Source organism: Pseudoalteromonas sp. BSi20495, assembly GCF_000241185.1.
Taxonomy (GTDB): Bacteria; Pseudomonadota; Gammaproteobacteria; order Enterobacterales; family Alteromonadaceae; genus Pseudoalteromonas; species Pseudoalteromonas fuliginea.
On sequence record NZ_BADY01000079.1, the window covers coordinates 1 to 57671 of the forward strand.

At 38.8% G+C, this 57671-nt stretch carries 47 protein-coding genes, 2 tRNA genes and 2 pseudogenes (1 of these 51 running past the window's edge); 20 read left to right on the forward strand and 31 right to left on the reverse strand.

Annotated features, from left to right (window positions below; genetic code table 11):
• Nucleotides 1–118 precede the first annotated feature (118 nt).
• The 4 genes from P20495_RS09460 to P20495_RS09450 form a co-directional block, all read right to left on the reverse strand.
• Nucleotides 119–211: transfer RNA gene (locus tag P20495_RS09460), tRNA-Ser, on the reverse strand.
• A 52-nt stretch (nucleotides 212–263) separates the two neighbouring features.
• Nucleotides 264–354: transfer RNA gene (locus P20495_RS09455), tRNA-Ser, on the reverse strand.
• A 218-nt stretch (nucleotides 355–572) separates the two neighbouring features.
• Nucleotides 573–713, reverse strand: coding sequence for a hypothetical protein (locus P20495_RS22200; protein WP_007377900.1), 141 nt, complete (start codon nucleotides 711–713; stop codon nucleotides 573–575).
• A gap of 530 nt (nucleotides 714–1243) precedes the next feature.
• On the reverse strand, nucleotides 1244–2173 hold the full coding sequence (locus P20495_RS09450) for a DMT family transporter (RefSeq protein WP_008136481.1): 930 nt from the start codon (nucleotides 2171–2173) through the stop codon (nucleotides 1244–1246).
• 102 nt (nucleotides 2174–2275) lie between these two features.
• Here P20495_RS09450 and P20495_RS09445 point away from each other — a divergent pair, with 102 nt between their 5' ends.
• Nucleotides 2276–3718 carry a PLP-dependent aminotransferase family protein gene (locus tag P20495_RS09445; RefSeq protein WP_008136484.1) on the forward strand — a complete coding sequence of 481 codons (1443 nt, stop codon included), beginning with the start codon at nucleotides 2276–2278 and terminating at the stop codon, nucleotides 3716–3718.
• 237 nt (nucleotides 3719–3955) lie between these two features.
• On the opposite strand, the gene P20495_RS09440 is transcribed toward P20495_RS09445, so the two are convergent.
• Complete coding sequence (locus P20495_RS09440; RefSeq protein ID WP_008136486.1) at nucleotides 3956–4750, reverse strand: YggN family protein; 795 nt, start codon at nucleotides 4748–4750, stop codon at nucleotides 3956–3958.
• Between the two features lie 388 nt (nucleotides 4751–5138).
• On the opposite strand from P20495_RS09440, the gene P20495_RS09435 reads away from it, so the two are divergent.
• Complete coding sequence (locus P20495_RS09435; protein WP_007579801.1) at nucleotides 5139–5324, forward strand: PA3496 family putative envelope integrity protein; 186 nt, start codon at nucleotides 5139–5141, stop codon at nucleotides 5322–5324.
• 118 nt (nucleotides 5325–5442) lie between these two features.
• Here P20495_RS09435 and P20495_RS09430 read toward each other — a convergent pair whose 3' ends face one another.
• The 3 genes from P20495_RS09430 to P20495_RS09420 all read right to left on the reverse strand — a co-directional run bounded on the left by P20495_RS09430 (nucleotide 5443) and on the right by P20495_RS09420 (nucleotide 7013).
• On the reverse strand, nucleotides 5443–5940 hold the full coding sequence (locus P20495_RS09430) for a glutathione peroxidase (RefSeq protein WP_008136488.1): 498 nt from the start codon (nucleotides 5938–5940) through the stop codon (nucleotides 5443–5445).
• A 72-nt stretch (nucleotides 5941–6012) separates the two neighbouring features.
• On the reverse strand, nucleotides 6013–6312 hold the full coding sequence (locus P20495_RS09425) for an AzlD domain-containing protein (protein WP_004335020.1): 300 nt from the start codon (nucleotides 6310–6312) through the stop codon (nucleotides 6013–6015).
• A complete protein-coding gene (locus P20495_RS09420) occupies nucleotides 6309–7013 on the reverse strand; it encodes an AzlC family ABC transporter permease (protein ID WP_008136491.1) in 705 nt (234 codons plus the stop codon). Before P20495_RS09420 ends, P20495_RS09425 begins: the two co-directional genes overlap by 4 nt.
• Nucleotides 7014–7120: 107 nt before the next feature.
• On the opposite strand from P20495_RS09420, the gene P20495_RS09415 reads away from it, so the two are divergent.
• From P20495_RS09415 to P20495_RS09405, 4 genes and pseudogenes are all read left to right on the forward strand, one after another.
• Nucleotides 7121–7777: a cytochrome b/b6 domain-containing protein gene (locus P20495_RS09415; protein WP_008136493.1), complete on the forward strand. Its 657-nt coding sequence runs from the start codon at nucleotides 7121–7123 to the stop codon at nucleotides 7775–7777.
• Nucleotides 7778–8003: 226 nt separating this feature from the next.
• Nucleotides 8004–8573 (forward strand): hypothetical protein, encoded by a 570-nt coding sequence (locus P20495_RS09410; protein ID WP_007377890.1) that lies wholly within the window; start codon nucleotides 8004–8006, stop codon nucleotides 8571–8573.
• 144 nt (nucleotides 8574–8717) lie between these two features.
• Nucleotides 8718–10792 (forward strand): annotated as a pseudogene (locus P20495_RS20595) (S9 family peptidase).
• Between the two features lie 58 nt (nucleotides 10793–10850).
• Complete coding sequence (locus tag P20495_RS09405) at nucleotides 10851–11249, forward strand: hypothetical protein (RefSeq protein ID WP_008136499.1); 399 nt, start codon at nucleotides 10851–10853, stop codon at nucleotides 11247–11249.
• A 22-nt stretch (nucleotides 11250–11271) separates the two neighbouring features.
• Here the strand turns inward: P20495_RS09405 and P20495_RS09400 are convergent, their stop codons facing one another.
• Nucleotides 11272–12024, reverse strand: coding sequence for a LytTR family DNA-binding domain-containing protein (locus tag P20495_RS09400; RefSeq protein WP_008136501.1), 753 nt, complete (start codon nucleotides 12022–12024; stop codon nucleotides 11272–11274).
• A 252-nt stretch (nucleotides 12025–12276) separates the two neighbouring features.
• Between P20495_RS09400 and P20495_RS09395 the strand changes: the two genes are divergently transcribed.
• Complete coding sequence (locus tag P20495_RS09395; protein ID WP_008136503.1) at nucleotides 12277–15219, forward strand: TonB-dependent receptor domain-containing protein; 2943 nt, start codon at nucleotides 12277–12279, stop codon at nucleotides 15217–15219.
• Between the two features lie 226 nt (nucleotides 15220–15445).
• Here P20495_RS09395 and P20495_RS09390 read toward each other — a convergent pair whose 3' ends face one another.
• Entirely contained in the window at nucleotides 15446–15919 is a 474-nt protein-coding gene (locus tag P20495_RS09390; protein ID WP_008136505.1) for a Dps family protein, read from the reverse strand.
• 334 nt (nucleotides 15920–16253) lie between these two features.
• On the opposite strand from P20495_RS09390, the gene P20495_RS09385 reads away from it, so the two are divergent.
• Complete coding sequence (locus P20495_RS09385) at nucleotides 16254–16463, forward strand: hypothetical protein (RefSeq protein WP_008136517.1); 210 nt, start codon at nucleotides 16254–16256, stop codon at nucleotides 16461–16463.
• On the opposite strand, the pseudogene P20495_RS20600 reads toward P20495_RS09385, so the two are convergent.
• A pseudogene (locus P20495_RS20600) lies at nucleotides 16460–17064 on the reverse strand (alpha/beta hydrolase). The gene P20495_RS09385 and the pseudogene P20495_RS20600 sit on opposite strands and share 4 nt — an antisense overlap.
• A gap of 183 nt (nucleotides 17065–17247) precedes the next feature.
• Nucleotides 17248–17784: a YaeQ family protein gene (locus tag P20495_RS09380; protein ID WP_008136523.1), complete on the reverse strand. Its 537-nt coding sequence runs from the start codon at nucleotides 17782–17784 to the stop codon at nucleotides 17248–17250.
• Nucleotides 17785–17875: 91 nt separating this feature from the next.
• Here P20495_RS09380 and ylqF point away from each other — a divergent pair, with 91 nt between their 5' ends.
• Nucleotides 17876–18820 carry a ribosome biogenesis GTPase YlqF gene (gene ylqF, locus P20495_RS09375; protein ID WP_008136524.1) on the forward strand — a complete coding sequence of 315 codons (945 nt, stop codon included), beginning with the start codon at nucleotides 17876–17878 and terminating at the stop codon, nucleotides 18818–18820.
• 554 nt (nucleotides 18821–19374) lie between these two features.
• Here ylqF and P20495_RS09370 read toward each other — a convergent pair.
• Nucleotides 19375–22353: a DUF3857 domain-containing transglutaminase family protein gene (locus P20495_RS09370; protein WP_008136525.1), complete on the reverse strand. Its 2979-nt coding sequence runs from the start codon at nucleotides 22351–22353 to the stop codon at nucleotides 19375–19377.
• 498 nt (nucleotides 22354–22851) lie between these two features.
• Between P20495_RS09370 and P20495_RS09365 the strand changes: the two genes are divergently transcribed.
• The 7 genes from P20495_RS09365 (at nucleotide 22852) to fusA (ending at nucleotide 31746) form a co-directional block, all read left to right on the forward strand.
• Entirely contained in the window at nucleotides 22852–24093 is a 1242-nt protein-coding gene (locus P20495_RS09365; protein WP_008136526.1) for an OprO/OprP family phosphate-selective porin, read from the forward strand.
• A gap of 11 nt (nucleotides 24094–24104) precedes the next feature.
• On the forward strand, nucleotides 24105–25076 hold the full coding sequence (locus P20495_RS09360; protein WP_008136527.1) for a tripartite tricarboxylate transporter substrate binding protein: 972 nt from the start codon (nucleotides 24105–24107) through the stop codon (nucleotides 25074–25076).
• A gap of 13 nt (nucleotides 25077–25089) precedes the next feature.
• Nucleotides 25090–25557: a tripartite tricarboxylate transporter TctB family protein gene (locus tag P20495_RS09355; protein ID WP_008136528.1), complete on the forward strand. Its 468-nt coding sequence runs from the start codon at nucleotides 25090–25092 to the stop codon at nucleotides 25555–25557.
• 3 nt (nucleotides 25558–25560) lie between these two features.
• A complete protein-coding gene (locus tag P20495_RS09350; protein WP_008136529.1) occupies nucleotides 25561–27081 on the forward strand; it encodes a tripartite tricarboxylate transporter permease in 1521 nt (506 codons plus the stop codon).
• An 11-nt stretch (nucleotides 27082–27092) separates the two neighbouring features.
• Entirely contained in the window at nucleotides 27093–28715 is a 1623-nt protein-coding gene (locus tag P20495_RS09345) for a sensor histidine kinase (RefSeq protein WP_008136530.1), read from the forward strand.
• Between the two features lie 14 nt (nucleotides 28716–28729).
• Nucleotides 28730–29455 carry a response regulator gene (locus P20495_RS09340; protein ID WP_008136531.1) on the forward strand — a complete coding sequence of 242 codons (726 nt, stop codon included), beginning with the start codon at nucleotides 28730–28732 and terminating at the stop codon, nucleotides 29453–29455.
• A 206-nt stretch (nucleotides 29456–29661) separates the two neighbouring features.
• A complete protein-coding gene (gene fusA, locus P20495_RS09335; RefSeq protein ID WP_008136532.1) occupies nucleotides 29662–31746 on the forward strand; it encodes an elongation factor G in 2085 nt (694 codons plus the stop codon).
• Nucleotides 31747–32115: 369 nt separating this feature from the next.
• On the opposite strand, the gene mdoH is transcribed toward fusA, so the two are convergent.
• The 14 genes from mdoH to P20495_RS09265 form a co-directional block, all read right to left on the reverse strand.
• Nucleotides 32116–34077: a glucans biosynthesis glucosyltransferase MdoH gene (mdoH, locus tag P20495_RS09330; RefSeq protein ID WP_033015836.1), complete on the reverse strand. Its 1962-nt coding sequence runs from the start codon at nucleotides 34075–34077 to the stop codon at nucleotides 32116–32118.
• Nucleotides 34049–35668, reverse strand: a complete 1620-nt coding sequence (locus P20495_RS09325) for a glucan biosynthesis protein G (RefSeq protein WP_007378015.1) — start codon at nucleotides 35666–35668, stop codon at nucleotides 34049–34051. The genes mdoH and P20495_RS09325 overlap by 29 nt, the downstream gene beginning before the upstream one ends.
• Before the next feature lie 307 nt (nucleotides 35669–35975).
• Nucleotides 35976–38699 carry an ExeM/NucH family extracellular endonuclease gene (locus tag P20495_RS09320; RefSeq protein WP_008136534.1) on the reverse strand — a complete coding sequence of 908 codons (2724 nt, stop codon included), beginning with the start codon at nucleotides 38697–38699 and terminating at the stop codon, nucleotides 35976–35978.
• Between the two features lie 128 nt (nucleotides 38700–38827).
• Entirely contained in the window at nucleotides 38828–39838 is a 1011-nt protein-coding gene (gene hemB / locus P20495_RS09315; RefSeq protein WP_007378017.1) for a porphobilinogen synthase, read from the reverse strand.
• A gap of 12 nt (nucleotides 39839–39850) precedes the next feature.
• Complete coding sequence (locus P20495_RS09310; RefSeq protein WP_008136535.1) at nucleotides 39851–41704, reverse strand: diguanylate cyclase; 1854 nt, start codon at nucleotides 41702–41704, stop codon at nucleotides 39851–39853.
• Nucleotides 41704–42489, reverse strand: coding sequence for a TatD family hydrolase (locus tag P20495_RS09305; protein WP_008136536.1), 786 nt, complete (start codon nucleotides 42487–42489; stop codon nucleotides 41704–41706). The genes P20495_RS09310 and P20495_RS09305 overlap by 1 nt, the downstream gene beginning before the upstream one ends.
• On the reverse strand, nucleotides 42489–43007 hold the full coding sequence (locus P20495_RS09300; RefSeq protein ID WP_007378020.1) for a hypothetical protein: 519 nt from the start codon (nucleotides 43005–43007) through the stop codon (nucleotides 42489–42491). Before P20495_RS09300 ends, P20495_RS09305 begins: the two co-directional genes overlap by 1 nt.
• A gap of 1 nt (nucleotide 43008) precedes the next feature.
• Entirely contained in the window at nucleotides 43009–43749 is a 741-nt protein-coding gene (gene tatC, locus P20495_RS09295) for a twin-arginine translocase subunit TatC (protein WP_008136537.1), read from the reverse strand.
• A 2-nt stretch (nucleotides 43750–43751) separates the two neighbouring features.
• Nucleotides 43752–44129: a Sec-independent protein translocase protein TatB gene (tatB, locus tag P20495_RS09290; protein ID WP_008136539.1), complete on the reverse strand. Its 378-nt coding sequence runs from the start codon at nucleotides 44127–44129 to the stop codon at nucleotides 43752–43754.
• 5 nt (nucleotides 44130–44134) lie between these two features.
• Nucleotides 44135–44383, reverse strand: a complete 249-nt coding sequence (tatA, locus tag P20495_RS09285; protein ID WP_008136540.1) for a Sec-independent protein translocase subunit TatA — start codon at nucleotides 44381–44383, stop codon at nucleotides 44135–44137.
• 80 nt (nucleotides 44384–44463) lie between these two features.
• Nucleotides 44464–46065 carry a ubiquinone biosynthesis regulatory protein kinase UbiB gene (gene ubiB, locus P20495_RS09280; RefSeq protein WP_008136541.1) on the reverse strand — a complete coding sequence of 534 codons (1602 nt, stop codon included), beginning with the start codon at nucleotides 46063–46065 and terminating at the stop codon, nucleotides 44464–44466.
• 9 nt (nucleotides 46066–46074) lie between these two features.
• Nucleotides 46075–46749, reverse strand: a complete 675-nt coding sequence (locus P20495_RS09275) for an SCP2 domain-containing protein (protein ID WP_007378025.1) — start codon at nucleotides 46747–46749, stop codon at nucleotides 46075–46077.
• 11 nt (nucleotides 46750–46760) lie between these two features.
• On the reverse strand, nucleotides 46761–47516 hold the full coding sequence (gene ubiE, locus P20495_RS09270) for a bifunctional demethylmenaquinone methyltransferase/2-methoxy-6-polyprenyl-1,4-benzoquinol methylase UbiE (protein ID WP_007378026.1): 756 nt from the start codon (nucleotides 47514–47516) through the stop codon (nucleotides 46761–46763).
• Nucleotides 47517–47599: 83 nt separating this feature from the next.
• Nucleotides 47600–48586, reverse strand: a complete 987-nt coding sequence (locus tag P20495_RS09265) for a GGDEF domain-containing protein (RefSeq protein ID WP_007378027.1) — start codon at nucleotides 48584–48586, stop codon at nucleotides 47600–47602.
• A gap of 356 nt (nucleotides 48587–48942) precedes the next feature.
• Here P20495_RS09265 and P20495_RS09260 point away from each other — a divergent pair, with 356 nt between their 5' ends.
• A complete protein-coding gene (locus tag P20495_RS09260; RefSeq protein ID WP_008136542.1) occupies nucleotides 48943–50724 on the forward strand; it encodes a DUF885 family protein in 1782 nt (593 codons plus the stop codon).
• Nucleotides 50725–50901: 177 nt separating this feature from the next.
• A complete protein-coding gene (locus tag P20495_RS09255) occupies nucleotides 50902–52383 on the forward strand; it encodes an FMN-binding glutamate synthase family protein (RefSeq protein ID WP_033015841.1) in 1482 nt (493 codons plus the stop codon).
• A gap of 46 nt (nucleotides 52384–52429) precedes the next feature.
• Here the strand turns inward: P20495_RS09255 and mtnK are convergent, their stop codons facing one another.
• Nucleotides 52430–53647, reverse strand: coding sequence for an S-methyl-5-thioribose kinase (gene mtnK / locus P20495_RS09250; RefSeq protein WP_008136545.1), 1218 nt, complete (start codon nucleotides 53645–53647; stop codon nucleotides 52430–52432).
• 129 nt (nucleotides 53648–53776) lie between these two features.
• Between mtnK and mtnA the strand changes: the two genes are divergently transcribed.
• The gene (mtnA, locus tag P20495_RS09245) at nucleotides 53777–54802 is read left to right on the forward strand and encodes an S-methyl-5-thioribose-1-phosphate isomerase (RefSeq protein WP_008136547.1); all 1026 of its coding nucleotides are present in this window, start codon (nucleotides 53777–53779) and stop codon (nucleotides 54800–54802) included.
• A 63-nt stretch (nucleotides 54803–54865) separates the two neighbouring features.
• Here the strand turns inward: mtnA and P20495_RS09240 are convergent, their stop codons facing one another.
• From P20495_RS09240 to P20495_RS09230, 3 genes are read right to left on the reverse strand one after another with little or no spacing between them, the layout of a single operon-like run.
• On the reverse strand, nucleotides 54866–55408 hold the full coding sequence (locus tag P20495_RS09240) for an acireductone dioxygenase (protein ID WP_008136549.1): 543 nt from the start codon (nucleotides 55406–55408) through the stop codon (nucleotides 54866–54868).
• Entirely contained in the window at nucleotides 55405–56091 is a 687-nt protein-coding gene (gene mtnC, locus P20495_RS09235; protein ID WP_008136551.1) for an acireductone synthase, read from the reverse strand. The genes P20495_RS09240 and mtnC overlap by 4 nt, the downstream gene beginning before the upstream one ends.
• A complete protein-coding gene (locus tag P20495_RS09230; RefSeq protein ID WP_008136552.1) occupies nucleotides 56088–56717 on the reverse strand; it encodes a methylthioribulose 1-phosphate dehydratase in 630 nt (209 codons plus the stop codon). The genes mtnC and P20495_RS09230 overlap by 4 nt, the downstream gene beginning before the upstream one ends.
• A gap of 108 nt (nucleotides 56718–56825) precedes the next feature.
• On the opposite strand from P20495_RS09230, the gene P20495_RS09225 reads away from it, so the two are divergent.
• Nucleotides 56826–57671: the 5' portion of a methionine aminotransferase gene (locus tag P20495_RS09225; protein ID WP_008136554.1), read on the forward strand. 297 nt of this gene lie beyond the right edge of the window; only the first 846 of its 1143 coding nucleotides appear in the window; the start codon lies at nucleotides 56826–56828; the stop codon falls past the right edge of the window.

Consider the following 57671-nt stretch of genomic DNA (forward strand, 5'->3'; position numbering starts at 1 on the left):
CCTAAAATGTTCCAGACATTTTGTCGAACCCTGTCGAGGGTTCTCACCCTCCCAATTTAGTATCGGTGTTAAATTTTGGGCACAAAAAAAACCACAATTAAGTGGTTTAAATTAAGTATGGTGGAGAGGGAGGGATTCGAACCCTCGATAGAGCTACAAACTCTATACTCCCTTAGCAGGGGAGCTCCTTCGGCCACTCGGACACCTCTCCAACGCATAACCGGTTGTATTGATGGAAGTAAAAAAAGCCACCAATTAAAATATGGTGGAGAGATAGGGATTTGAACCCTAGATGGGCTATAAACCCATGCCGGTTTTCAAGACCGGTGCATTCGACCACTCTGCCATCTCTCCGTGACGCAGAATAATACTTAGGTGATACCGCTGTGTAAATAGCAAAATGACTGTTTGCCTAATATTTGTACGTAAATGAGGTTTTTTTTGTAAATAAATAGAAATTAAGGCAGTTTTTGAATAATAAATAGGTTGCAGCAAACTGTGGGAGCTAAAGAAGAGGCTTCATTTAGTGGTTGAGTGTTTGCTGCACCGCAAAAATAATCATGGTTGGGTGATTATTTATATTGAGCTGCGCCGCTAAGTGCTAACCTTTTACCAATAGTGTTAAGTCTAGCTAACATTTTTGCTTTACGGTTAGTTGGTTTAACTGCAATGTGCGCAGATGCCGTTTGGTTTAATGTATTAATTGGATTCATTACCTTGCTCCGAGTTTGTCTGTTGAAATCGAGTGCATTTTGCACGTTAACTGATTAAAAATACAACGATAAAAATTGAGTGTGAAGCATTAGTTATTTTGATGTGAAAATCTTTTAAATACGTTCGATTTTACTTTTTAAATAAGTGTTTTGAATAGTTATTTAAAAAACAAAATACCTATTGCTCTATATTTGCAAGGCTTGTGTACTTGTTTAGGTTTTTTATGCATTTTACTTTGTTTTTTTTGACTAATTATTCAGATTAAATTATTTTGATTAAAGTGTTTTTCTTCATGCTTTTCGGCTATGTTTTATATCAGTAAAGTTGCTGTTATTGATAATTACTAATGTGGGTAAATATATAATCAAAAAACAGCTTAAATTATTTGAAATTGTTCATTGATGATGGCGTTTATTATAACGAGTCAATGGCACTGCAATGATGAGTTTATTTGTTTTTCACTATATTGGTAATAAAAAAGCGCCTACATACTGTAGGCGCTTTGCGTTAGTTGCGTTAAATAACGCGTCTAACTGGGGACGGAGCCACTTTTAGCTATTGCTCTATTTGCTAAAAAGGCATTAATTTGTTTTGTTGGGGTAAGCACAATGGCGTTACCTAATAGCACTAGGCTAAATCCTGCAAAGGTATTTGCATGCCATTCAAAGCCTTCAAAAAAGCTACTCAGTGTTACTGCCACTAATGGAAATAAAACAATAACGTAGCTGGCTTTTTCAGGGCCTATATTTCTTAGCAGCGCAAAGTAGCACCCAAAAGCGATTACGGTGCCAAATATTGATAGGTAAAGTAGTGATAACCAGTAACTTGGTGGAGCATTTAAACTAAATTGCACATCGTTCATTAATACATATAAAGCTAAGCCTATGGCGCTGTATAACATACCCCATGCATTGCCTTGCAATACACCAATTTGCTTACGAGAATTACGAACACTTACCATGTTTCCTAATGAAGCCACAAAGGTGCCACCAAGGGCAAGTAGTAACCCGACCAACGCACCATTACTCAAGTCGAACTGCTGTAACTGTGGCCAAAACAGACACGTAATACCTAACACAGCGAGTACAGCACCTGTATAAATTCGTTTTGAGATTGGCTTTCCAAAAAATAGTCGAGTGTTAACTATGTTCATAACCAGCAGCATTGAAAAGGCAATTGAGGTCATTGCGGAGGTTAAGTAATTTTGCGCCCAGTAAAGCATTAAATAGTTTAATCCAAAATTACAAATGGCTAATAAAACAAAAAAGCCATGATCTAGTAATTTAAATTGCATGTCGGGTTTTTTGTACGCTACATATAACCACATCAAAAGCGCTGCAATAGTAAAGCGATAAAATAACGATAACTCTACCGCAATATCGCCCAGTTGAAATTCGATGGCCAACCAAGTAGAACCCCAGATTAAAACGGTTGTAATGTATAGCGCTGCACTTTTCATGGTTACTCTCCAAAGCCCGATTGAATGGCTATTTTAAGACCTATCTGTATACTTACCATATACAGAAAAGTAAAAATGTAACCTATACAGATTGGGTGTGTGATGATAAGACAAAAAAATAGCCAAGGGCATGAGTTTTTATATCAGCAAGTTATTCAGTTGATCAGAGATATGAGTGCCCAACAGGTTTTACTGCCTGGCGAAAAACTTCCATCACTGCGCAAAATGGCAGATAACTTAAACATAAGTATCCCTACCGTAAAACAAGCGTATCAAGTACTTGAAGATCAGGGGTTAGTAGAAGCACGTGAAAAATCGGGATATTTTTTAAAAGTCGTTAGCATGGCGCGCAATTTGCCTAAGCGCGTTAAATTAAGTCGCGAGCCTGTTGTGGTAAATAAACAAGCCTTAATAGAGCAGGTGTACAGTGCGATTCATCAAGCTAACGTAGTCCCTTTTGGTATTGCTAATCCAATTGCTGCTGCACCCACCGATAAAGCACTCGCCAGAAACATGCGCCGTGTAATGACAATTGCGGGCAGTAAAGCTATTAACTATGGGCCAACAGATGGGTTTGTACCGCTGAAAAAGCAATTGGTGCATCGCTATTTAGATTTTGGTATTGGCATTGATATGGACGAGCTTGTGATCACCAATGGTGCGCAAGAAGCCATGGCTATTGCGCTTAAATGTGTAACAAAGCCTGGCGATGTAGTTGCTATTGAGACGCCTTGTTATCACGGAATTATCGAGTTAATAGAAAGCCTAGGGCTTAAAGCGCTCGAAATACCACTGTGCCCAGATAATGGTATTTGGTTAAGTGATTTGGAACGCGCTTTAAATGAACATGACATAAAAGCGTGTTTATTCTCGACTGCAATTAGTAACCCTGTGGGCAGCTTTATGCCTGATACAAATAGGCAGCAGCTGGTGGAGCTACTTGAAAGTCATGACGTAGTGCTTATTGAAGATGACGTATACGGCGATTTATATTTTACGGCAAAACGAGGCACACCTGCTTTAGCGTACTCTAAAAAAGGATTAGTGATTAGTTGCTCATCTTTTTCTAAAACGGCAGCGCCGAGCTATCGTGTAGGTTGGTTAGTTGCGGGTAAATTTGCAACGCAAGCAAGGCGATATAAAAGAGCGCTAAGTTGCTCTGCTTCTTTAATAAACCAATGGACGTTATCTGAATTTATTGCCAGCGGCGAGTACGACCGAAATTTAAAAGTACTTAGGCAGCGCTTGCGCGATAATAAAGAGCGTATGCGATGGTGCTTACAACAAGCAATGCCAAAAAACACACGTATAAGCAATCCAAAAGGAGGCTGCGTAATGTGGCTAGATTTAGGAGGCGAGTACGATAGCCAAACATTGTTTTTACTTGCGCTTGAGGTCGGTATTAGTATTACCCCTGGGCTTGTTTTTTCGGCCTCTAATAAATATAAAAGCTGCGTCAGGTTAAGTTATGGTGTGCAATGGAGCGCGCAAATTGAGCAAGCAATAGTTACATTGGGTAAGCTTACTTTATTAGCTAAAAAGTAATACCAATCTGCTTATATATGGGGTCTATTTAACGTTAAGAAAATTACGCTAGAACTAGGCAAAAGTTTTTGTATCTAGTTGTTCTAAATGAAAATTTTTAACGAAGTTATAGTGCAATTTAATTCGTTAAATTGATCAAAGATTTATGCAGGTTGGTATAAGTTTGCGAAACACAAAAAAGCAGCATTTAAGTAAACTTAAGTGCTGCCAAAGGGATGTTAAATAACGTTTGCTGTACTAATTTTGTTTAAAGCTAAATAACTGGTAACCTTCAAGCTCTGGCACTTGCATTACTAATTGCTCTTCTTGTTTTGCAATATCAGCAAAGTTTCCACATAAAGAGTTAGCACGTTCTTCTAGTGCGCTTGCATGTAGCTCTACTTTTTCTTCTATTTGTGCGCCCATATTTTCCATACGTTGTTCAAAGGCATCCATATCACCGCCTGAACCAAGTAACTCAGAACCTAAAGCAACTAAAATACTGCCCATTGATTGCATCACAGCTGATTCAACCGCTGTTTCTATCTGCTGCTCAAATTGTTGTTCAAAGTTTGAGCCAAATTGATTAAAACTTTGTTGGCCCATCACAAATGTACCTTGCTGGTAAAATGTGTTTTCTACTTCGATTTTAATGTCGTCCATAAGCTCTGACATATTATCAAGGCCGTCAATATTAAATGCATTGCCTACTACTTCTAATGCTACTCCGGCAATTTTAACACCCTCAAGCGCTATATTAGCTACTTCAGGCAATTGAGTGCGTAAGCTATCAGAGTACTTGGTTAGCGCTTCGCGTTGTGAGTTATTAAGTGCTACAAATTCGCCATTTACGGTTAAGTCACCATGGGTATTAAATAGCATGGCTTTATTATTGGCAGTAAAAATTTCTAATTCGTTTGGTTTAATACGTACGTCGTTTTTAAATTCGACGTTACATTCATCGCTGCTAAATGAAATTGCAGAATCGTTGTCGTTATGAGCCATAGCTGCTGGTGTACAAATTAATGCGCTAACTAATAGTAATTTTTTCATGTGTATTCTCTGCTTTTTTGTTGATGACTATTAACTAATAACAAGTTTAATGCCATTATTTTTTTATTATAATAAACAGTAAGTTAATTTGTTCGAGGCCTTTTTAATAGGTTGGGTTAAGTTAAAAATAAACTATTTTTTAGTCAAATTAACTAAGTTCTACAAATCTATAAGCAATATTTATCGATACGATAAAAAACTCTCACTTTCCACAATTGAAATTTAACGCTATTTATTCACATTACTGACATGAAGACTATTTACGATAGTCACGTGGCTTTATTTTGATGCTAATTTGCAGCGCATTTTGGTGTTAAACATTTTTAATTTACCGGCTATTGCGATAATAAAATCCTTGGCTGGTCTCAAACACTTTATGGAGTGGGTTGTGGGTAAGACATTTAGTTACGATGCGCTAGATGACGATTTTGTTGAAGACGAGTACGAAATGCTCGGACGTAATCAACACGATAAGAACAAGCAAAAGGTTAAGAAAAAGTTGGAAGACTACCTTGAGCAAAAACGCTTGCGTAAAAATCTAGGCGAAGACGATTTAAGCGATTACACCGACTAAATCACGCTAGTATAAATACAATACCAATTAATATTGAGAGTTTAAATGTGCAGTTAGTCGATATGTTTAAGTTTTAATAGTATTGGCAATAAAGAGGCCTCGCGCCTCTTTATTACTTTTAAAGCGTGCTTTTAGCCTGCGCTAATGCTTTTTGGATTGTAAGTTCTAACTTTTCGGGTTTAGTAAAAGGTGCATAGCGTTTAATTGGCATGCCATCTGCGGCAATTAAAAACTTAGTAAAATTCCACTTTATTTTGCGTGTTAAAAAACCAGGCAAGGCTGATTTTAAGTAACGAAAGACGGGATGTGCATGCTCACCGTTTACATCTACTTTGGCCGCCATTAAAAAACTCACGCCAAAATTGATTAAACATCCTTGCTCTATTTGTGTTGCGCCGCCGGGTTCTTGTTGACCAAACTGGTTGCACGGAAACCCCAAAATTACTAAACCTTGGCTGGCATACTTATTATGTAAAGCTTGCAGCGACTCGTATTGGTAGGTAAATCCACATTTACTTGCTGTATTAACAATAAGCACAACTTTACCTTCAAAATCATTAAAGTTAATAGGTTGACCCTGCAAGCTTGTTGCGCTTAATTGATGAAATTCGTGCATTTTGGCGTCTTTTTATTGTTGTTACCGGTATTTTAACCTGAGTACAGTATTTCATAAAGTATAAAGAGCACTCTAATTTAAAATTAGAAATAGTCCCATACCGGCAAGCGTTGTGTAATAAATATTATGTGTTTTATAGGCAACAATAATGGCGACTATCGCTGCGCTTAAATAAGGGTTTTGCCAGTTTAAGTTAATGCCATCTTCATTCAAAAACACGATAGGCACCCAAATTGCTGTAAGCACCGCAGGTGCGCTAAAGCTTAAAAATTGCTGCATTTTAGGACCTACTTTAAACGGTAAAGCGCGGTGTAAAAATAAATAACGCGTAAAAAATGTAATGCACGCCATGAGTAAAATAGTTGTCATCATAGCGTTGCTTCCTTTTTAGCGGTTAGTCTTGCTGTAGCGTAACCTGCGCTCATTGCCAACAACGCTGAGCAAACAAGCCATAGCTCAAACCCGGTACTTTTTAAAAGCGTTGCGCTAACGCCTGCTACAATTACCGTAACAAGTGAGGCCAAATTTTTGATTCCCGGAATAACCAACGCGATAAACGTGGCAGCAATCGCAAAGTCGAGCCCTAAATTAGTTAAGTCGGGCAGCATTGTGCCCGCTACAATGCCAATTAACGTCCAAATATTCCATGCAATATAAAAGCTAAAGCCAGCGCTCAATGCGTATATTAAGCGTGTTTTTGTTCTATACGATTTTCGATGATGAGAAAACGCAAACAGCTCGTCGGTTAAAACAAAGCTCACCGGTAAGCGCCAACGCATAGGTTGATCAATGACCTTATGACGCACAGCTAAACCGTATAAAAAGTGCCGAGAGCTAATAATAAACGTTGTGAATAAAATTGTGAGCAATGGTGTGTTGCCCGCCATAAGTTCAATCGCAACAAGCTGTGCAGAGCCTGCAAATACTAATAACGACATTGCTTGGGTTTCAAAGGCGCTAAAACCATTTTGAATCGCTAAAGAGCCGCATAAAATACCCCAAGGAACAACGGCTAAACACAGTGGTAGCATATCTAAAAAGCCTTTTAAAATAGCTTTTTTAACTGGTTGCATGATATTTACTCTCACGGCTTGTAGAATGGCTCATAAGTATACCTTAATATTATGATGTTAAAGTAGTTAACAAATTAAATAATACTGTTTTTTTAAGGATAGGCACAATGACGACGTTAAAAGTTTGGGATGGGTTTATTAGATGCTTTCATTGGTTTTTGGTTGTAAGTATTGCAGTGCTTTATTTTAGTATTGAAGAGGGCATGATTGAGCTTCACTTTGTTGCAGGTTTTTTTACTTTAGCACTTATAGTAACACGTTTAATATGGGGTGTTATTGGTAGTAAAACCGCGAGATTAAGTGGGTTACTGCACTCTCCTGGTACTATTTTAAAGGCGCTAAAAACACCAAGCGACTCGTTAGGCCATTCAGCACCCGGTAGCTGTATGGTGATAGTGTTTTTTATATTGATCATAACGCAACTTGTAAGTGGCTTAATGAGCAGTGATGGTATTTTAACTGACGGGCCGCTTGCGCAATATGTGTCTAGCGATACGATTGATTTTGCCAATTGGCTACATGAGCTGAATTTTGACATTTTACTTTATGCTATTGGCTTGCATGTATTAGCTATTATTGTTTATAGAATAAAAGGAAAGCCGCTAGTTAAGGCGATGATCACAGGCTCAAAAGAGTTAAAAGCGGATGACTCTGAGGCTAAAGTAACAAAAGCGTCTTGGCCTGCGTGGTTAATATTTATATCTTTATTGGTGTTGCTGATATTTACGTGGGCGAAAGAGCCTTTAACTTATTTATTTAGTTAAAAACTCATTAAACCAACCTTAAAGGGTTGGTTTTTTATTTTGATTGCATTCTTTTGTTTGATTGTTGTGTGGTTGCAAATTATAATCATCAAGTTATTAGCTTATTAAGGTGAGGATAAATATTTTGCACGATTTATTAGTGCGTATAACTTGCCCTAGATGTATTTTTTGTGTATCCATATAGGTATGGGTAATAGTTTGTGACTCTTAAGGTGTTGCTGTGTTTATGCATACGTCGTTGGCCTGTGGAAAGTGGTCAACTATAGGTTGTTTAAATCATCATACCCAATTATTTATTGGTGATGTGGTGAGTGTAACCTTTTATGACTTGCAAGGAGAGCTAGTCAGTTTATCGTTTGATTATAAAATCACCTCGTTAGAGCAAGGTGAACCCCATGCATGGCCGCGTTTAGTTGCCGAGCACATTAATGTGCATATACCATTAATAAGCGCAGGGCGAATGACTGAACAAGGGCTCGTTGTTGCTTATCGACAAAATGAAATTTTTGCATTGCAAAGTAGTGGTATTTGTAAAGTCCAAGTTGATTTTCATTGCATCGCGAAATGTGATGATTATGTAGTTAAAGAATGTGACGCATATGAATTTATTTATCCACAAAGTAGCGATTCTTACAATGCAGGTACAAAAGTACTACAACCTAAAACGGGAAAAATTTATCAATGTAGGCCTTGGCCATTCAATGAATTTTGCCGTGTTAATGATGAGAATAAAGTTATGTTTGAACCCGGCATTGGACAAAGCTGGGCTATGGCATGGATACAAGTATCAGATTAATAAATATAAAGAACCTTCTTCCCATAGGTAGAACGATTTTAGTAATGAAACGTATTACCTTCTAAGCCCTCTCAACTATTGAGTGGGCTTTTTTATTTTTATGGTAAACTGCGATTATTGTTGTTTTTCAAATTGGTCTTTTCTGTGCCTCATCCTGATCACTCTCTAAATTTATTGTCTAACGTCCCTATCGCTAAAAAGCAAGCTCATATACTCAATGCGCATAATAAAACACGTGTCGATAACTATTATTGGATGCGTGATGATGAACGTCAAAATGAACACGTACTAGCGCATTTGCATGCTGAGAATACCTATTGTGATAAACAGTTAGCACCTATAAAACCATTACAAAATACACTATTTGAAGAGCTTAAAGCGCGTATTGTAAAAGACGATAACTCGGTACCCGTTAAAGACGGAAAGTATTGGTATCACTCAGAAGTGCGTGGCGATGATGAATATTCACGCCATTACCGTAGTACCAGCATAGAGGCTGATAATAAAGAGCTTTTACTAGATATAAATGTGCTAGCGGCAGGGTTCGAATTTTTTGAATTAGGTGAAGTCGCTCTTAGCCCGTGTGAACAACTTATGGCTTATTCTGAAGATACTGAAGGCCGACGTATATATTTAGTGCGTTTTAAAAACCTTGAAACAGGTGAGATGCTACCTGATGTACTTGAAAACACAGAAGGGCAAGTTGTTTGGGCTAATGACAATAAAACCGTTTTTTATGTTAAAAAAGATTTAAAACATTATTAGGCTATCAAGTGTTTCGGCATGAGCTTGGTAGCGAGCAAAGCCAAGACGTAATGGTTTACGAAGAGCAAGATAGTAGATTTTTTATGGGGCTTGGTAAAAGCCGCGACGAAAGCTTAATTATTATTGATTTAGCATCGACAGAGACCAACGATACATGGGTGCTTGATGCTAATAAGCCCACTGGCGAATTTGAAGCATTAATGCCGCGTGAAGATGGCCACGAGTTTGACGTAGATAAGCTAGGTGACACATTTTATATTGTGACTAACTGGCAAGCTAAAAACTTTAGATTAATGACGGCAACAAACGAAACGATTGCTGATAAAACACAATGGCTTGAGCATACAGCTCACAGAGAAAATGTCCTGCTTGAAGGTGTTGAGTTATTTAATGACTTTTTAGTATTGAGTGAACGCGAGCAAGGGCAATCTCGATTTGTAGTTGTTAATAGGCAAGGAAATTGTATGGCACTTGAGTTTGCCGATCCTTGTTACTATGCCGCTATAGCAATGAACCCAGAGCCAGAAACACGTACTGCGCGTATTTATTACTCAAGCTTAACAACACCGGGTTCTTTGTATGATGTTGATTTAGCAACAGGCGAAAAAACACTACTTAAACAACAAAAAGTACTCGGTAGTTTTAATGCCGATGACTATCAGTCAGAGCGATTAATGGTAACTGCTCGCGACGGAATCAAAGTCCCTGTGTCTGTTGTTTATCGAAAAGACAGCTTTAAAAAGGATGCCTCAAATCCGTTATTTCAATACGGCTATGGCGCCTATGGCTATACGATTGATCCTAGTTTTTCTAGTTCGTCACTGAGCTTGCTCGATCGTGGTTTTGTTTATGTAATAGCACATGTTCGAGGCTCTGAAATGCTAGGCCGCGAGTGGTACGAGCAAGGTAAAAAAGAGCATAAAAAAAATAGCTTTAGTGACTTTATTGATGTGACAAAAGCGCTTGTTGATCAAGGTTATTGTGATAGCAATAAGGTGTTTGCCTCAGGCGGCAGTGCCGGTGGTTTATTAATGGGGGCGGTTGTAAACCAAGCACCAGAGTTATATTGCGGTGTTGGCTGTCATGTACCATTTTTAGACGTATTAACCACAATGCTTGATGAGAGTATTCCGCTCACAACAAATGAATACGATGAATGGGGTAATCCAAACGATCAACAGTTTTATGATGTAATTGAAGATTACTCACCTTATGATAATATTAGTGCGCAAAACTATCCGAACATACTTGTTACTACGGGCCTTCATGACTCGCAAGTGCAGTATTGGGAGCCTATGAAGTGGGTTGCAAAAATGCGTGAACTTAAAACAGATAGTAATATTTTAGTCTTTAAAACAGATATGGATGCAGGACACGGTGGTGCATCAGGTCGTTTTAAAAGCTTAGAAGAAAAAGCCCTCGAAATGGCCTTTTTTATTGCTCTGTTAAATTAACTGCAAAATTGGAAAATTGTATTATTCTATATATAAGTTGATATCTGTAAGGCAATTTATGTTTGGAGCACATGGCGAATTCCAGATTTTCTCGCAGCCACCTCATATGTATTTAAAATTGAAGGGGAGCTTTAATAATGAAGGTATAACATCATTAACTAATGGTGTTATTCAAGAATTGAGCACTCACCCTGAAAATACGATTAAGTTTGTGATTGTTAACTTAAAAGAGTTTGAGCTGTTAACTCTGGATAGTCTTGATTCGCTAGAGGCCTATTTTGCGGGTGTAAAAGAACTTGGCTATCAACGAGTTGACTATATAAACATTAATATCATAGCTAAAAACATGTTTGAAAAAGTATGGAAAAATAGCGATGTAGAAGTTAATTTTTATAAAGATACTGAAAGCTATTTATTAGAGCGTCCAAATGACAGTTATATAAAACAGAACTGGTAATTAATATGAGTATTATAAACCGCTACTGAAGAGGGCTTATAATACTCTCTAAACAGCCTTTATAGCGCCTTGAAAGGTTTAAGCACATATCGTTTTTTAGCCTTACTTTATAATCGCCACTGTCAGTAGGCATCAGTTCACAAATAGCTTGTTTTCTTACCAGCGTTGAGCGATGAATACGAATAAACCCTTCAGGCTCTAGCTGCTGCTCAATATTTTTCATGGTTTCGCGGTGTAATACCGGTGTACTACCTTGGATAAAATGCAGCTCTACATAATTGCCTGCACCATTTATCCAAATAATATCATTGATATCAATTAACCTTACCTTACCTACATCTTTAACTACTATATGTGATGATGATTTTTCAGTTTGTGCGCTTTGCTGATATTGACGTTCGGCCGCGCTTGCAATCGGGCAAAGGTGAATCAGTTTATCAAAGCATTTATCAATACGTGGTGCAGTTGAATCTAATATTAAAAAATCAACCGCGCCCACTTCAAAAGCAAAACTCGCAAAATGGTCCGACTGGGCAATAATGACTAATTTCAGTTTTTTAGCAAGTTCAGTTAAATGCACTATTTGCATAGGGTCAGACATGCTTGTTAACTCATAAAAAAGTACGTTGTATTGACTTGTATCTATCTGATCTAACCTCTTTTGTTGTGTTAGGGATTGAGATTCAAAGTGTCTATGTTCTTGCACTCTACTTGTTAAAAATGTTGCAAATTCAGTGTTGCTAACAAATGTTAATGCATGAAAAGAAGTGGTCATTATTTTATATCCTCGTTGTACAGATTAATAAAGACCGTACTTAATGGAAAAAAATGTTACGAAAATATAATATTTTTATAAAACCATTGTGATTTGTTCACTTATCCCACCAAACTTGCAACTTGTACCAATATAGGCGCCTTGTAAGGAACGTGTATAGAGTCTCAATGCTAATCCCCTTAATGTGATTCGTGAGGTAACTATTTAGTTACAAAAATAACAATTCAAGAAAAAATAATTCAGGGGAATTACATGGTATTAACTAACAATGGTAGTGGGCGATTATTTAAAAAATCGTCGCTAACAGTAGCGCTAAGCAGCGTATTACTTGCGGGATTTTCATTTCAAGGTATTGCAGCCGAAGAGGATGAAATAAAAAAAATAGAACGAGTTCAAGTAACAGGTTCTCGTATTCGTTCAGCTGAGGCTATGTCCTCTGCGCCAATTCAGGTTGTAGATAGTGCAGCAATTGATGCATCTGGTTCTCTTAATATTCAAAATCTATTATTAGATAACCCTGCATTCGGTTCACCAGCTATTAGCCGTACTAATTCAAACTTCAACACAGCAAGTGCTGGTGTTGCAACGGTTGATTTGCGTAATTTAGGATCAGAAAGAACATTAGTACTTGTTAATGGTCGCCGTTATGTATCGGGTTTACCTGGTAGCTCAGCAGTAGATTTAAACACTATTCCTAGCCAGTTTATTGAGCGAGTTGAAATTATGACTGGTGGCGCATCATCAGTATATGGTTCAGATGCAGTCGCAGGTGTGGTTAACTTTGTTTTAAAAGATGACTTTGAAGGTATCGAATTTGAAGGCCAATTTGGCGAATCAAAAGAAGGAGATGACCAGTCTCGACAATTTTCTTTTACATCTGGTTTAACTAGCAATGATGGCAAAGGTCATGCAATGTTCCACTTAGGTTATTCCGATCAGGGTGCTGTTTATTCTCGTGATCGTGACCGTTCTGCCGTGGACCAATTTTCACAAATCTTTTTTGAAGATGATCCAGCCGCTAATCCAAATGCTATTTTTGATGCCGTACGTCCTTTCTTCTCATCATTCCCACCTCAAGGTCGATTTGATGCAGGGGATACTCGTTTTACATTTGATCAAAATAATAATCTACAAGACTCGTTTAGCACTAATGGTGGCGATGGTGTTGCTGCAAATGGCTTTAACCGAAGTGGTGTTCGTACAATCGCGATTCCAACAGAGCGTTACTTATTTGCATCAAATGGTAGTTATGAACTAAATGATAAACACAGTTTTTTCTATGAAGGGACATATGCATCTAGCACAACTCGCTCAGAGTTAGAACCATTCCCATTTGCATCTGATGATATTTACGCTAATGGCCGTGTTCCTATTGAATTTGAAGTTAATGGAGAGTTATTGCGCAATGCCTTCGTACCTGATGATATTTATAATGCAGCAACAGATACAGATGGTGACGGTAGCCGAGATATTTTCTTTGCAAAGCGTTTGAGCGACATTGGTAACCGTGGAGCACGTGCAGAGCGTGATACGTTCCGTATTGCATTAGGTTTTCAAGGTGAAATCAATGATAATTGGTTTTACGACACTTATTATGTATATGGTAAAACAAAAGAGTCACAAGTATCAGGTGGTTTGGTTAACGTACAAAGTTTCCGTCAAGGTTTAGAGGCTGTTAACGATCGCTTTGATTTAGATGGCGATGGCATAACTAACGAAGCAATCTGTATTGATGAAACAGCTCGCGGCTTCAGCTGTGCGCCGGTTAATATTTTTGGCTTTAATTCACTATCGCAAGATGCTATTGATTTTGTACGCGCTCCTAGTTCACTTTCTACTTCTGTAGAACAAGAAATTATTGGTGGTAACATCTCTGGTGACTTATTTGAGTTACCAGCAGGTACAGTGGGGATTGCTGCCGGTTTTGAATATCGTGAAGAGTTTTCTCGTAGTGAATTTGATGCATTACAACAATCTGGCCTTAATGCGGGTAATGCAATTCCAGCAACTGAAGGTTCATTTGATGTAACTGAATATTATGTTGAAACAAATATTCCAGTACTTGATTCAGTCACGATGAATGCAGCAGTGCGTTTGTCTGATTACTCTACAGTAGGTAATACTGAGAGTTGGAATGTAGGTTTAGATTGGGAAGTGACAGATAGCTTACGTTTACGTGCAACTCGAGCTCGCTCAACCCGTGCACCTAATATTGATGAATTATTTTCTCCACCTTCACAAACATTTCCAAGCGGCTTAAACGATCCTTGTTTAGGAATTACAAGTAGTGGTGGTGGTGCATCAGGCGATTCATGTCGTGCAGATGTTGGTGTTGCCAGCAATATTGCTACCAATGGTGCGTTTACGCTTAACCAATCTGATTTACAAGGTATCAGTGGTTTTAACCGTGGCAATACCGATCTTAAAGAAGAAGTGGGTGACTCAGTGACAGTGGGGGTTGTTTTTACACCTGAAAACTTAATATCGGGTTTAGATATCACACTTGACTACTTTGATATAGAAATTGATGATGCAATAGTTTCTACCCCTCGCCAGTTTATCCTTGAGCAATGTTATGGTGGTGGTGATGATAGTTTCTGTAATTTCATTACACGTCGCGGTGCTCCATCGGGTAATAACAGTGCAGGTTCGCTAGAATTTATCGACAGTGGTGTGTCGAACAGCGGTGGTTTAGGGACTGAAGGTGTCGACTTAACGTTAACTTATGCTACTGATATAGGGCCTGGTGCATTCAAAACTCGCCTAGCATATACCTATTTAATTGATGGTTACAGTATTCCATTACCAGGTGCAGATAAAGATGTATTCGCTGGTGAAGTTGGCGCATCTGAACATAAAGCAAACTGGAACTTTGGCTATAAAGTTAATGACTTCGACTTTAATTGGAGTATGACATTTACTGGAAGCGCAGATTTTGACGATCAATTCTTAAGTGGCTTGAATATTCCGGCTGGCTCAGTTGGTGTTGGCTCTGTAACATACCATGATGTGCAAGCAAGCTATCATATCAGTGATTCAATGGAGTTATATGCAGGGGCTAATAACTTATTTGATAAAGAGCCACCGCGTATCGTTTCTGGTATTAGTGGTTCTGATACGGGTACTGAAACTGATGCGGGTACGTATGATCCAATCGGTCAAACTATATACATTGGTTTTAGAAGTAAGTTTTAATCAACAATAGCAGTATTAGCTTCTAGTATTGTTATTCACAATAAAAAGCCTCGGTTGTCACTGAGGCTTTTTTATTACCCGCTTAAGTCAAAAAAAACGCCACTGGTAACAGGTGCGTTGTTTAGATTGAATAAGGGGTTAATATAATAATCGAAACGTTTGATTATTCGACGATTCATCCCTAATTAAGCCCTCTATGAGGGCTTTTATCTTTTTTAGATTAAAATTAATCTAAGTACGCTTTTAACATCCAAACCAGTTTTTCTTGCTCTGAGATGTAATCACTCATTAGTGAGGCTGTGCCTTCATCGTCTGCATCACCTGCTTGGTTTAAAATATCGCGCTGCATGTGAATTAACGTACTGTAACCAGCGAGTAGGTTCTCTACGGCTGTAACACCATCACTAATACCTTTAGCTTCTTTAATTTTACTTACTTCGAGGTAATCAGAAAATGCATGTAGAGGTGCGCCATCTAACGTTAAAATACGTTCTGCAACTTCATCTACTTTTAGAAGTAGTAAGTTATAAATTTCTTCAAACTTAACGTGTAGTTCAAAAAAGTTACGGCCTTTAATATTCCAGTGAAAGCCACGCGCGTTCATGTATTGAATCTGGTAGCTACTCAATAACGTATTGAGTGACTTTATGATGTCTTCGCTTTTTGCGCTGTTTAGACCAATTGCGTTTACATGTGACATAACTTGCTCCTGAATAACCGTTTGTTTGTGAACTTGTGATAAGTATTACTAATTTCGATAAGTTAGTAAAATCGTTTAAATGCATCTAGTTAATAGTTTTAACCTATTAGCTGTTTTTGATACCTATATTCACTTTAGACTATTAATAGAAGTGGGTCTGATTAATAAAAATACTACCCCTCAAAAGTAAATAAACCTCAAAAGTATATAAATCATGATCTAAAACAAACTTTATTCAAGGTAATAACTTAGCTATTTTTTTATTGATGCAGGTCAAAAATCATCCACCCTAACGGCGCATAATAATGTTGTCGAAATAATTAGGAGAGATAACATGCACGCAAAAACAGTTAAGCAAAACAAAGCGGAGTTAATTGTTGTAGGCATAGCGGTGGTAGCATTTGTACTAGGGTTAGTTGCTCACTTGGCCGGAGCTAGCTTTGCTAATTCAGACTTTTTTGGTTATATAGCAGCGCCAATACCACTCGTGCTGGGTATTATATTTTTAATTAGTTATAAAATTGCAGAGGCTGCCGAGGATTAATTCTCGCTTAAGCATTTTAAAATGTAGTCGACCACTTCGCGTGAGTAAATCATACTGGTATGGCTTAAATGGAACACTTTATGTTCAGCCATACCTTTGAGCTTAGTTTCATCAAGCAATACAGTGCCATCTGATTTACTGCCTTTAACTATAAGGGGCATTAAACCAATGGGTAAGTCACCTGCAATACTAAAAAGCTTCGCTTTAAACGGCCAGTTACCATTTTGTGTAAGCAAAAATTCAACGCTATTTTTTTAAAAAAAGACTCAAACCCTTTTTGCTTCATTTTTTGTGCAATATGGCTACCTTGATGAGGCGTGCCTAAAGTAACTACTTTTGTAATGTGTTGGCTTGCAACTGAATTAGCTTCTAGGTATGCGCGAGCGACTAATCCGCCCATTGAGTGACATACGAGTGCAGAAGGTTCACCTGCAATAAATTCATCAATTTGAGCAAAAATAGCATCGCGGTTTGGATCAAGCGTATTATAAGTAAGGTTTAATACCTTAACACCAGATTCTTCCAAGCGAGAGCACAGTGGGCGCATAACAAAGCCAGACATATACAAGCCATGTAAAACAATAACGTGTTTAACTTTCATATGCTCCCTAATACCAATTTTATTAAAAACATGATCATTCTAGCGTATTAAATAACCCGCTACCTGCGTTAAAAATTATTTATATAGAACAACTATATGTCATAATTTTCGCCTTGTTATCGACTCATTTCCTTGTCGCTATAATAGATAACTAATTTAATGCAATTGGTATAACTACCGTAATTACATTAACTTTAGCGGTTTTATTTCAATATTGGTTGTATCGGTGTTTACCCACACTTCACCATCTTGAATGGTAATGGCGAGCTTGATACCACGATCAACCAAAGCAGCAAGTGCTTGTGTTGCTGCATAATCAAGGCTAAAAATACTTAAGTTTTTAAATTCATACAATTTAGGTTGGTGTTTTTGCCACCAAATTGCTTGATTGTTTTCACCATAAGTATATAGCACCACTTTTTTAGATTTATTACAGGCTTTTTTAAGACGTTTTTCATCTGGTAAGCCAAGTTCAACCCATAGTTCTATTTCTTCGCTGTAGTTTACATGCCAAAGTTCAGGCTCATCATCAGCACTTAATCCTTTAGTAAATTCTAAACCATCACAGCTATTGAGTGCAAAAGCGAGTAAGCGAATCATTAACCGTTGGTCGGTTTCTGACGGATGTTGTGCCAAGGTTAAACTAAAATCTTGGTAAACGTGGCGGTCCATATCGCTAAGCGATAATTGCACCTTCATAATGGTGGATTTAAGAGCCATAACAACTAATCTAAAAAAATTTGCGCCAGTATAGCGCAATTAAATGAATTGCCAGTTAAAATAGCGGTTAATTATACGTTAGGAGTTAAAAATGGCTATCCAGTGGTTCCCTGGGCATATGAATAAAGCCCGTAATGAAATTAAAGAAATAATGCCACAAATGGATGTGATCATTGAAGTGCTAGATGCGCGCATTCCCTACAGTAGCGAAAACCCGATGGTGGCAACCTTGCGTGAAGGTAAGCCGGTCATCAAAATTTTGAACAAAGCTGATTTAGCTGATCCTAAAATGACGCAAATTTGGAAGGATTATTTTGAACAAGAAAATGGCGTTAAAGCGATTTCTTTTGGTCACGATAAAGCAGCTGAAGTACATCGTATCAATGAACTGTGTAAAAAGTTAGTGCCGCATAAAGTTGGCGCCGATAAGCAAATAAAAGCCATGATAATGGGTATTCCTAACGTGGGTAAATCTACGTTGATCAATGTATTGGCTGGACGTATAGTTGCAAAAACAGGTAATGAACCTGCTGTAACGAAAGCACAACAACGCATTAAGCTTGAAGACGGTATTATGCTTTACGATACGCCAGGTATGCTTTGGCCAAAAGTAGAAAACGAAAACTCAGGTTATCGCTTAGGCGCTACAGGTGCCATTCGTGATACCGCACTTGAGTATGAAGAAGTAGCAAGTTATACCGCTGAATATTTATTACGTACTTATCCTGAGCTTTTAAAAGCGCGCTATAAAATCGCTGAACTTCCTGAAAGTGATTGGGAGTTTGTTGAAATGGCAGGCAAAAAGCGTGGTTGTATTCGTGGTGGTAACCAAATAGACACGTATAAAATGTCTGAAATACTAATCAACGAATTGCGCGATGGTATTATTGGCCGTATTACGATGGAAACTCCGCAAATGCGTGAGGAAGAAGAAGTAATGGTTGCTGGTTTACGCGCAGCTGCAGAAGCTAAAAAACAAGCTAAAGAAGAAGAAAAGCTTCAGCGTCGAGCGCGAGCACGTAAAAACCGTCGTTAATTGATTTAGTTTAATTTAACCAACTAAATTACAGACATAAAAAAAGCCCGTAAGGGCTTTTTTAGTTTCATATCTACCGTCACCGATATGAGCAATGTAGCAAGTAAAATAGTAGGGCGGTTACTCGTCATCAACATCAAGGGGCGTTGCGGTTCATAACAAGTAACCATAGCTGTTAACGTGCGCCACACGTTGTTTCAGGGTCGAGAAACAAATCAATTCATTCCGTTACAAGTCAGTATGTTTGCCGTCTTGTTGATAGTGATTATCAGTTAGATTCAAGTGTCTGTCAACACCCAAATGCAAATAATTCTTATTATTGAAGAGTTTGTTTTTTATTCATATATAAATCGGCTAGTTAGCACTGACATTTAATAAAAATACTTACTTTGGTTGAACAATTAAGAATAAAAAATAGATGCTTAATACTTATTAAATAATTTGATATGAATTTTTATTATAAAAGCATTGCTTGTAAAACCTTAGCCCCTAAAGATCAACAGCCTTTAATTTATGGCTAAAAATATTCGTACTTAACTGGATATTTTAAGCCACTAACGCACTTTATTTGCTGTTATACGTAAATTAATCTGCTCCACTAGTACTTTATCCTGCTTGTTTAGACGCCCTACAATGAGCAAGAAATCACTACCGTCAGTTTTTATTACTTTAATGCTTGTGTTATCAAGTTTGGTTTTACCGTATGTGGTTTCTATTTTTTCTATGTCTTTAAAGTGACTAAGATCTGATTCAAGCTTACCGTCATCGTTTTTGTAGTAACTAAAAATATAGTTCTCGGTTATTCCGTTACCGTCTTCTCGGTAATCAAATACTGCATCGCTATAAAAATAAAGTATTTCTTCGTTTTCAGGTGTTAGGCGATTACGTTTTAAAAAGTGTACTTGGTAAGACCATAAACTATCGCCTTTTATAATTGCAGCATTGGGTAAAATATTTACTTCTTGAAGTACGCCTAAAAATAATAGAGGTGCAAACGTAAGCGAGATTAAATACTGTCTAATTCGCCAGTGCGAGTTGTGATGTAGGGCTTCTTTACTTGTATCGGTTTGCTCAATGTAACTAACTAGAGGCAACCATAAAAATGGCATTATACAAATCACTATGGTTGCGTATTCGTCCATTCGATAAGCAAAGGCGCTGGCAAGTACCATTAGCCAAAGAGTCAAGGCAGTCCAGTTTGGCATTACTCTATTTTTGTTTAACTGTTGTTGGCTGTGCTCTGCAAGTGCGAGATACAAAGGGTAATACCATACAAACGCAAATATACCTCGAGCAATAGGCATGATACTTGAGTTGTCGCGCTCTTTAATGGCTTTAAAATTACGATAACTCCAATAGTTAACAAATATGCCTAAACTTAAAATACTGTAAATAATAAACTTACTTACAGATACTGCATAAAATGGACTATCTTCAAATTTCACTTTTTTTGCTGACTCTAATCGCCAATCGGCGAAAAAGAATATGAGCACTAAAATATAGCCAGCCAATACATATTTAAGCCAGCTATAACCAAGGCTGTCTAGCACATCAGCTGATGTTTGAGTAGTTTCGCTCGCCTTTGCATATTTTAGAATAGAGTAATGGGTTGCTGATATTAACTTTTTACGCTGTGCTAAATAATCATCTATTTGATCCGCTTTAATATGATCTTGTTTTGCGTAATAGTCATAACTCAGTGTTAAAACATTATCATTAAATTCAGTAGTTGTTTTTAGGTTGAAGTAGTCGTTATCAATTTCTTCTTGATCGCTATCAAATCCCCAACCTTTTTCTGCAAAATGTAGTTTTATTGTGGTGTTAATTATATTGGGATAGTCAAAGTAAAGTGGGCCGGTGCGATTTACCTGCTTTGGTTCGTAAACGCTATTTTGTATTTCATTCGCGTAAAAACTAGCTTCGTAGCCTTCGTCTGTTTTTTCCCAAAATTGACTAATTAAATACGACTCTTTGGTTATTAGTTTACCCGTTTGCTCTTGCTCACTAATAGTCATTGCTTCATTGACTGATAAACCAGTTAAAAAGCCTTGGTAATACTCGAAGTAAGATTTAGCAACGCTATTTAGACCACTGCTGGCTATATTGCTTCTGCGGTTAATTGCTTCAAATTCAGCATAAGTGTACTGGGTTTCAAAACGTGATGGCTCAGATACTTTTTCAGCAATAAAAAAGTTATCTTCTACAGATACATTTGTATGTACAGGCTTTTGCGCCATTGACGTTAAAGCGCTTTCACCTTTATCAATAATTAGGGCATAGCCATAATCAGGCTGCTCTAAATATTCGAGAGTACCTCGTTGGTAGCTGACCGTAGGATCGAGCCAGTAGCGCTCTCCGTTTTGCTTTAGCGTAACAATTACGTGATTAAATACACTTGCTGAAGGTGGAAGTTCTTTTAAACGTTTGGTTTCCTCTGTATCAACTAGCGCAGGGAAGGCCTCTATATCCATCGCTTTTAATAACGAAATAAGCAGTACTGTTTTATCTTTACAGTCGCCGTATCGTAGCGAAAGCGTTTCTGAAGCTGACGTTGGTTGATGCGAGTTAGTGCCCATTTCAAGCCCTAAATATCGAACTTCGTCTTGGCTAAAGCGCAGTGCTGCGGCAATTTTATCTGATGTTTTTGTGTGTTTTGCTTTTATTTCTTCAGCTATATCTAAAATGCTGCTTGGGGTTTCTATGGCTGATTGATAAAGCGGATATGCCCAGTTAACTACCTGACCCCAATCGTCAAACTCAGAAAAGTAAACTTGTGTATACGGGTCGTACCACGTTGGGGTTTGAGAGTTTTGCTCCAGTAAAGGTTCTTCAAAAAGAGTTATAGAATAATCTTTGCCATATTTGTTAAGCGTTTCTTGAATATCAGCTGCGCCGTTTATTGTATTAATATGTAAAGGCGTTTGTTTACCCCAAAGTACACGCATATTTTGTTGCACTACGGGTACCGACCAGTTCAGCGTGCGTCTTGTACTAAACTTATTAGCATATATAGGGTTGCTACCTGCCACTGTGTAGCTGTAATCGAGTATGTCGCCACTGCGCATATCATCAATAATAATATTGAGTGATAAGCTACCATTATAAATACGCTCAGCTAACTCAGATTCACCCTGTATAATCGTCATTCTCGCGCTACCAAGCTTATCAATGCGCTCATTATTTCTGATAATCGTTAAGCTATTTAGTGTTAGCGACTCGTAACTTGGATCAAAATCAAGATTAAGCTGGCTTATATAATCAACACCACTTTGATTTAAAGCTTTCATAACCAAACGCGTATAGCGTTGCTGTTTTTGTCTGCTCGGTATATAGGATTGGTTATCGAGTAACAAATAAAGTGTGCCGTCACGTACCTTGGTTATGTCGGAATGTTTGGGTTGCTCAATAATATGTGTATTAACCCAATTAGCTGGTTTATCTATTTTATATTGCTGCGCAAAAATATTATGAGAGAAAATTAATAAGGTAAGTGCAATTAGCCAAGAGCTGAGTCGAAGGAAGTTCCATTTCATTGTAGGGTCTTATAGTTGTTTTTATAAATACTATTGAAGGAATAATGTACCAAATTCAGGCTTTTTTGACAATGTGATGTTAACAAATTCATTGTTGAGCAGTTAATTAATAGTATATAAATAAACTGCTATGGTAAGTGCGAAACGCTTAACCCCCTCAAATGTTCCTAAAATGATTTTCTAGTTGTATTGCTAAATCATAATTAGCTAAGCCTACTTTATTGTGGGCTTTATTAGAGCTGCAAAAATCCTATCTATTTATTCGTACGGTAATCATTCAAACCTTTAAAAGTGTTTATAAATCAAAATATAACAGTAACTGTTTTTGCTCTTTTTGTTCATGAACTTTATGAGCAAAAAGCATATAACGATCATCAATGCACCTTACCTTCTAAATATTTAGTTAATTTCACGTTAACAATAAGCTGCGAGTTAGATAGCAGTTTGTCGTCGCTTATCTACCTGACAATAAATACATACACAAGCGTGGAGAAAATAATGAAAGCAAGTAACACACAACTCGCTTTGGCAGTTGCTGCAGCATTAGCAAGTACATCCGTTTTAGCCGATAACGATACGCAAAAACTACAAGAGGAATTAGATGCGTTACAAAAAGAAGTAAGTGCACTAAAAACAACCAGTGGTTTTAATTTAGAGTTTGGTGGACGGGTTCAGCTCGACTACAACTATTTTGATGGTGCTTACAATGCTGATAACGAGGGCTCTGGCGGGAGCAATTTTTTCCCTCGTCGTATTCGTACTTACGTTGAAAGTGAGCACGGAAATTGGGATCACAAGTTGTTACTCGAGTTTGCCGAAGGCACTGCTGAAATAGTGATGGCGCGTGTTCGCTATGCGTTTGATAACGGACTTAAAGTTAAAGCAGGTAAAATTCGCGAAGATATATCGCTAAATGCATTAACCAGTTCAAAGCACATTAATACAATTGAGCGTAGTTCGCTTGCCAATACTTTCTCCCCATTTTTTCGTTGGGGCGCTTCTGCCTATCAATATTTTAAAGACTCTGGCTTTCGTTACGCGATAGGCGTTTATAAAAATGATGCATTTGGTGCAACAGGTAGCGATGAAAACGATAAGCTTACTCTTGCTATTACTGGGCGTGCTACATGGTCGAGTACATCACCTGGCGATGTAATTCATTTAGGCGTGTGGCATTCATATCGCGATATGGGTGGCAATGAATTAGGCGCACGTTTTGCGCGTGGTGAAGTGCGCGAGACTAATACTCGCCTTGTTGATTATGCTGCTGGTGGTGTAACAAGCCCACTTGATAGTTTATCGCAAACCGGTCTTGAGTTTGCTTATCAGGCGGATTCTTTAACACTTGAGGCTGAATATGCAAGCCGCTCACTTGATGCCGCTAATAGTGCTGATTTTTTAGATGGCGAGCGCTTTGATGGTTTTCATGTATCGGCAAGTTACTTTTTAGGTGGAGAACAGCGCCAATACAAAGCGAGCTCTGCATTATTTGTACAACCTAAAAATATTAAAGATGCATGGGAGTTGGTGGCACGTGTTTCAGAAGTAGATGCTACAAGTAGCTTACAAGGCACAAAAGCGACAACTTATACATTAGGTACATCTTATTACGTAAGTAGTGATATTAAGTTTATGGGTAATCTAATTTACAGCGATGTAGAAGGTGCCGGTACTACTGCGCTGGTTGGCGACGAAGACTCTGGTATGGGCTTTAGTGCACGTATGCAGTATTTATTTTAAAGGGACACACAATGAAATTATTTAAATCATTACAAACGACCATACTTGCAGCATCGTTAGTACTTAGCAGCCCAATGGCAATGGCCGACACTCACTTTTTAATCCCTGGCGGACCTGGTGGTGGTTGGGATACAACAGCCCGTGGTATAGGCGAAGGTTTAGTTAAGTCAGGCATTGAAAATAATGCATCTTTTCAAAATATGTCTGGTGGTGGAGGCGGTCGTGCTATTGCGTATTTAATTGAGTCGGGCACTAAAAAGGGCGATATTTTAATGGTTAACTCAACGCCTATCGTATTGCGCGCGTTAAGTGGCCGAATTCCTTATAGCTATCGCGATTTAACACCTGTAGCCAGTATGATTGCAGATTATGGCGCGTTTGTAGTGCGTAACGATTCTCCATTTAAAACTTGGGAGGATGTTATTAAATCAATAAAAGAAGATCCAAGTTCGGTAAAAGTAGCGGGCGGTTCTGCTCGCGGCAGTATGGATCACTTAGTGGCGGCTCAAGCAGTTAAAGCTGCGGGTATAGATGGTCGACGCCTACGTTATATTCCTTACGATGCAGGCGGTAAAGCTAAGGCTGGGTTGCTTTCAGGCGAAGTGAATTTACTTTCTACTGGCTTAAGTGAAGCGCTTGAAGTAGCTAACGGTGGTCAAGCACGTATTTTAGCGGTTACATCGGGTGAGCCCTTACCTGATTACCCAAAAATACCCACACTTAAGTCACTAGGTTACGATATGGAATTTGTTAATTGGCGTGGTCTTTTTGCTGCACCTAATTTACCCGCTGAAAAGTTAGCACAGTACACAAAAAAACTACGTGAGTTGCAAAGTACACCTGAGTGGGAAGCTGTACGAGCTCGTAACGGTTGGCTAAATCTTTTTCAAGAAAAAGATGAGTTTATTAAGTCACTAGAAGCACAAGAAGTGCAGCTTAGAGCTGTAATGGAAGAGCTTGGCTTTATCCGCACATTGCCGTAATCGAGGTTTTAAAATGACGAATCGAGAATTAATAGGGCCAAGTTTATTCTTGGCGCTATTTACTTTATACGCTGTGGTTGCATGGCAAATTCCGCTACTACCGTTTGAAGAATACGAAACGGTTACCTCAGCGACACTTCCTAAAGTATATGCCGGGTTTGGTATTGTGGTGTGCTTACTTTCTATTGGTTCAACATTGCTTAAACCAAGAGAGAAAACTAATACTGATGATGTTCTTGAAAAGTCACACGTACTGCGCACCTTTGGTTTATTAATATTAATGGTAATTTATAGCGCGGCACTGGAGCCAATTGGTTTTTTAATTTCTACTAGTGCGTTTTTGCTTGCGGGCTTTTTTGTGATGGGCGAAAGACGTAAGGGAATTTTGCTATTTGCATCGATACCGGTTGCGGTGGTTTTTTGGTTTTTGATGACTCAAGTATTAGGTATTTACTTGGTTCCGGGCGATTTGTGGAGTTAAGTTATGTTTGATGGAATTATGCTTGGTTTGTCGACCGTGCTCGACTTTAATAATTTAATGTACGTTATAGCTGGCTGCTTGGTAGGTACTTTTATAGGTATGTTACCAGGATTGGGGCCAATTACCGCAATTGCCTTGATGATCCCAATTACTTACAGCATTGGCGCCGATTCGGGCATGATTTTAATGGCGGGTGTTTATTACGGCGCTATTTTTGGTGGCTCTACGTCATCTATTTTAATTAATGCGCCTGGCGTGGCGGGTACGGTAGCTTCCTCCTTTGATGGCTACCCGCTTGCTAAACAAGGGCATGCAGGTAAAGCATTGGCAATTGCTGCTTATTCCTCCTTTATAGGCGGAACGATTGGCGCCATATTATTAATGGTAGCTGCACCTTTATTAGCAAAAGTGTCATTGAGTTTTCAATCCCCTGATTATGTTGTGTTGATGTTTTTAGGCTTAACAGCTATTGCAGCATTTTCAAATAAAGGGCAATTTTTAAAAGCAATGATGATGACTGTGTTTGGCTTGATGCTAGCAACGGTTGGTATTGATCCATCATCAGGGACTGACCGATTTACCTTTGGGCAACCTGATTTACTCGACGGAATAAGCTTTTTACTGGTTGCTATGGCAACGTTTGCATTAGCCGAGGCGCTTGTAAATGTTGTAAAACCAGAGAAAAAAGATGCTAAAAACATTAATGACTCAGACACACCGCAAATAGGTTCAACCAAGTTAAGTAAAGCCGAGATTAAAGAGATAGCACCAGTGATTGGTCGCTCGTCTATTTTAGGTTTTATAGTGGGGGTGTTACCGGGTGCTGGTGCAACTATTGCAAGCTTTATGGCTTATGCAACAGAGCGAAATTTAGCGCCAAAAGGTTTGAAAGAAAAGTTTGGTAAAGGCTCATTACGTGGTTTAGCTGCGCCAGAGTCGGCAAATAATGCGGCGTGTACAGGATCGTTTGTTCCACTGTTAACGCTTGGTATTCCGGGCTCAGGTACTACGGCAATTATGCTAGGTGCTTTGATTGCTTACGGCATTCAACCAGGTCCAATGCTTATGCAAGAAAACCCAAGTGTATTTTGGGCGGTTATTGTAAGTATGTACTTTGGTAATATTGTACTGCTTATTTTAAATTTGCCGCTTATTCCTTACTTTGCAAAAGTATTAGCAATGCCTAAGTCGGTACTCACCGTGATGATATTGTTCTTTAGCTTAATTGGTGTTTACTTAGTGTCCTTCAATACCTTCGACTTATTTATGATGGTAGGATTTGCGGTGGTTGCGCTAGTATTGCGATTACTGTCATTTCCTATGGCACCACTATTATTAGGTTTTATATTAGGAGATATGATTGAGCGAAACTTCCGTCGTTCAATGATGATTTCTGATGGCTCATTAAGCTTTTTATGGGATCGTCCGCTAACATTGAGCATATTTGTAATTTCAATTTTAGTGCTGTTGTTTCCGTTAAAAGATTATTTAATGCAACGCCGTGCAGACAAAGTAAATGCATAATTGAGAATGAAATGAAAAACACCAACAAGCTAAATCCATTGCAAGACATGGTCACAAAACCTAAGCGATTAGAAACACGATTAATTATTTGGGTAACAGGATTGTGTGTATTGCAGGCTTTATTATTTGGCGCGTTGGTGTATCAACTTACAGCGCAAAGCTTACATAACCATATTGGTGATAAAGCATTAGCTGTGGCAAGCAGTATTGCCACACGTGCTGATGTAATTAATGCACTGAAAATACCTAGTGACTTAACCGCTATTAACATGAAAATTGAAGATTTACGACAGCTTGTAGGTGCTGATTTTATTGTTGTTGGCGATGAAAATGCGCTTCGTATTGTGCATCCAGATGAAGATAAAATTGGCAAAAAAATGGTCGGAGGCGATAGCAAAGCTGCATTAAAAGGTGAACGCTATATTTCGGTGGCCCATGGTAGCTTAGGTGAATCAATTCGTGGCAAAGTGCCGGTGTACGCAGGTAATAATGAAATAGTAGGCGTTGTATCGGTTGGTTTTTTAGTACAATCAATCGATCCGCTTATTCTCTCTCGCAGTAGTGAAATTTTAATATGGGGCTTAATACTTGTAGGTTTAAGTATACTGGCGGCTATTTATATTGGACAGCGTGTCAGAAATGCTATTTTTGGCCTGCAGCCAGATGAAATTGCACGTTTGTTTTCAGAACAAGATGCAATTTTAAATACGGTACGCAGCGGTATTATTGCACTCGACCCGGACGGAAAAGTACGAAAACTCAATCAACGCGCCTGCGAAATATTAGATAAACCAACTTCAATTCTTAATCAGAACCTCAGCTTAAACGATTTATTACCTGAACATGCAGAATTTTTATTGCGTAATCAGCGACGTAAAATAGTGGGTTTTGAATTATTTGCCGCCGATAAACGCCTTATATTATCGAGATTTTCTTTGCAAGTGCAAGGGCAGGCGGATGGTATTTTACTGAGTATGCGCCCCTCTGATGAACTTGAGTATTTAAGCCAACAACTTACTAAAGTTCAGGCTTTTGCAGAGCTTTTAAGGGTACAAACTCATGACTATTCTAATAAGCTCAACTTAATTGGTGCGTTAGTGCAAATGGGCAAAAACGAACAAGCTATAGAAATAATAGGGCAAGAAAGCCAGGGCTCTCAGGCACAAATTCATAACTTGTTAGAGCGCATACAAGACCCTGTGCTTGCTGGTTTGTTGGTGGGTAAATATCATAAAGCAAGAGAATTAAATGTTGCGCTTGAGCTTAACCCCGACAGCCTACTTGGTGTTATTGCACGTAAAGATATGCTCGAGCGAGTTGTGTCTATTTTAGGTAACCTTATAGATAATGCGATTGAGGCTGCTATTAGGTCATCGAACTCTCGCTCTGCAAAAGTACGGGTAACCGTTGATGAAACCAGCCAAACTCTCTTATTTGATGTAGAAGATACAGGCTTTGGGTTAGGTTCTGACCATGATGTTATTTTTACCCCTCAGTACAGCTCTAAATCAGGAGCAGAGCATGGTATTGGTTTATATTTAGTAAAAACAAATTTAGACTCATGCGGTGGCACGTTAGAAATTGGTGAGTCAGACCTACTTGGTGCAAGACTAAGTGTTTACATTCCAAAATAATAAGAGCATTAAACATGACGTATTCAGTAGTAATAATTGAAGACGAAGTAGAGGTAGCACAGCTATTAGCGCAGTACTTGTTATTACCAAATGGTGTCGCAGGTAGTCAAACGCCAAAGCAAAGTTTAAGGCAAGCACAGTATCAGGTAGTGGGCATTGCAGGTAATTTAAGCACGGCAACAGCCTTACTGCATGCAATTGAACCCGATTTGATTTTACTCGATATACATTTACCTGATGGTAACGGACTTGATTTATTGACCGACTTACGACGTCGAACGATTAAAAGTGAGGTTATGCTGCTCACTGCTGCAAAAGAGGTCGAAACCCTTGAAAAAGCAATGCAGTTAGGTGCATGCGACTTTTTAGTAAAACCATTAATGTTAAACCGACTTGATCAAGCACTCGCACGTTTTGAATCACGTCAGCAATGTTTTTCTGATGCAAGTGAAGTAACGCAGTCAATGGTTGATATGTTATTTGGTTCAAAGCAGCAAACCAACACGTCTGTTCGTTTACCAAAAGGGGTCGATCAACTTACCCTGCAAAAAATACATGATGCTTTTGTAGAGCACGCAACCACTGCATTTACCGCTCAGCAAATGGGCGATTTGGTTGGTGTTAGTCGCTCTACAGCACGCCGTTACTTGGAGTATTTGCTTGAATCAGGTAAGTTAACAGCGGATCAAAGTTATGGCAGTATTGGCCGCCCTGAACGTTGCTATAAAATAGCGAAGTAACTTTTTGTACCTAAGGCTTAAATATTAAATTTCATTTGTTTCAATGTCTTACGTTTTTTTTGTTATGTTTGATATTTAATAGATGACGACGATAAAAAAAATATATTGAATTGATTGCATTTTAAGCGGCTTGCATGGTGATGTTCGCTTTAAGTGATGTTATACTCCTGCCGAATAATTTATCGACTTTATTAAGAGTAAAATTAATGGCAGATTTATCGAAGTACAGAAACATTGGTATTTTCGCGCACGTTGATGCGGGTAAAACCACGACTACTGAGCGTATCCTAAAGCTTACTGGTCAAATCCATAAAACAGGTGAGGTTCATGATGGTGAATCTACTACTGACTTCATGGAACAAGAAGCTGAGCGCGGTATTACTATTCAGTCTGCGGCTGTAAGCTGTTTCTGGAAAGATCACCGTTTTAACGTTATCGATACTCCTGGACACGTTGACTTCACAGTAGAAGTTTACCGTTCACTTAAAGTATTAGATGGCGGTGTTGGTGTGTTCTGTGGTTCTGGTGGTGTTGAACCACAATCAGAAACTAACTGGCGTTATGCTAATGATTCAGAAGTTGCACGTATTATCTTCGTAAATAAATTAGACCGTATGGGTGCTGATTTTTACCGTGTAACTGAGCAAGTACGTAAAGTACTTGGTGCTGTACCACTAATCATGACTTTACCAATTGGTATTGAAGATGAATTTGTTGGTGTTGTAGATGTTTTAACTAAAAAAGCATACGTTTGGGATGACACTGGTCTTCCTGAAAACTACGAAATTACAGACGTTCCTGCAGACATGGTAGAAAAAACTGACGAGTATTATGAAATGCTTGTTGAAACTGCCCTTGAGCAAGACGATGCACTACTTGAAGCTTACATGGAAGGTGAAGCACCTTCTGTTGAAGACATCAAACGTTGTATCCGTAAAGGTACTCGTGACCTTGCTTTCTTCCCTACATACTGTGGTTCTGCGTTTAAGAACAAAGGTATGCAGCTTATTCTTGACGCTGTTGTTGATTACTTACCAGCTCCTACAGAAGTTGATCCTCAACCTCTTATGGATGAAGAAGGTAACGAAAATGGCGAATTTGCAATCGTTTCTGCAGATGAACCTTTCAAAGCGTTAGCATTCAAAATAATGGATGACCGTTTTGGTGCATTAACATTCGTACGTATTTACTCAGGTAAACTAAACAAGGGTGACACTATCCTTAACTCGTTTACTGGTAAAACTGAGCGTGTTGGCCGTATGGTTGAGATGCAAGCAGATGACCGTAACGAATTAACTAGCGCACAAGCTGGTGACATCATTGCTATCGTAGGCATGAAAAACGTGCAAACTGGTCACACTTTATGTGATCCTAAGCACCCTGTAACACTTGAACCAATGGTATTCCCAACTCCAGTAATTTCGATTGCTGTACAGCCTAAAGATAAAGGCGGTAATGAGAAGATGGGTGTTGCTATCGGTAAAATGGTTGCAGAAGATCCATCTTTCCAAGTTGAGACTGATGAAGATTCAGGCGAGACTATCCTTAAAGGTATGGGTGAGCTTCACTTAGATATCAAAGTAGATATCCTTAAGCGTACTTACGGCGTAGACCTTATTGTTGGTCAACCACAAGTTGCTTACCGTGAAACTATCACTAAAGAAATTGAAGATAGCTACACGCATAAGAAACAATCTGGTGGTTCTGGTCAGTTCGGTAAAATCGACTACCGCATCAAGCCAGGCGAAGTTGCTTCAGGCTTTACGTTTAAATCATCAGTTGTTGGTGGTAACGTACCTAAAGAATTCTGGCCTGCAGTTGAGAAAGGCTTCAAGTCAATGATGGGTACTGGTGTTCTAGCTGGCTTCCCTGTACTTGACGTTGAGATTGAACTTTTCGATGGTGGTTTCCATGCCGTGGATTCATCTGCAATCGCGTTCGAAATCGCTGCTAAAGGTGCTTTCCGTCAATCGATCCCTAAAGCGGGCGCACAACTTCTTGAGCCAATCATGAATGTTGACGTGTTCACTCCAGAAGATCACGTTGGTGATGTAATCGGTGACCTTAACCGTCGTCGTGGCATGATGAAAGACCAAGAAGCTGGTTTAACAGGTAGCCGTATTAAAGCTGACGTACCGTTATCAGAAATGTTCGGTTACATCGGTACACTACGTACAATGACATCGGGTCGTGGTCAGTTCTCTATGGAGTTCTCACACTACGCTGCATGTCCAGCTAACGTAGCTGAAACTGTAATCGCTGCAGAAAAAGAGAAAAAAGCTGCTAAGTAATTAGCTCTTTAACTCTTTAAAAAAACCCGCACATGTTGCGGGTTTTTTATTGCCTATAATTTTTGATGGGGGATCTTAGCTAACCTGAACTCTGGATAATAAATCTATCTCAAGCAGCTATTTTCAGCGCTCACTGCGTTGAATTTACTCGTAATAGGCCAGCGATTGACGCGTAAATTCGCCTTGTTTTCACTGAAAATCTCTAGTTAGAGAAAATAAATTTAAATATCACTATAATTCAAAACGTTGGTAAATCTCTTAACCAGAGCTCAGGTTAACTATTTTAATACGGAAAAATATTTATTAAACAATAGAAAAGGAGCAACTTATTGCTCCTTTTTTGGTTTTTAACGGCTCTTTTATTTAGCGCTAATTAAACTTTTTTATCGCTTTAGCTTTTAGCGCTTTCATCTTTAGCTTGTGTGTCTTATTAAAGCTTTGAATGGGCATTGTAACCACATGCTCTTTTGGCAGTGTTGGAATAGTTGTTGGATATTGACCTTCTTGAGGTACAGAAATCTTTTTGAGATGAACCTTAAGCGCTTCTAAAGTAGCATCGTTATCTACTTCACTAGGGCAAATAAATATACCTAGCTCTCTAAGGAACACGCCTAGCTTAATGCTACTTGAGTAACGGACTATAGGTGCTGCGAGTATTAAGCCTAATAGTATTGGCGACAACCACCAAAAGAATACAGGGGTAAAGTAATACGCTGTGCTGCCCCATGCAATAGCGACGATAGTTGAAAATAGCGTATAACCAAACGCTTCCCTCCAAGGAACCATTCGACCTTCACGAGGCTGTGCATCCCACTTTACTTTTTTACCTAAAAATACGCATATAACAAAGTAAGCATGAAATACCATCATTAATGGTGCAACAATAATAGCAAATACGGTTTCAATGATTGAGCCTAGTATCAGCTTAATTGAACCACCAAAGCGTTTGTTTCTGTGCACTAATGTAACAATAACACCCATTAATTTAGGTAGTAGTAAAATTATGATTGTTAAGTAAAGTAGTGAATCAATCAGTTCGGTTTTGGCAATTTGCCACGTCGGAAATAATTGGTACGCGCGATTAAAGTAAACATCGCTATTAAGCGCACGTGTTACGGCATCAATCGTACTTAGTGCGAGCATTGATAGCCAAATTAGCGATGAAATATAGGCCGTTGCTCCCAGTAAAAAATGAAATTTACTCATTAACTTTAATTTTGATGAGGACAGTAAACCAAGGTGTTGAATATTACCCTGTACCCAGCGTCTATCGCGTACAGCATAATCTAAAATGTTACTTGGAACTTCTTCATAACTCCCTTCAATGTCTGATAGTAGCAATACATCCCAATTAGCACTGTGTAACAAAGAGGCTTCGACAAAGTCATGACTTAGTATTTCACCACCAAATGGGGCATTACCTTTAAGCGTTGGTAAACCACAACAGGTAATAAACGCCTCAACTCTAATGATTGCGTTATGGCCCCAATAGTTTGCTTTATCGGTTTGCCAAAAAGCAGAACCAGTCGCTAGCATTGGGCTGTAAAGTACGGATGCAAACTGTAAAAAGCGGCCAAAAAAAGTATCTTGACGAACGGGGATAGGAATTGTTTGAATAAGGCCTGCTTGCGGGTTGTTTAGCATGCTTGTAGTAAGCTCTAGCATGCACTTTCCGGTCATTACGCTATCAGCATCAAGTACAATCATATGGTCGTACTGGCTGCCCCAACGTTCACAAAAATCAGTTAGGTTGCCTACCTTGCGGTGTTTATTATCTTCGCGGCGACGGTAAAAAACGTGTTTAGCTGTACTGCCTAATCGCTCACACAATGCATGCCATGCACTTAACTCGTTTTTGGCTATTTGTGGGTCTTGGGTATCGCTAAGTAAATAAAAGTCAAAGTGATCTAGTTGCCCTGTTTCTTTTAGTGATTCTAGGCTTACTTCAAAGCCTGCGATAACACGATGAGTATCTTCGTTATAGATTGGCATAACAACCGCTGTTCTTTGCTTAGCAAGTGCTTGACTGTCGAAAGAGATTGGCTTAATACGCTTTAAAGTTAGTGGATCGATGCGCAGTAGTTGCAGTAAGAAACCAATTGTACCGCTACAAAATGCAGTAACAATCCACGCAAACGTAATTGAAAATAGGGCGAGTAATGCATATTCAAGTAAGGTCATACCGTTTGAATTTAAAATTTCAAACATAATAGATATGCCGTAACCTGATATGCCAAGAGCTGCAATAGCAAACAGCCATACACGAACTGTTTTGAAAGGCATTGACGTTCCCTTGTTTTGCTTACTTGATGTCATTTGGATACCAAACATAGCTCCATACCTCACTAATTTCTTTTTCACGTAGTTTTAGCGATAAACGCATATCTACTGGTTTTCCGTCTTGTGGGGCGATTTTAAAGGCCACACGCCATCCATATGTATCAGGTAGCTTTTGTATTGTTACATCACTCACTTCACCTGTTGTTAGCTGTATATCAGCCTTTAAATCTAGCTTTTTAGAGAGCTGGTTAAGCTCTGGTCCTGAAAAGTCGACAGTAAATTGACGGTGACTTTTTGGTGGAGGATTGTCTTCACCTGGTAGTGCTGCACTGCCAATTCTAGTACGCACCACGCGTGCTTTTTCATGTTGGTTTAAATGGGCATTAAAAGTCGTCATTTTATAGCTTAGTTTTAATGAATCTCCCGCTTTGAAGGGTTTTTCAGGTACCCAATAACTTACTATATTGTCATTCGTTTCTGTGTCAGTTGGTATCTCTACTAGCTCAACTCGACCATTACCCCATTCACCTTCTGGTTCAATCCAAAGGCTAGGGCGGTCGTGGTAATGGGCTTCTGTATCAAAGTAGTTATTAAAATCACGATCGCGTTGCGCTAAACCAAAACCTTTTGGATTCTCGTATGTAAAAGAAGTGACACTTAGTTGCGCGGGATTGTTAAGTGGGCGCCACACCCATTTATTATCTTGCGATTGTGTTAATAAACCGTCTGAGTCGTGTACTTCAGGGCGGTAGTCATCAAAAAATTTAGTACTGTTTTCACCGTGATAAAACATACTCGTTAAGGGGGCAATACCTAGTTTTTTAACGTCTTTACGTGCAAATATTTGCATATTTACTTTTACAGCCGTATTTGTGGTTGGGTCTACATCGAACCTATATGCCCCCGACACTGATGGGCTATCAAGTAGTGCAAACATAACAATATTAGTTTGATCTAGTTTTGGCTTAACTAACCAAAACTCTTTAAACATTGGGAATTCTTCGCCTGAAGCTTCTGCAGTATCAATCGCTAAACCGCGAGCAGACAATCCGTAAACTTGCTTTGGGCCAACAATACGAAAATAAGATGCACCTTGAAATACCATTACTTCATCTTTGTACTCATTGGTATTTAGTGGGTAATGTAATCGAAAGCCAGCGTGACCAAGCTGAGTATTGGCAATGCTTTTAGTAATTTCTTCTTTTAGAGGAGCAGCAGTGCCATCGTACTGATAAAAGTCAGTACTAAATGGGAGGCGGGTGCGTTTTGAGTCACTATTAACAGTATTAATTGTAACGGGTGTTTTATATAAAAAACCGGGGTGGAATAGCTGTAGCTCGTAAAGACCCTCGTCTTTCCACACTGACTTGTCTTGTTTGAAGCGGATAGAGCGATAATCTTGATAATCAATATTATTGAGAGCATCGAGTTCAATGTTTTTTGGAGCTATATATTCTTCACTTGCTAGTTTTTTAGCACGCGCGCTTATAACGTCAAATAAACTACTTTGTGGAATGGCTGCTTCTGTTGTAGCTGCAAATGCTTGATTGCTGTTACCCCAAGCCGAAAATATAATAAGTAGACCCAAGAGTGGCTTTGAGCTCTTTTGCCATGTTGATAATCGATGGGTAAATTGTTTCATTTTCATTCCTTTATAAAAACACGACTTATTTTTAGGGTTGAGACTAAGTTATTTACTTAAGCAATTTTTAAACCTAAATAAATACATTAAAAATCAAAAAGCTAAGTAAGAGGCATAAAAGATCTCGACCACTCTTCGTGTAAAAAACACCCACGGCTATGTAGTTGCTTCTTACTTGGTTAGTTAGTTGAGGATGATTTATATAATAAGGCGATATTACGAGGTGTTTACTGAAGCTTGTCTGAATTACATTTGTATAAAAATAAAAAAAGCCGCGATTGCGGCTTTTTAAGGGTATCTAAATTAGTTATTTCTTTTTAAATCTACGCACGATTGATAGCGGCGCTAAAAGAAGTGTTAACCAAAATAATGAACCTGCATCGTTATCGTCATCTGAACGTAGGTTATTAACTTTAATAGCTACATTTTCAGCTTTAGATACGTTACCTGCACTATCTTGTGCTTGAACAGATAAGGTAATGCGGTTTTCAAACTCGTAATCTAACTCACCAGCTACAATAAGTTGTCCCTGGTTGTTAATAGAAACACTGCTGTTTCCTGATACAATAAATTTAACAACTGGTGACTCATCTGCATTAGGGTCACTAAAATCAAGCGTACCAATTACTGTCCCAATCGCACTATTTTCATCAATAACAAACGTTTGATTCGCTGTAATAACGGGTGTTTGCTCTTCTGGTGTTAGCGTAATTTCAGATTTTATATCAACAATTACAGGATCATGATCTGAGGCGCGGTATGCGCTTTGAGAATATAAACTTGATTGTTGAGCATCACTTTTAAATTCAACATTGTAATCAAGCGAAATTGGTTCATCAGCATTAATATGCCAATCTTTAGCTGATACTACCTTGCTAAGTAATGATGCACTAGCTACTGCATGGTCAAGGCTACCAGCACGGCCAGAGAAGCTATAAGAGTAAGCAAGAGTATTGCCATCAAGCTCTGCGACTACATTTTTATATCCTTTATCAGCAAACGCACGTATTGGATCTTCCATTGCGTAAGCATTCATGTCGCCAACTAGAATAGTATCTTCGTCGTCAACACCCGTTGGTTTGCTATCAAGCCAATCTGCGAATGCATTCGCACCTTGTGTACGTATTTCATTCCAACAAGCTTGGCCATCATTTTGATCTTCGTTCGCACCGCTTGCACTACCACAACCACCTTTAGACTTTAAGTGCGCTACGGCTACAGTAAATACTTCATCAGTTGCTAAAGATTTAAAGCTTTGTGCGATAGGAGTACGATTACTAAAATCAAATGGTGCATCAGTAGTAATAGCGGCAGTACCGACTTCTTCTACCTTATTAGCACGATAAATCAACGCAGTCGTGATTGCATCTGTACCGATTTGATCAAGACCAAAGTCAACAAATGCATACTGGTTAGCTGCATCAGCTTCGTTTAATGCATTAACTAAGCTAGCAATAGCGCTAAATTCACCAAAACCATCATTTTCGATTTCCATCAAACCAACAACATCTGCTTGCATTGCGCTAATGGCACTTACAATTTTGGCTTCTTGACGAATAAATTCAGCTTCAGAATCTGCACCGCGACTCGTAGGGAACCCTTCACCTTGGCCATCACCATTAAAGTAATTAAGTACGTTAAAGCTTGCTACACGTAAATCTGCCTCAGCATTAAGTTCAGGTGCGTCTTTACGTGCATTTGTTGCAATAAATTGAGGTGCTACAGTTGGGTGAATTCGGTAAAGGCTAAAGCTATAAGCAAGTGCACCAGTCACTGTATTTACTGTATCACCAGTACGTAATGTATTTTCTGCTGATAAACCAGGAGTTGGATAGGCTGTAGGATCTAGATTTTGAACAGTTGAGCCATCATCGATTAATATTTTCTTAGTTAAGTTTTCGGCTTCAACTGCGTTAGCAGTATCACCAGGTAACGCAACTTGCGTACCTTGATACAAGCGCTCAGTCGCGACTTCAACTTCACCATATCGACCAAGGCCAAAGTTATTGGTAACAACTAATGGTTGTTCTAGCGTTACTAGCATACCTTCAAACGATTCTAAATAAGTTGCATCAGCTAAAGGCAAAGTTATTTTTGTAGTGGCTGAAGCTAAGCCAGTATCACAAACAGCTACTTGGCTTACGCTGCCGATTTGTGTTGCATCAAAATATTCTTCAACAGTACCTTGCACACGTACATGGTCGCCTACACTTACGTCAGTATCTGCAAAGTAAACAAACAGGCCTTCAGAAGTCAGTGGGTTAGCGTCTATATCTGCAGCAAGTGAGCTTATAAAAAAGCCTTTTAACTCATCGTCGCCTTGGAAGTCTGCTGTTACAACGCCTTCAAGTTCAACAACACTACCCACAAGAGGGCTTGCTGCACCATCGCCTTGAATAGCGCTAATCAATGTTTTATCTGCACCACATACTAATGGTTCTAGTGGCTCAGGTTCTGGTACTGGAGCGGAGTCACTACCAAATACGCCTAAACCAGAAAAATCATCTTGGTCAAATTGCACCCATTCTTCGCTTGGGTCAAAAGGAGCGCTTGGCGAGGTACGGCCAACGAGGACGCTATCGTTGCGACGAAGTGTTTTATTTTGTGTTTGTACGCCACCTTCAGACCAATAAGAGCCCGGATCCGTACCAAATTGACCAAAACTATCAATGACAGTGTCGCCTTGAATTAGAACTAATGCATCATCACCGTTAAAGCTTGTAACACTATGCTCTAAATCAGCTTTACCTTTTAGCTCATCATTTGAACTTGGGTTTACGATTACATAGGTTCCGTTGGCAGGTAAAGTAGCTGATAAGTCGAGCGTAGATTGTATCGTTGTTTTACCGTTCACATATAAATTTAATTTATAGCCAGCAAGTGATAACGAATCAGTCGAGTTATTATAAAGCTCAATTGCTTTATTGTTGCTACTACCTTCTACATATTCCGAAATGATAAGATTAGCGGAGGCTGGTGCACTAAGGCTTGCTATAACAAGCGCTAGTGGCGTTATTTTTGTTTTAAACATTATTATTTTTTTCCCGTGTATTGTGTCCCAAATGGGACACTTAGTTTAAGGAAAATTTATTACAAATAAAATACAATAAGTAAATAAAATGAAAGCAAAAATAGCGAAATTGTGACTATTGTATTACATTATTTACTTTTTAAGTATTGTGCAGCTTGTTTAGCGAAATAAGTCAGAATACCATCAGCACCAGCTCGCTTAAATGCCAAGAGAGATTCCATTATTGTTGCTTCCTCGTTCAGCCAGCCATTATCGATTGCGGCTTTGTGCATAGCGTATTCGCCGCTAACTTGATAGGCGAAAGTTGGCACGCCAAATTCATCTTTTACGCGACGTACAATATCTAAATAAGGCATGCCAGGTTTAACCATAACCATATCAGCGCCTTCTTGTAAGTCTAATGCAACTTCACGTATTGCTTCGTCAGAGTTTGCAGGATCCATCTGGTAGGTCTTTTTGTCAGCACCTTTTAAGTTCCCTGCAGAACCTATTGCATCTCTGAAAGGACCATAATAGCTAGAGGCATACTTAGCTGAATAAGCCATAATGCGAGTATGGATAAAGCCATCCGCTTCAAGTGCTTCACGAATTGCGCCAATACGGCCATCCATCATATCTGAAGGAGCGATAACATCGGCTCCAGCTTGTGCATGAGAAAGTGCTTGTTTAACCAATATTTCAGTTGTTACATCATTGATGACGTAACCTGAGTCATCAATGATGCCGTCTTGCCCATGTGTAGTGAATGGGTCAAGTGCACCATCAGTAATTACACCGAGTTCAGGGTAAGCTTCTTTTAAAGCGCGAACAGTTCGCTGCACTAAACCATCTTCATTGTAAGCTTCTTCGGCGAATAATGACTTTTTATCTGTAGGTGTTACCGGAAAGATTGCAATGGCTGGCACGCCGAGCTCAACGAGTTCTTTTGCCTCAATAAGCAATAAATCTATTGATAAACGTTCAATACCGGGCATTGATTCAATCGCTTCACGACGATTTTTACCTTCAAGTACGAAAACGGGATAGATTAAATCGTTTACGCTAAGTTGGTTTTCAGCCATTAGACGACGAGAAAAATCGCTTCTACGCATTCTGCGCATACGAGTATACGGAAAAAGGTCTAGTCCTGATTGGGCCATATTAGAATACTCCTACTGTGGAATTGGAAAATTAATTACTTGATTACGACCGTGCTGTTTAGCGTAATAGAGGGCTTTATCAGCGTGCTCGGTAAATATTTCGGGGGTGTTAAGATCATCTGCGACGCTAGTGTAAACACCAGCACTAATTGTAAATTTAATGTCAGTGCCAGCAACAATTACAGTACTTTGTGCAATTGTTTCGCGTATTTGTTCTGCAATATCTAACGCGCCTTCATTTGGTGTATTTGGAAGCAGCACTACAAATTCTTCGCCACCGTAGCGTGCCACTTCATCAAGTGGACGCTTTAGATTATTTTTTATAATATCTGACACCGCTCTAATAACCTGATCGCCAGTTAAATGACCATACGTATCATTAATTGTTTTGAAGCGGTCTATATCAAGCATAATAATACTTAATGGCGTTTGCTCTCGGCGAGAACGACGAAGCTCCATTATTAATTTCTTATCAAAGAAACGACGGTTTTTTATACCGGTTAAAGCATCTTCAGTATTAAGTTGCTCAAGCTCTCTATTTTTCTCTTCAAGCTCTCTTAAGGTTACTTGTAGTTCAAAGGTTCGTTCGTCGACAAGCGCTTCTAACTCTCGGCGAGCTTTCTCTTGTAACGCTAGACGTTCGTTTAAGAGTGTATCTTGCGCCGTATTTTTAGCAATCAAGGTTTGCTGCGTAACTATTTGTTGGTCGCGTTGCAAAATAAACTTTTCCATTACGGTATAGCACAAACAAAAAATACAGCTAAAAAAGCAAATAAAGACAATAACTAAACTATTCTGACCAAGGGAATACCAGCCCATTGCTGTAGCAATAAAGTAGGCCATAACTATAAGGAAGAAGATTAAAGTCAGTAAAAGGCCTTTATTTTGTTTGGATGGGTCACTACGAGTACATATAAGTGTAGTGATAATATAAAAGCACAAAATAATAGGAATAGTTACAAGGCTAAATAAAGTAACGATTAAGTTAGGTAGCAGCCAAACACATAGTAATGAAATGGCAAATAGGCTGGTTATTATCGTTTGTACCTTTAACAGCGTAGAGCGTTTAGGTTGGCAAATGAGTTGCTGTAAAGGTAAAAACAACAAGGTAATAAGCATCAGTAACATAGAGCTCATTAGTTGCTGAATACCCGTTAGGTTTGGATGAAAAAAACGCAAGCCAAATCCACACAAATAGGAGAGTAATAAACCTAACGTCAACGTTATCATACCAGCACAAGCAAAATAGAGCTTGCGTGAGAACCCATATAAAACAAGACAGCTAAAGGCTAACGAAAATACAAAACCAATGAGCAAACCATATATTAAATTTAGTTTACCTTTGTAAGCTAAATAACTATCTTGCTGCCACAAAGTTAAAGGTACTCGTAACCCCGCACTATCCGTAACTTTGAGGATCACAGTTGTTGTTGTGTTTGCAGGCAATGTTAATTTAACTAATAAAGATTCGCTTTTTATTAGGCGCTGAGAAAGCACAAAGGCGTCGCCTATTTGTGTTTGTGAAAGCAGCTCAGAATTGTGTAAATGAAAAACCTGAATTTTATTTAAGAGAGGATTATCTATTGAAAGTAGTGGCTCAACTTCACTGTTGAGTGTGTTTTTTATTGTAAATGTAAGCCATACTGGTCGTTGTTCTAACCCTAAGTTTAATGAGCTATTTTTAAGTGAATGCCAATTTTTCAAATTACTATTTCGAGCTTCTAAAAGCGAAGTTGGTTCAAAAGAATAGTTTAAATTTATGATATTTTGGGATTTAAAATTTTGGCTTATTACAATGGGATTTGCAGAAGCGTTAAATACACATACTAGGGTAAGTAGGCTAAATAAAACTTTTGCAACTATCATTAACGTGTCTCTAGAGCAAAAATGTGATTAAAGTTTTTTGTAGTTTGAGTTGCTACAGTTTCAGCTTCAATTTTATACAGTTGAGCGACAGTTTGGCAAATATGTGGAAGTAATGCGGGTTCATTTTTACGTGATTTGGGTTTAGGCTTAATCGAGCGCGGAATTAAAAAAGGTGAATCAGTTTCGAGTAGCAAGCGTTCTAAAGGAATGTGAGGGACTAATTGTTGTAACTCTTTCCCACGTCTTTCATCGCATACCCAGCCAGTAATGCCAATGTAAAGCCCTAAATCTAGATAACTTTTTAACGAGCTAGCATTACCGGTAAAGCAGTGAAGTATACCGCGTACTTTGAATTCATTAAGTATTTTAAGCATATCTTCATTGGCATCACGTTCGTGTAGGTAAACAGGTAAATTTAAATCTTCGGCTACAGCAAGCTGGCGCCTGAAGACGCTGCGCTGAATATCTCGAGGTGAAAAATCGCGATTATAGTCAAGCCCACATTCGCCAATAGCAACCACCTCATCGTGCTTTGCAAGGTGTTTTAATTGAGTCTCTAATTCGCTGGTGGCTGATTTTGCATCATGGGGGTGTATGCCGGCTGTAGAGTATTGCTGATACTTTATAGCCAGCTCAAGAGATTGTTCACTCCCTGCTATGTCACAGCCAATAATAAGCATGTTGTTAACGCCTGCACTATTGGCGCGGTTAATAATCTCTTGATACTGTTCATCAAACTGATGGTTAGTTAAATTAACACCAGCATCAATTAAGGTGTACGACATTACTTAGTGCGCTTAACGCGAATAGAGCGATTTTGGTTCGCTTTTTTTAATAAAAATGAGTTAAAAACACCACGAGTTATAACAACCGTATCACTTTCTTTTAAGCGCATACTATCAGAGCCAATTTGACGCCATTGTTGATCATTATCTAAATTAATAATGAGTTCACCATAAGCTGCTTTCTCTATTGAGGTAATTGTAGCTTTAATTTCAGTATCTTTTTCTTTGTGTACTTCTTTATGCTCTAAACCAAAATCATCGGCATTTGCAACTGATGGCGCTTTCTGTGTTGGAGTAGGTATTGGCACGTTAGTATTTGTTGTTGGTGGTGCTAAAACTTTTGCAACTGATGGCTTGGTTAGCGATTTACCCGCAATAGTATTGTCGTAACATAGTAAACGGTTAAAGTCGTTTTCAATAAAGCTACATGCTTGTAATGCTTGAGTGTTAATTTCTGTTTGCGCAGCAAATGTGGGTGCGCTTAATAAAACCAATAGTGAGAGTAGTTGTTTTTTCATTTTATTCCTCAGATTCTTGTTGTGGTTTAGCGGTATAAAATTTCGCTAAAATTAAGCCTAGTTCAAACAAAAGCAGCATCGGAAACGCTAGTAATGTTTGTGATAATACATCAGGCGGTGTTAAAAACATCGCGACTACAAAAACACCTACCACGATATAAGGGCGTTTTTCTTTTAAGCTTGTTGTCGTTGTTGCGCCACTCCAGCATAGCAGCATAATGGCAACTGGAATTTCAAACGCGACACCAAAAGCAAAAAATAATTTTAATACAAATCCTAAATAACTACTTATGTCGGGCGCAAGAGTCATCATCTCAGGACCTGCGCTTGTAAAAAAGCCTAAAATAATTGGCAGTACTACAAAGTAACAAAAGGCTATACCACCATAAAACAGTATTATGCTAGAGGCGAGAACAGGCATGAGCATTTTCTTTTCGTGCTGATATAACCCTGGTGCGATAAACCCCCAAATTTGATGTAATATCCATGGAATAGATGCAAATAAAGCGACAAATAAAGTCAGTTTAAAAGGGGCGAAAAAAGGTGCTGTCACATCAGTTGCAATCATAGTTGCAGTGCTTGGCAAATGTGATACTAGCGGCTGTGCAACAAAAGCGTAAATGTCATTTGCAAAATACACTATGGCAATAAAAATAACGAAAATGCTCAATAGTGCTTTTATAAGTCGATCTCGTAACTCAATTAAGTGAGCCACAAACCCCGATTTTACTTGCTCAACCATTATTATTTATACCATTTAGTAAGTTGACCATTGAAAAGGAAATTAATTTCACTTTTTTCATCAATATGTTGGTTGTTTTCTGTCTTTGGCGGTTGTTTTTTATAGCTGTGGGTAACTGATTGAGCTGCTTGTTGTAGCTCGCTCAACGAGTTTTGCAGTTCAGGGCTTAAGTCTTTTAAGTTTTGTTGCTCTGCTTTTTTAAGGTTTTCATGCAGCTCATGTACGCGTAGCTCTTCGCTGACTTCGGCTTTAACTGAATTAGCTAGCGACTTGGCTGTTTTAATCCAGCGGCTCACTGTTCTTATAGCCACAGGCAAGCGTTCAGGGCCTAAAACCACTAAACCAACAATAAGAACAATAACAAGCTCCCACATTCCCATGCTAATTAAACCTTATTACTATCTTTGGTTTTTTCAGCGTTAGCTGGATCGTTTGGAGCTGCATTTTCTGATTTTTGGATTTGCTCGGTAGTGTCTTGTTCTGTACTTTTTTCATCAGACATGGCTTTTTTAAAGCCTTTAACAGCACCGCCTAAGTCCCCACCCATTCCGCGTAACTTTTTAGTACCAAAAAGAAGAACGATGATTGCTAGTACAATCAATAATTGCCAAATACTAATACCACTAAAACCCATGGTTATCTCCAGTCTATAAAATGATTAAATGTATATTTTAAATACTAATTATACGCTCAATAACGCAAATAGCACTTAGTTTATGCGCTGCGCCATGCCGTTATAAAGCTAACAGCAGAGCAGCTAATAGCTATGCTGGCAGCAATTAAATCGTGCTGTAAATAACAAAGAGCTGACATGATTATCGTCGCACTACCAAACAAGGCCAAGATTAAAGGTTTGTGAGATACCTTTTGTATTTGTACTTGAGTACGAGGAGCTCGCTTTAAATTTTGATAAATTAAATCTGGTAGCTCGGGCATTTTTTCTGCCCAAAAAGGTAAATTAGCATACATTTGTTTCAATACAGATAATGGGCCGACTTGTTGTTTTACCCAGTCTTCTAAAAAGGGTTTAGCTGTTTTCCATAAATCTAGTTGCGGGTAAAGCTGTCTGCCTAACCCTTCAACGTACAATAAAGTTTTTTGTAGTAGTACGAGTTGAGGTTGTACCTGCATATTAAAGCGGCGTGCGGTATTAAATAAATTAACAAGCACATGACCAAATGAAATTTCAGCAAGTGGCTTGTTAAATATAGGCTCACACACTGTACGAATCGCAAATTCAAATTCTTCAATGCTGGTATCGGGTGGTACCCAACCTGAATCAACATGTAGCTGGGCAACTTGGCGATAATCACGATTAAAAAAGGCAATGAAATTTTCAGCCAAATAGCGTTTATCTTCTTTATTAAGCGTGCCAACAATACCACAATCTATACCAATGTATTTTGGGTTTTCAGGATGTTCGCGAGAGACGAATATATTGCCAGGATGCATATCAGCATGAAAAAAACTGTCTCTAAATACTTGTGTAAAAAACACCTCTACACCGCGTTCAGCAAGTAATTTCATATTTGTATTTTGTGCTAATAGTGCATCAGTATCAGAGACAGGTATGCCGTAAATACGCTCCATAACTAATACATTATGGCGGCTATAATCGCTATAAACTGCAGGGATATAAAGAGAATCAGAACCTTCAAAGTTACGCTTAAGCTGAATGCCATTAGCGCCTTCTCGCATTAAGTCGAGTTCATCAAGGAGTGTTTTTTTATACTCTTTAACAACTTCTACAGGGCGCAGGCGTTTTGACTCGTTATGTACTTTGGCAAGTACTTTAGCGAGCTTTTCCATTAACGCTAAGTCAGCATTAATCTGTTCATGAATATTTGGACGAATAACTTTTATTACAACATCTTGCTCAATGTTGTGCTCATCAATAAGTTTTGCTGTGTGGACTTGCGCTATAGATGCCGAGGCCAGCGGTGCTTGTGAAAACTCACTAAATAATTCACTTATATCATTAATTTCGAGTGCTTTTTCAATGATTTCTTGTGCAAGTTCACCTTCAAAAGGTTGTACCTGATCTTGTAAAAACGCGAGCTCTAGGGCTATATCGTGTGGTAGTAAATCGCGACGGGTGGAGAGCATTTGGCCAAACTTAATCCATACAGGACCAAGCTCTTGTAATGCAAGACGTAAACGCAACCCTACTGATTTTTCTTTATGCTGATTGCGTAGCCAAAAAAAGCTTCCACGCATTATTTTGGCAAACCAGGGCGTTTTATGCTTAGGGACTAACTCATCTAACCCGTAGCTAAGTAGTGTTTTAGTGATGTAATACAATCGTGCAGTCGACACAAAAAATCCTTAGCGGGTTACGATGTTTAATAAGGCGTTTATACGCTGCTCAATAGCAGCAACTTGGCTTTTAATTACTCGGTTTTGTTGTTTGAATTGCTCAAGCTCTAAGGGATGAATAGTTATAGCAAGCTCATCCTGACATAAACTAGTAAGTGTAGTGGCTAACTGCTTTTTTACTTTACTGCTTTGCTGCTTGAGCGAGGTTAAGTGTAAATAAAGTTGCTGGGCCGGGCCATCGCCAATATGCTTTGATAGTTGTTCTGGCCAATCAATATCTAAACTCGAAAATGCGTTACTGTAAGTTTGGGCAATATTCAAATCACCTTGCAGGTCGAGTTTATCTTGGCGTATTAGCTGGGTAAGCATCGCTGGATTTTTTAGCGCAATAAGCGTATCTATATCGGCGCTTATCATGCAATCAGCGTTATCACTGCTTTGTGCGGTATATAAATGTAGTTTTTTATCAGCAAAAACGAGTTGGATTGTTTGTTGCCAATCTCTTACTTCAACAACTAAACGCAGCTCTTTAACTTCATTTAGTTTTTTTGAAAGCTTTGGGTCGAGTTTAAGTGCTTGATTAAGTACATGCTCGATAAGCGAAAGTACAAAGTTAGGCAACATGAAAAAAGTAGATGTAGTTGACCTATCATTATTTTTTTCAGTTACTTGTTCAAGCGCCATATCACTCTGCCTTAGTATTTAAAACCACGGTGAAGTGCAACAATACCACCTGTTAGGTTTTGATAAGTTGTTTGTTCAAAGCCAGCGTCATCCATCATTGCTTTAAGGGTATCTTGATCTGGATGCATACGAATCGATTCGGCTAAATATTTGTACGACTCGCTGTCGTTAGCAACTAGTTTGCCCATTGTTGGTAATAAATTAAATGAATAAAAATCGTAAGCTTTACTTAGTACTTCATGCTCAGGCTTGGAAAATTCTAGCACTAGTAAGCGACCACCTGGCTTTAAAATACGGTACATAGAACGAAGTGCTTTGTCTTTATCGGTTACATTACGTAAACCAAAAGCAATAGTGATCACATCAAAGCTATTATCTGGAAATGGCAGCATTTCGGCGTTCATTTGTACGTAGTCAATATTACCAACAAGACCCAAGTTATGCAGCTTCTCACGGCCCACTTTGAGCATTGAGGAGTTAATATCGCCTAAAACAACTTGACCTGTTTCACCGACTAATTGACTAAATTTAGCCGTTAAATCACCAGTGCCGCCAGCTAAATCAAGTACATGATGGCCTTTGCGAACACCAGAACTGGCAATAGTTTGACGTTTCCATAAGCGGTGCACACCAAAAGACATTAAATCATTCATTACATCGTATTTTGCTGCAACTGAGTGAAATACGTCTGCAACCATTGAGGCTTTGTCGTTTTCAGCTACCGTTTTATAGCCAAAATGCGTGGTCTTTTGCGGTGTTTCGTTCATGATTAATCTCTATCGTGGCAATAAGCACTAGTGTACTTTATTGTGTACTGCAGGTGCAATTTGAATATGATTTATCAGGTGATTTAATGCCCAGCAATAAAACAACTTTGCCCAAGAGATCGAGCTTTAAAAGCTGCATTTGAGGCTTTTTTAGCAAGTTGATTAAAATCATCTTGTTGCTGATGCTGTGCAATCCCTAATGATAAGTTTATAGCGGGTAGTTTTGTGCCACTTTTTGAGCTAACAAATCGCAACTTTTCTACCCCGTTACGTACTTTTTCGGCTATTAAAGTTGCCGTTTCAGGATCAATGTCGGCGAGTAATATAGTAAATTGGTCTTTAGCAGTCCGTCCAGGTAAACCGCTTTGGAATACATACTTTTGTACTTGCTTAGCGACTTTATTCAAAATAACTTCACCAAGAATATCACCATAATTATCAACAAAGTGATCAAGGTTATCTATTTGAACAGCAATGGCACAAATGGACTTTTCTTGATTTGTCCAAACTTGGGTTTGTTGAGTTAAATAATGACGTTTATAAAGGCCCGTTTGGCTATCTACTATATGCTGCTTTCGGAGCTGAGTTAATTGCTTTTGTGTTTTTTCGTGTAACTTTTTAGCTTTGCTAAGTTCTTTCTTAAATTGTTTATGCTGCTCTAGTAACTCTACGGTTTGTGTATTGAGGATTTTAAGGGCTTTACGGCTTTGTTCTATACTGTTTTCATCAAGCGTATGCACACATTCATTTACTTGATCAGCAAAGCGGATAATTTGTTTTTCTGTTGCTTGAGCATTTCGAGAAAGTGACCCGATAATACCGTCAACATTTTGAATCATCGAGACTTGAGTTGTGTGCCCTTCATTTAAAAATTGAAAATATAATTGTTCAATTAAAACACTGTCTATATTTTCTTCTGTTGCAATCGCACGTTCTAGTGCATTTTTAAGGTTTATATTGGCTTGGCTAATATAGGTATAAATCACTTGAAAATTAAGCGGGGTTGGCGGCAGCGCATAACGCTCTAAAAACACACACACTTTAGTCATTTTTTCTTGTGCAATTGCCATGGAATCATGGAACATCATTTTTAAATACCAACTGAGTACGCATAAGAGTTAATTTAAATATCTCATTCCGTGAGGCGGTTATGCATCCGAGCTTTTATTATTTTTTACTACAGTAATCGTTATGGCGGTTATTTAAAAGTAAAAAAAGAGTTACGGAACTTAAATTTTCGTTTTAACAACTCAATAGCTGCTTTTCTCATCAATTAAGCCTGTTTTTACTTCTGTTGATATACTTTACTCTCGAAATACACTTAGTTTTAGTAAGGTTTATAACCGTTGATTGGTCTCATTTACTTGCTATTTATTTAGCCTACGATAGCTTTGTGATATCTATTACATCGTCAAGTTAAATTGCAATGAATCATTTTTTACAACGGCCAATGCGCCATTCTTTACTTGGTTTCATGTTTTTATGCTCATTAAGTGCATGTCAAATAACAACGCAAAATGCAGATCAACAGTTTACGCAGATAGCCAAAAGCATTGTTGATTACAGACAAAGCATTAATCCTTATAGCAATGCAAAAGGGGTTAAAGGTTACTTGTTACCAAATCTATCGCCCGAATTTTTAGCGCAAGAATATAAGAATAAAACACAGTTACTTGCCGATTTAGATACCGTCAGCATTGATAAATTAAGTGATGAAAATCAAATAAACTTCAGCATTATTCGAGCACAAGTACAAAACAGCGTTGATGAGTATATATTCAATGCGCATTATATGCCGCTTACATCAGAGTATGGTTTTCACTCTGGATTATCATATATCATCAATAGCTCTCAATATAAAAATCAGCAAGATTTCGATACATACCTTGCACGTTTGGCGCAAGTTCCACGATTTTTTGAACAAAACATATATTGGATGAAAAAAGGGATAGAAACGGGCCTTACTCAACCTAAAGCTGTGCTAGAGGGTTACGAAGATTCAATTAATGCTTACATTGTTGACGATATAACTACATCTGAGTTTTATAAACCTTTTTTAACTAATACTGCTGGCTTGAGCGATAGTGAATTTAAGGCACTACAACAAAAAGCTAAAAACATTATAAAAGAAGATGTTATACAGTCTTATAAAAATTATTTAGTGTTTTTTACGCAGCAGTATCGACCTAGTGCACGCACAAGCGTTGGCATATCAGATACACCTAATGGCGAGGCATTTTATAAAAACAGAGCTAAGTATTACACTACTACCGACATGACGCCTAAAGAGATTCATGAACTTGGATTAAAAGAGGTCGCTCGAATTCGCAGTGAAATGGAGGACGTAATAGCTGAAGTAGGTTTTAAAGGCACATTCGCCGAATTTATTCACTTTTTACGTACGGATCCACAATTTTATGCCACAACACCAGAGCAGCTTTTAAAAGAAGCATCTTATATTGCTAAAAAAATGGATGCACAGCTGCCTAAGCTATTTCATACCTTGCCACGTAAACCTTATGGCGTAGCCCCCGTACCAGCCAATATTGCTCCTAAATACACAACAGGCCGTTATTCTGGCTCTAATCGAGATGATGAAGCAGGTTATTATTGGGTGAATACTTACGCATTAGACAAGCGCCCTCTCTATGTTTTAGAAGCGTTGACTCTGCACGAAGCAGTACCAGGACATCATTTACAAATATCACTTAATGCCGAGCTTGAAAATCTACCGAGCTACCGTCGTGATGCTTACCTTTCGGCATTTGGCGAAGGTTGGGGGCTTTACTCTGAATACTTGGGCTTAGAAGCTGGCTTTTATCAAGACCCATATAGCCGTTTTGGTCGCTTAACTTATGAAATGTGGCGAGCAGCACGTTTAGTTGTTGATACGGGAATGCACATGTATGGCTGGAGTAGAGATCGGGCTATGAACTTTATGAGCGAAAACACCGCGCTTTCGCTGCATAATGTTAAAACGGAAACCGATCGTTATATATCGTGGCCAGCACAGGCACTGTCATACAAAATTGGTGAGTTAACTATTAAACGTTTACGCGCTGAGGCAGAGCAAGCGCTTGGGAAAAATTTTGATATTCGTGAATTCCATCATCAAATATTACGCCATGGTTCAGTACCTTTATCAGTGCTAGAAACACAAGTACGTATGTATATAAAAAATGAATCAGTTAAGCTGGAAAGTAAATAAGTATAATTTTTAAAAATGGGTACTGAGTTGTTTTTATAGCTATGTAAGTTAGTACTCTGTTGGTAAGTAGTTGTATTTATTTTAAGTAAGCAGGTTAGTAATTATGATGAGCCATTTAGTTCATTAAAGCGGTCAGTACTTATTAGGTTTTATTTTAAAAATCACCAAGGGTCATAAATGAGCAATTTTATAATGTTTAGTATCGATATATTTGCAAGTATGTTTATAGTTTTACTCGGGTGCGTTGTGCTTACTGTAATTGTTTTTTATTTTCGCGATATTACACAAACTAAGCACGCTATAAGGCGAAATTACCCCGTGATAGGGCGTTTTCGGTATTTTTTTGAGCGCCAAGGGGAGTTTTTCAGGCAGTACTTCTTTGCGCAAGATAGAGAAGAAATGCCATTTAATCGAGCTGAACGAAGCTGGGTTTATCGTGCTGCAAAAGATGTTGACCGTACTGCGGCATTTGGCTCTACGCAAAGCTTAGAAGTAACGGGTACAGTTATGTTTATGAACTGTGCGTTTCCTACTTTAGATGAAGAAGCGCTCGACCCGAGTAATGTTACTTTGGGTCCATACTGTAAAACACCTTACACCACCAACTCGCTATTTAATGTATCAGGTATGAGCTTTGGTGCGTTATCAAAACCCGCTGTACGTGCTTTATCAAAAGGAGCTAAGTTAGCAGGTTGTTGGATGAACACCGGTGAAGGGGGATTAAGCCCTTATCACTTAGAAGGTGGGGCTGATATTGTTTTTCAAATTGGTACCGCTAAATATGGTGCACGAGACGAGCATGGTAATTTAAGTACTGAAAAACTTAAAGAAATAGCGGCTCACGAACAGGTTAAAATGTTCGAACTAAAAATGAGCCAAGGCGCTAAGCCTGGCAAGGGTGGAATGCTTCCAGGGCGCAAAGTTAATGCCGAAATAGCTAAAATTAGGGGGATACCAGAAGGGCAAGATTCGATTAGCCCCAATGGTCACCCTGAAATTAAAAATCCAGCCGATATTCTTGATATGATTGCCACAGTACGTAACGCGACAGGTAAGCCTACAGGGTTTAAAGCTGTTATTGGTGCGTACGGATGGTTAGAAACGTTGTTCGCTGAAATAAATCACCGCGGTATCGAGTCTGCACCTGACTTTATTACCATAGATAGTGCTGATGGTGGTACGGGCGCAGCACCGCAACCGCTTATGGATTCGGTGGGTTTACCACTGCGCGAAAGTTTACCGCTTGTAGTTAATATGCTTGAAAAACATGGGCTTCGAGATCGTATTAAAATAATCGCTTCTGGTAAATTAATTGTTCCTTCAAAGGTTGCTTGGGCATTGGCGCTCGGTGCTGATTTTGTTGTATCGGCTCGTGGTCATATGTTTGCACTGGGCTGTATTCAAGCAATGCAATGTAATAAAGATACTTGTCCAACCGGGATCACTACGCATAACGAGCGTTTGCAACGCGGCTTAAATGTAGCTGATAAAGCGCAGCGAGTAGCTAACTATAATAAATACATTCATTATGGAGCTGGGCTAATAGCTCACTCTTGTGGTGTGACTAGTGCACGCGAATTAAAACGTGAGCATGTACGTATAGTGCAAGAAAGTGGGCTTTCGGAACCGCTTGATAAAATTTACGAAAACTACAAGTAAGTTTTAACTAACTAGAAGGCGCTAATAGCGCCTTTTTTAATGCTTGTTAGTTTAATTGGCTTATTAATAAACTAAAGAATGCTTCTTTGTTGTTGCATGCTTTTGCATTTAAAATAAGTTGCTCGCCTAGTGCTAATGTTTGTTTTTGCACTGTAAGGCGCGCATTGTCATCACTAATACTATCTATATCGCTTACGTGCGCAAGCCCAATAGTACGCCTAATTAACTCAGCACCACAGTAACCAACAGCATCTTGCAATACGTTTTTCATAAAGTATTGCGCATAGCCTACTGGCACTAGTGATTCATCCGTTGTTTTAGTGCGTATTAATTCAAGCCATTGCTGCTCAAATAAACTATAGGTGTCTACGATACAGCTAAGTAAATGTGTTTGGTAATTGCGACGAGCCAAAAAATCTTCAATATGACCTGCTTGTGCGCAGTAATTTAAAAGTAAATTACCAATAAAAGAGCCAATATCGAACCCAGCAGGACCAAAAAAACCAAACTCAGGATCGATCATCTTTGTATTATTACAATCAACAAAAATACTGCCGCTATGCATATCACCATGGAGTAATGTTTGCGGGTTAGATAAAAAATTAGCTTTTAATTTTGCTATTTCTAACTTTAATGCGCTGTTTTTTTGTATTGCATCAACTTCGCTTTGTAGTTGCTCTGGGTAGTTATTGCGTTCGTGCCCAATGTACGGATCGCTAAAAAATAAGTCTTCAGTGATTTGGCAAAGCTCAGGGTTAGTAAATTGGCTAACGAGCGCTTTTTTAGTTTGCGCGGTTAAGTAAAAATCTGAATTATAAAAACCAGTATGGCTTAAGTAGGTAGCTACGTGCTGCGCTAATTTAGGAAATTGCTCAGCATTATTTTGTGCAGTTCGCAGTATTTGTAAATTACCTAAATCTTCTAAAATAGTAAGGGCTTGTATTTCACTATAATGTAAAACATTAGCAGTATAAGTAGGGCAAATAGCACCATGGTTAAGTAAAACTTGTGCTTCTATACGGGCTCTATCAAGTGTTAATGGCCACGACTCACCCACGCAACGCGCGTAAGGCAGAGCTTGCTTTAAAATAACACTATTGTTTTGCTCATCAGTAATTCTAAACACTAAATTAAGATTGCCATCACCAAACTCATACGCAGATAAGGTTTGTCCGGAATCAAAAAAATTACATTGTTTAGATTCAATTAATGTGGATACGTAATCGATAGCGCGCTGTGCATTAAAAGCAACATAGTTAGTCATGGTTTAAATCTCAAAAATCAGCTTTTAAGCATTCTATACCTTTAAATGTTTAGATGTCTACAAGTCTAACTTGAGAGTTATTCAAAGTGGTGTAAAATAACGTTACGCATTTTTAATACCTTAAGCATTATGCAAAATTTAATCGCAAGCAGTTTAAAATATGAAAACGGGTCGCTTAGTGTGCTCGACCAATATTTACTACCTCACCAGCAGGTATGGCATCAATGCCATGATGTAGAAACCATGAAAGAGCTGATCATTAATTTAAAAGTACGTGGAGCTCCACTTATTGGTTTAAGCGCGAGCTTGTTAGTGGCGTATTTAGCTGAGCAAGGGGTCGTGAAAAGTGAGCTTGAAAAAGCAATCAATGAACTAGAAGCCACTCGTCCAACGGCGGTTAATTTAATGCATTGTATGGCGGCATTGCGAAAAGCTTTAACGCAAAGCGATTATGTTGCCGGTATTGTTAGTACTGCTGAGCGGTTGTTTATTGAAGATATTGAGCTGTGTGAACGAATGGCAAATCGTGGTGCCGAGCTTATAAGTAGTGGCGACAACATATTAACTCATTGTAATACAGGGGCTCTTGCAACCGCTGGTATTGGTACTGCACTAGGTGTTATTTACAAAGCGCAGCAAAAACATGGCAACGTACATGTGTGGGTTGATGAAACACGACCATTATTACAAGGCGGCCGCTTAACGGCCTTTGAGCTTGAGCGCTGGGAAATACCGTACACATTAATTTGCGATAATATGGCGGCAAGTTTAATGGCTGCAGGTAAGGTGGATAAAATAGTAGTAGGAGCTGATCGTATTGCTGCCAATGGTGATTTTGCTAATAAAGTGGGTACCTATAATTTAGCCGTACTTGCGTATTTTCATAACATTCCATTTTATGTAGTTGCGCCTATTACTACGCTTGATACCAACACCGCGTGTGGTGATGATATAGAAATAGAGCAACGTAATCCTCAAGAAGTGCGCGGAGTTAGCGGTAGCTTTGGTGAGGCTTTGTGGGCACCCACTAATGCCAATGTATATAACCCTGCATTTGATATAACACCGGCAAAACTGGTTACAGGGTGGGTGTTAGACACGGGGGTTTATAACCAAAGTCAGGTAGAAAATGGCGGTCTCATAAAGCTTAAGTAACTTCGCGGTATTTTTGGTCCACGCTATGTTTATTAGTGTGGACCAAGGTTTTGAATGACCAACTTACGATAATAGTGGAAATTGCTCTGCAATAGACGAGTCAGTGCTTTTTGCTACCCAGCCCTCTGTATTGTTAAATAAGCGAATGGCAGTAAACTCAGGATCGCTTCCCATATCAAACCAATGCGGGGTAAGTTCAGGCACTGAAATTAAATCGCCTTGTTGGCAAAGTACCTGATAAACCTTATTGCCTAAATGCAGGCAAAATAGCCCTTGGCCTTTTACAAAAAAACGTACTTCGTCTTCACTATGAGTATGTTCAAATAAAAATTTTTTGCGCAGCTCTGATGCGCCAGGGTTACCTTTAGCTAGAGATATAACATCTACTGTTTGATAGCCATTTTCAGTTTTTAACCGATCTATATCGCTTTTGTACGCACTAATAATTTGCTCATGGGTGGTGTGCTGATTAATATCTGCATTTGCTTGCCACTGTTCAAAACGTACGTTTACTTTAGCTAGCTGCTTTGTAATATCATCAGCATTTGATGTGCTCACAAGTGCCTTGTTTGCATTGTTGTCGGCATACACCGTTAATTGGCTCATACTAATTGCTCCAATTTAAATTGACTAAAGTCATTAATATAAGGGTGTGCTTTAGTGCTTGCTTGCCCATCACGAATTAAATGTAGTGTTTTTAAACCCACAGCCTGCGCGGCGTCAAGCTCACCGGTTACATCACTTAAAAAGAGTATTTCTTCTGCCTGAAACGGTAACAGTTCAACAATGGTGTTATAGGCAGTTCGTTCTTGCTTTGCGCCAACTTTGGTGTCAAAAAAGTCAGAAAAAAAGCTGCGAATGTCGCCATAATCACTGTATTTAAAAAGCAACAGCTGCGCTTTTACCGAACCAGATGAGTACACATACAAAGTAATATCGTTGTTGTGTTGAGCTTGTAAAAAATCAAATGCATCTGGGTATAAATGACCCTTAAAATCGCCGTGTTCATACCCTGTTTGCCAAATTAAGCCTTGTAACTGCTTAAGTGGAGTGATTTTTTTATCTTCATCAATCCAGATAAGTAAGGCGCTAATGACTTCTTCTATATCGGCGTTTGGCTTTTCGATAAGGGCTTTTACGGCACTAATTTGCTCAGCTACATCGGGCTTATTAGCATTGGCACGTACAAAGGTAGGTAACTGTTTTGCTGCGTAAGGAAACAACACCTCTTTAACAAACGAGATACGGGTTATTGTACCTTCGATATCGGTTAAAATGGCTTTAATCATTTAGTTACTCCCGCTTGAATGCCTATTATTTTTAGGCGCTCTAGTTCGCAGCTAAATAAAAACTCTAAGGCTTCTAAGTGGCGACGAACTTCATCAATATTACGTCCTACTGCATATAAACCATGACCACGTATCAGTACGCCGTGCTCTATAGGCGTATGTAAATGATGGTCACTGACCAGCAGGCTTAATCGGTCAATATCTTGATCGTTATCGAAAATAGGAATGCTCAGCGTTTCTAAGTGCGAAGTAAAGCCGCTCAGTGCTTTTTGCATTTCATAGCCTGTTAAATCAAGCTGATGCTCTTGGGTAATTTGCGACAGTACGGTAGCGGCTACAGAGTGAGTATGTAAAACACACTGTGCATCAGGTATAAGCTGATACAAACTTAGGTGTAATTGTGTTTCTGCCGATGGTTTTACAGCTCCTGCTAGGCGCTCGCCTTGGTGATCTAATTGCAAAAAATGCGCTTGCGTCAGTGAGCCTTTATCGTGCCCACTTGCTGTAACAACAAAGCCAGTGCTAGTACGAGCTGAAAAGTTTCCGCCTGTTGCGGGTACCCAGCCTTTTTGGCTAACCCATTTTCCGGCTTCAATAAGTTGTGAAATAGCGGTATTGTTTTGCATACATTCCTCACTAATGAGCGTAAAGTTAATTGTTTTTAGACGGCTATACTTCTGTTTTAAGCAATGATAGCATCGCTTTAAGCGCAAAACCATCATTAAGGGCATCTCGTGTTTGAAAGTAAATTACCAAATTTAGGCGTTAGTATATTTAGCCAAATGAGCGGATTGGCTAATGAGTTTTCGGCAATTAATCTCTCTCAAGGCTTTCCTGAGTTTGATGCTCCTGATCTTTTAAAAACGCAGTTAAATTATTATGTGCAGCAGGGCGTTAATCAATATTCACCTTCAAGTGGTGTACCAAGATTACAGCAACAAATTGCTGATTTAGCAAAGCGCAAATATACAGCTGATATAAACGCAGCTGATCAAGTGACTGTTACTTCGGGTGCAACAGAGGCATTGTTTGTGGCTATTCAAACAATTGTGCGCCCCAGTGATGAAGTGATTGTATTTGACCCTGCATATGACTCTTACCAACCGGCAATTAAACTCGCTGGTGGAAAGTCGGTACACATTGCCTTAAGTGCGCCAAATTACACCATTGATTGGCAAGTAGTAAGCCAAGCAATTACTAAAAATACCCGTGTAATTATTATAAATACGCCTCATAACCCAAGCGGTAAAATATTACAGCCACAAGATATAAAAGAGCTTAAAGAGTTAGTTAGTACTCACCGTTTATATGTAATAAGCGATGAGGTATATGAGCACATTACGTTTGATGAACAACCGCATTTAAGTGTATTACGCGATGATGAATTATTTACCAAAAGCTTTGTTGTATCGAGTTTTGGTAAAACGTTTCACAGCACGGGCTGGAAAATGGGTTACTGTATTGCACCTGCAGATTTAGCTGTCGAATTTAGAAAAATTCATCAGTACGTTACGTTTTCAAGTTTTACCCCCGCACAGCATGCGCTTGCCGATATGCTCGAGCAGCAAGGTGAGCATATA

Coding starts and splice junctions, on each gene's coding strand:
- P20495_RS09390 (WP_008136505.1), bottom strand. CDS start 15,919: ATGTCACATGTAAACGCAATTGGTCTAAACAGCGCAAAAAGCGAAGAC.
- ubiE (WP_007378026.1), bottom strand. CDS start 47,516: ATGAACGAAACACCGCAAAAGACCACGCATTTTGGCTATAAAACGGTA.
- tatA (WP_008136540.1), bottom strand. CDS start 44,383: ATGGGTTTTAGTGGTATTAGTATTTGGCAATTATTGATTGTACTAGCA.
- tatC (WP_008136537.1), bottom strand. CDS start 43,749: ATGGTTGAGCAAGTAAAATCGGGGTTTGTGGCTCACTTAATTGAGTTA.
- fusA (WP_008136532.1), top strand. CDS start 29,662: ATGGCAGATTTATCGAAGTACAGAAACATTGGTATTTTCGCGCACGTT.
- P20495_RS09230 (WP_008136552.1), bottom strand. CDS start 56,717: ATGCAAAACAATACCGCTATTTCACAACTTATTGAAGCCGGAAAATGG.
- mdoH (WP_033015836.1), bottom strand. CDS start 34,077: ATGTTTGGTATCCAAATGACATCAAGTAAGCAAAACAAGGGAACGTCA.
- mtnC (WP_008136551.1), bottom strand. CDS start 56,091: ATGATTAAAGCCATTTTAACCGATATCGAAGGTACAATAACCCGTATC.
- P20495_RS09260 (WP_008136542.1), top strand. CDS start 48,943: ATGAATCATTTTTTACAACGGCCAATGCGCCATTCTTTACTTGGTTTC.
- P20495_RS09360 (WP_008136527.1), top strand. CDS start 24,105: ATGAAATTATTTAAATCATTACAAACGACCATACTTGCAGCATCGTTA.
- mtnA (WP_008136547.1), top strand. CDS start 53,777: ATGCAAAATTTAATCGCAAGCAGTTTAAAATATGAAAACGGGTCGCTT.
- P20495_RS09345 (WP_008136530.1), top strand. CDS start 27,093: ATGAAAAACACCAACAAGCTAAATCCATTGCAAGACATGGTCACAAAA.
- P20495_RS09255 (WP_033015841.1), top strand. CDS start 50,902: ATGAGCAATTTTATAATGTTTAGTATCGATATATTTGCAAGTATGTTT.
- P20495_RS09450 (WP_008136481.1), bottom strand. CDS start 2,173: ATGAAAAGTGCAGCGCTATACATTACAACCGTTTTAATCTGGGGTTCT.
- P20495_RS09445 (WP_008136484.1), top strand. CDS start 2,276: ATGATAAGACAAAAAAATAGCCAAGGGCATGAGTTTTTATATCAGCAA.
- P20495_RS09275 (WP_007378025.1), bottom strand. CDS start 46,749: ATGGCGCTTGAACAAGTAACTGAAAAAAATAATGATAGGTCAACTACA.
- P20495_RS09350 (WP_008136529.1), top strand. CDS start 25,561: ATGTTTGATGGAATTATGCTTGGTTTGTCGACCGTGCTCGACTTTAAT.
- P20495_RS09305 (WP_008136536.1), bottom strand. CDS start 42,489: ATGTCGTACACCTTAATTGATGCTGGTGTTAATTTAACTAACCATCAG.
- P20495_RS09420 (WP_008136491.1), bottom strand. CDS start 7,013: ATGCAACCAGTTAAAAAAGCTATTTTAAAAGGCTTTTTAGATATGCTA.
- P20495_RS09265 (WP_007378027.1), bottom strand. CDS start 48,586: ATGGCAATTGCACAAGAAAAAATGACTAAAGTGTGTGTGTTTTTAGAG.
- tatB (WP_008136539.1), bottom strand. CDS start 44,129: ATGGGAATGTGGGAGCTTGTTATTGTTCTTATTGTTGGTTTAGTGGTT.
- P20495_RS09430 (WP_008136488.1), bottom strand. CDS start 5,940: ATGCACGAATTTCATCAATTAAGCGCAACAAGCTTGCAGGGTCAACCT.
- P20495_RS09440 (WP_008136486.1), bottom strand. CDS start 4,750: ATGAAAAAATTACTATTAGTTAGCGCATTAATTTGTACACCAGCAGCT.
- P20495_RS09310 (WP_008136535.1), bottom strand. CDS start 41,704: ATGATAGTTGCAAAAGTTTTATTTAGCCTACTTACCCTAGTATGTGTA.
- P20495_RS09240 (WP_008136549.1), bottom strand. CDS start 55,408: ATGAGCCAATTAACGGTGTATGCCGACAACAATGCAAACAAGGCACTT.
- P20495_RS09385 (WP_008136517.1), top strand. CDS start 16,254: ATGCACGCAAAAACAGTTAAGCAAAACAAAGCGGAGTTAATTGTTGTA.
- P20495_RS09400 (WP_008136501.1), bottom strand. CDS start 12,024: ATGACCACTTCTTTTCATGCATTAACATTTGTTAGCAACACTGAATTT.
- ylqF (WP_008136524.1), top strand. CDS start 17,876: ATGGCTATCCAGTGGTTCCCTGGGCATATGAATAAAGCCCGTAATGAA.
- P20495_RS09410 (WP_007377890.1), top strand. CDS start 8,004: ATGCATACGTCGTTGGCCTGTGGAAAGTGGTCAACTATAGGTTGTTTA.
- mtnK (WP_008136545.1), bottom strand. CDS start 53,647: ATGACTAACTATGTTGCTTTTAATGCACAGCGCGCTATCGATTACGTA.
- P20495_RS09365 (WP_008136526.1), top strand. CDS start 22,852: ATGAAAGCAAGTAACACACAACTCGCTTTGGCAGTTGCTGCAGCATTA.
- P20495_RS09370 (WP_008136525.1), bottom strand. CDS start 22,353: ATGAAATGGAACTTCCTTCGACTCAGCTCTTGGCTAATTGCACTTACC.
- P20495_RS09325 (WP_007378015.1), bottom strand. CDS start 35,668: ATGAAACAATTTACCCATCGATTATCAACATGGCAAAAGAGCTCAAAG.
- P20495_RS09340 (WP_008136531.1), top strand. CDS start 28,730: ATGACGTATTCAGTAGTAATAATTGAAGACGAAGTAGAGGTAGCACAG.
- P20495_RS09415 (WP_008136493.1), top strand. CDS start 7,121: ATGACGACGTTAAAAGTTTGGGATGGGTTTATTAGATGCTTTCATTGG.
- P20495_RS09405 (WP_008136499.1), top strand. CDS start 10,851: ATGTTTGGAGCACATGGCGAATTCCAGATTTTCTCGCAGCCACCTCAT.
- P20495_RS09425 (WP_004335020.1), bottom strand. CDS start 6,312: ATGATGACAACTATTTTACTCATGGCGTGCATTACATTTTTTACGCGT.
- P20495_RS09380 (WP_008136523.1), bottom strand. CDS start 17,784: ATGGCTCTTAAATCCACCATTATGAAGGTGCAATTATCGCTTAGCGAT.
- P20495_RS09395 (WP_008136503.1), top strand. CDS start 12,277: ATGGTATTAACTAACAATGGTAGTGGGCGATTATTTAAAAAATCGTCG.
- hemB (WP_007378017.1), bottom strand. CDS start 39,838: ATGGCCCAATCAGGACTAGACCTTTTTCCGTATACTCGTATGCGCAGA.
- P20495_RS09355 (WP_008136528.1), top strand. CDS start 25,090: ATGACGAATCGAGAATTAATAGGGCCAAGTTTATTCTTGGCGCTATTT.
- P20495_RS09300 (WP_007378020.1), bottom strand. CDS start 43,007: ATGAAAAAACAACTACTCTCACTATTGGTTTTATTAAGCGCACCCACA.
- P20495_RS09320 (WP_008136534.1), bottom strand. CDS start 38,699: ATGTTTAAAACAAAAATAACGCCACTAGCGCTTGTTATAGCAAGCCTT.
- P20495_RS22200 (WP_007377900.1), bottom strand. CDS start 713: ATGAATCCAATTAATACATTAAACCAAACGGCATCTGCGCACATTGCA.